At 44.6% G+C, this 43,720-nt stretch carries 37 protein-coding genes and 1 tRNA gene; 33 read left to right on the top strand and 5 right to left on the bottom strand.

Going from position 1 to position 43,720, the window contains the following annotated elements; translation table 11 throughout:
* The 10 genes from WJ238_RS10375 to WJ238_RS10330 form a co-directional block, all read left to right on the top strand.
* Positions 1–339, top strand: a 339-nt coding sequence (locus tag WJ238_RS10375) for an aminotransferase class V-fold PLP-dependent enzyme (protein ID WP_337606897.1), incomplete at its 5' end; no start/stop codon positions are given.
* An 18-nt stretch (positions 340–357) separates the two neighbouring features.
* Positions 358–801, top strand: a complete 444-nt coding sequence (gene nifU, locus WJ238_RS10370; RefSeq protein WP_076777272.1) for a Fe-S cluster assembly scaffold protein NifU — start codon at positions 358–360, stop codon at positions 799–801.
* A gap of 18 nt (positions 802–819) precedes the next feature.
* On the top strand, positions 820–1,905 hold the full coding sequence (mnmA, locus tag WJ238_RS10365) for a tRNA 2-thiouridine(34) synthase MnmA (RefSeq protein ID WP_337606896.1): 1,086 nt from the start codon (positions 820–822) through the stop codon (positions 1,903–1,905).
* 22 nt (positions 1,906–1,927) lie between these two features.
* The gene (locus WJ238_RS10360; RefSeq protein ID WP_337606895.1) at positions 1,928–2,731 is read left to right on the top strand and encodes a histidinol-phosphatase HisJ family protein; all 804 of its coding nucleotides are present in this window, start codon (positions 1,928–1,930) and stop codon (positions 2,729–2,731) included.
* Positions 2,732–2,861: 130 nt separating this feature from the next.
* Complete coding sequence (gene gap / locus WJ238_RS10355) at positions 2,862–3,875, top strand: type I glyceraldehyde-3-phosphate dehydrogenase (protein ID WP_230105939.1); 1,014 nt, start codon at positions 2,862–2,864, stop codon at positions 3,873–3,875.
* A gap of 108 nt (positions 3,876–3,983) precedes the next feature.
* Positions 3,984–5,177: a phosphoglycerate kinase gene (locus WJ238_RS10350; RefSeq protein WP_230105940.1), complete on the top strand. Its 1,194-nt coding sequence runs from the start codon at positions 3,984–3,986 to the stop codon at positions 5,175–5,177.
* A gap of 199 nt (positions 5,178–5,376) precedes the next feature.
* Positions 5,377–6,126 (top strand): triose-phosphate isomerase, encoded by a 750-nt coding sequence (gene tpiA / locus WJ238_RS10345; protein ID WP_256193553.1) that lies wholly within the window; start codon positions 5,377–5,379, stop codon positions 6,124–6,126.
* Positions 6,127–6,195: 69 nt separating this feature from the next.
* Positions 6,196–7,020: an alpha/beta hydrolase gene (locus tag WJ238_RS10340; protein WP_230105942.1), complete on the top strand. Its 825-nt coding sequence runs from the start codon at positions 6,196–6,198 to the stop codon at positions 7,018–7,020.
* 14 nt (positions 7,021–7,034) lie between these two features.
* Complete coding sequence (gene gpmI / locus WJ238_RS10335; protein ID WP_256193554.1) at positions 7,035–8,573, top strand: 2,3-bisphosphoglycerate-independent phosphoglycerate mutase; 1,539 nt, start codon at positions 7,035–7,037, stop codon at positions 8,571–8,573.
* Between the two features lie 205 nt (positions 8,574–8,778).
* A complete protein-coding gene (locus WJ238_RS10330; RefSeq protein ID WP_230105944.1) occupies positions 8,779–9,450 on the top strand; it encodes a hypothetical protein in 672 nt (223 codons plus the stop codon).
* Positions 9,451–9,634: 184 nt separating this feature from the next.
* On the opposite strand, the gene WJ238_RS10325 is transcribed toward WJ238_RS10330, so the two are convergent.
* A complete protein-coding gene (locus WJ238_RS10325; RefSeq protein ID WP_337606893.1) occupies positions 9,635–13,888 on the bottom strand; it encodes an acyl-CoA dehydratase activase-related protein in 4,254 nt (1,417 codons plus the stop codon).
* A gap of 266 nt (positions 13,889–14,154) precedes the next feature.
* Between WJ238_RS10325 and WJ238_RS10320 the strand changes: the two genes are divergently transcribed.
* The 4 genes from WJ238_RS10320 to WJ238_RS10305 all read left to right on the top strand — a co-directional run bounded on the left by WJ238_RS10320 (position 14,155) and on the right by WJ238_RS10305 (position 18,554).
* Positions 14,155–15,015, top strand: a complete 861-nt coding sequence (locus tag WJ238_RS10320; protein ID WP_337606892.1) for a DUF1751 domain-containing protein — start codon at positions 14,155–14,157, stop codon at positions 15,013–15,015.
* A 49-nt stretch (positions 15,016–15,064) separates the two neighbouring features.
* Positions 15,065–16,531: a pyruvate kinase gene (pyk, locus tag WJ238_RS10315; RefSeq protein ID WP_337606891.1), complete on the top strand. Its 1,467-nt coding sequence runs from the start codon at positions 15,065–15,067 to the stop codon at positions 16,529–16,531.
* Between the two features lie 39 nt (positions 16,532–16,570).
* On the top strand, positions 16,571–17,842 hold the full coding sequence (locus tag WJ238_RS10310; RefSeq protein WP_337606890.1) for a diaminopimelate decarboxylase: 1,272 nt from the start codon (positions 16,571–16,573) through the stop codon (positions 17,840–17,842).
* Between the two features lie 61 nt (positions 17,843–17,903).
* Complete coding sequence (locus tag WJ238_RS10305; RefSeq protein WP_316264770.1) at positions 17,904–18,554, top strand: hypothetical protein; 651 nt, start codon at positions 17,904–17,906, stop codon at positions 18,552–18,554.
* On the opposite strand, the gene WJ238_RS10300 is transcribed toward WJ238_RS10305, so the two are convergent.
* Together WJ238_RS10300 and WJ238_RS10295 are read right to left on the bottom strand one after the other, a co-directional pair.
* Entirely contained in the window at positions 18,551–19,267 is a 717-nt protein-coding gene (locus tag WJ238_RS10300; protein WP_337606889.1) for a DUF169 domain-containing protein, read from the bottom strand. The genes WJ238_RS10305 and WJ238_RS10300 overlap by 4 nt on opposite strands.
* 113 nt (positions 19,268–19,380) lie before the next feature.
* A tRNA-Leu gene (locus WJ238_RS10295) sits at positions 19,381–19,463 on the bottom strand.
* A gap of 140 nt (positions 19,464–19,603) precedes the next feature.
* Between WJ238_RS10295 and polA the strand changes: the two genes are divergently transcribed.
* The 4 genes from polA to WJ238_RS10275 are packed head-to-tail and all read left to right on the top strand — an operon-like array spanning position 19,604 to position 24,566.
* Positions 19,604–22,216 (top strand): DNA polymerase I, encoded by a 2,613-nt coding sequence (gene polA / locus WJ238_RS10290; protein ID WP_337606888.1) that lies wholly within the window; start codon positions 19,604–19,606, stop codon positions 22,214–22,216.
* Positions 22,217–22,229: 13 nt separating this feature from the next.
* On the top strand, positions 22,230–22,835 hold the full coding sequence (gene coaE / locus WJ238_RS10285) for a dephospho-CoA kinase (protein ID WP_230105962.1): 606 nt from the start codon (positions 22,230–22,232) through the stop codon (positions 22,833–22,835).
* A gap of 46 nt (positions 22,836–22,881) precedes the next feature.
* On the top strand, positions 22,882–23,679 hold the full coding sequence (locus WJ238_RS10280; RefSeq protein ID WP_230105963.1) for an MBL fold metallo-hydrolase: 798 nt from the start codon (positions 22,882–22,884) through the stop codon (positions 23,677–23,679).
* 29 nt (positions 23,680–23,708) lie between these two features.
* Positions 23,709–24,566: a DegV family protein gene (locus WJ238_RS10275; RefSeq protein ID WP_230105964.1), complete on the top strand. Its 858-nt coding sequence runs from the start codon at positions 23,709–23,711 to the stop codon at positions 24,564–24,566.
* A gap of 43 nt (positions 24,567–24,609) precedes the next feature.
* Here the strand turns inward: WJ238_RS10275 and WJ238_RS10270 are convergent, their stop codons facing one another.
* Positions 24,610–25,893, bottom strand: coding sequence for a nucleotidyltransferase (locus WJ238_RS10270; RefSeq protein WP_230105965.1), 1,284 nt, complete (start codon positions 25,891–25,893; stop codon positions 24,610–24,612).
* Positions 25,894–26,032: 139 nt separating this feature from the next.
* Between WJ238_RS10270 and mgtE the strand changes: the two genes are divergently transcribed.
* From mgtE to pfkB, 6 genes are all read left to right on the top strand, one after another.
* Complete coding sequence (gene mgtE / locus WJ238_RS10265; protein ID WP_416386686.1) at positions 26,033–27,370, top strand: magnesium transporter; 1,338 nt, start codon at positions 26,033–26,035, stop codon at positions 27,368–27,370.
* Positions 27,371–27,503: 133 nt separating this feature from the next.
* A complete protein-coding gene (gene pta, locus WJ238_RS10260) occupies positions 27,504–28,499 on the top strand; it encodes a phosphate acetyltransferase (RefSeq protein ID WP_230105967.1) in 996 nt (331 codons plus the stop codon).
* Between the two features lie 45 nt (positions 28,500–28,544).
* A complete protein-coding gene (locus WJ238_RS10255; RefSeq protein ID WP_230105968.1) occupies positions 28,545–29,750 on the top strand; it encodes an acetate kinase in 1,206 nt (401 codons plus the stop codon).
* Positions 29,751–29,794: 44 nt separating this feature from the next.
* Positions 29,795–30,322, top strand: a complete 528-nt coding sequence (locus WJ238_RS10250; protein WP_230105969.1) for a YceD family protein — start codon at positions 29,795–29,797, stop codon at positions 30,320–30,322.
* A gap of 3 nt (positions 30,323–30,325) precedes the next feature.
* On the top strand, positions 30,326–30,505 hold the full coding sequence (rpmF, locus tag WJ238_RS10245; protein ID WP_005332600.1) for a 50S ribosomal protein L32: 180 nt from the start codon (positions 30,326–30,328) through the stop codon (positions 30,503–30,505).
* A 215-nt stretch (positions 30,506–30,720) separates the two neighbouring features.
* A complete protein-coding gene (pfkB, locus tag WJ238_RS10240) occupies positions 30,721–31,635 on the top strand; it encodes a 1-phosphofructokinase (protein ID WP_256193563.1) in 915 nt (304 codons plus the stop codon).
* Between the two features lie 20 nt (positions 31,636–31,655).
* Here the strand turns inward: pfkB and WJ238_RS10235 are convergent, their stop codons facing one another.
* Complete coding sequence (locus tag WJ238_RS10235) at positions 31,656–32,171, bottom strand: FKBP-type peptidyl-prolyl cis-trans isomerase (RefSeq protein ID WP_337606883.1); 516 nt, start codon at positions 32,169–32,171, stop codon at positions 31,656–31,658.
* A gap of 183 nt (positions 32,172–32,354) precedes the next feature.
* Here WJ238_RS10235 and plsX point away from each other — a divergent pair, with 183 nt between their 5' ends.
* The 9 genes from plsX (at position 32,355) to WJ238_RS10190 (ending at position 43,683) form a co-directional block, all read left to right on the top strand.
* Positions 32,355–33,377 (top strand): phosphate acyltransferase PlsX, encoded by a 1,023-nt coding sequence (gene plsX / locus WJ238_RS10230; RefSeq protein ID WP_316264753.1) that lies wholly within the window; start codon positions 32,355–32,357, stop codon positions 33,375–33,377.
* A 30-nt stretch (positions 33,378–33,407) separates the two neighbouring features.
* Positions 33,408–33,638, top strand: coding sequence for an acyl carrier protein (gene acpP / locus WJ238_RS10225; RefSeq protein WP_230105973.1), 231 nt, complete (start codon positions 33,408–33,410; stop codon positions 33,636–33,638).
* 52 nt (positions 33,639–33,690) lie between these two features.
* Positions 33,691–34,395, top strand: coding sequence for a ribonuclease III (gene rnc, locus WJ238_RS10220; protein ID WP_337606882.1), 705 nt, complete (start codon positions 33,691–33,693; stop codon positions 34,393–34,395).
* Between the two features lie 7 nt (positions 34,396–34,402).
* On the top strand, positions 34,403–37,987 hold the full coding sequence (smc, locus tag WJ238_RS10215) for a chromosome segregation protein SMC (protein ID WP_337606881.1): 3,585 nt from the start codon (positions 34,403–34,405) through the stop codon (positions 37,985–37,987).
* A 20-nt stretch (positions 37,988–38,007) separates the two neighbouring features.
* Positions 38,008–38,946: a signal recognition particle-docking protein FtsY gene (ftsY, locus tag WJ238_RS10210; protein WP_230105976.1), complete on the top strand. Its 939-nt coding sequence runs from the start codon at positions 38,008–38,010 to the stop codon at positions 38,944–38,946.
* Between the two features lie 19 nt (positions 38,947–38,965).
* Entirely contained in the window at positions 38,966–40,186 is a 1,221-nt protein-coding gene (gene ilvA, locus WJ238_RS10205; RefSeq protein ID WP_230105977.1) for a threonine ammonia-lyase, read from the top strand.
* Positions 40,187–40,355: 169 nt separating this feature from the next.
* On the top strand, positions 40,356–41,759 hold the full coding sequence (locus WJ238_RS10200) for a hydroxymethylglutaryl-CoA lyase-like TIM-barrel protein (RefSeq protein WP_230105978.1): 1,404 nt from the start codon (positions 40,356–40,358) through the stop codon (positions 41,757–41,759).
* 2 nt (positions 41,760–41,761) lie between these two features.
* Positions 41,762–42,415 carry a GntR family transcriptional regulator gene (locus WJ238_RS10195; RefSeq protein WP_230105979.1) on the top strand — a complete coding sequence of 218 codons (654 nt, stop codon included), beginning with the start codon at positions 41,762–41,764 and terminating at the stop codon, positions 42,413–42,415.
* Positions 42,416–42,483: 68 nt separating this feature from the next.
* Complete coding sequence (locus tag WJ238_RS10190) at positions 42,484–43,683, top strand: NADP-dependent isocitrate dehydrogenase (RefSeq protein WP_230105980.1); 1,200 nt, start codon at positions 42,484–42,486, stop codon at positions 43,681–43,683.
* The last annotated feature ends 37 nt before the right edge of the window (positions 43,684–43,720 follow it).

The following is a 43,720-nucleotide window of genomic DNA, read 5'->3' as shown; positions in this document are numbered from 1 at the left end:
TATACAAAGCTGAACGGGGAGAGGACAAAGCGTCTGCCTAACAATGCCAACTTCAGCTTCCGGTTTATTGAAGGGGAATCCCTTTTGATCATGCTGGATATGAAGGGAATCTGCGCTTCCAGCGGTTCTGCCTGCACATCCGGCTCACTGGATCCGTCTCATGTGCTTCTGGCGATCGGACTGCCGCATGAGATCGCTCACGGATCACTTCGACTGACCTTAAGTGATGAAACGACAAAGGAAGATATTGACTATGTAGTAGATACTTTAAAGGAGATCGTATCTAAATTGAGAGATATGTCTCCTCTGTACGAAGATTTTGTAAAGAAAAACAAATAAGAGCAGGAGGAATGGACTATGTATACAGAAAAGGTAATGGATCATTTTCAGCATCCAAGAAATATGGGAGAAATTGAGAACGCCAGCGGCGTTGGAACAGTAGGAAACGCAAAGTGCGGAGATATCATGAGAATCTACCTGGATATTGATGAGAACCAGATCATCCGGGATGTCAAATTTAAGACATTCGGCTGCGGAGCGGCAGTTGCCACAAGCAGTATGGCTACAGAGCTGGTGAAAGGAAAGAACATCCAGGAGGCCATGGAAGTAACGAATAAAGCGGTGATGGAAGCTCTGGACGGGCTTCCGCCGGTGAAGGTACACTGTTCTCTTCTGGCAGAGGAAGCCATTCATGCAGCGCTTTGGGATTACGCGGAAAAGAACGGTATTAAAATAGAAGGACTGGAAAAGCCGAAATCCGATATCCACGAAGGAGAGGAAGAGGAAGAAGAGGAATACTAGGCCGGGGAAAGAGCGAAAATGGAGAAGAAGAGGGTTGTAGTAGGCATGTCGGGAGGAGTGGATTCCTCCGTGGCTGCCTGGCTTTTAAAAGAACAGGGATATGATGTGATCGGAGTCACCATGCAGATCTGGCAGGATGAAGAGGAGAAACTTCAGGAGGAGAACGGCGGCTGCTGCGGTCTTACGGCGGTGGATGATGCAAGGAGGGTAGCGGCCAGCCTTGACATTCCTTATTATGTCATGAATTTTAAAAGAGAATTTAAAGAGAATGTGATCGACTATTTTGTAGATGAATATATTGGCGGCAGGACTCCGAATCCCTGTATCGCCTGCAATCGTTTTGTGAAATGGGAGTCTCTTCTGAAAAGAAGCATGGATATTGGAGCAGACTATATTGCCACAGGGCATTATGCCAGAGTCGAGCAGCTTCCCAACGGACGCTATGCAGTGCGTACTTCCGCTACCGGAAGGAAGGATCAGACATACGCGCTCTATAATCTGACGCAGGAGCAGCTTAAGAGGACGCTGATGCCGGTGGGCGGATATACAAAGGAAGAAATTCGGGAAATGGCCGCAAAAATGAACCTGCCCGTGGCGCATAAGCCGGACAGCCAGGACATTTGTTTTGTGCCGGATGGAGATTATGCTTCCTTTATTGAGAAAACGGCAGACCAGACATTCCCGCAGGGAAATTTTGTTTTGGCAGACGGAACAATTGTAGGGCGTCATAACGGGATCATTCATTATACAGTAGGGCAAAGGAAAGGACTGGGAGTAGCTATGGGCTATCCGGTCTTTGTGTTGGCTATCCGCCCGGAAACCAATGAAGTGGTGCTGGGAAAGGCAGAAGAGTCGCTTTCCAGATACGTAAGGGCTGACCGGATCAATTTTATGTCAGTGGAAGATTTAAAGGAGCCAAAAAAAGTCTGGGCAAAAATACGCTACAATCATAAAGGGGCCTGGTGTACTGTAGAAAGGACAGGGGAAGATGAGATCCTTTGTACTTTTGACGAGCCTCTTCGCGCCGCGGCGCCCGGACAGGCGGTAGTGCTCTATGACGGAGAATATGTCCTGGGAGGCGGGACGATCATAAACAATCAATAAATCAGTAAGGATGTGAAAGAAAATGAGGGCGGATGTACACATGCATACTTCCTTTTCCCATGATTCTAAGAGCGCTCCGGAAGAGATGATACAAAAATCCATCGAAAAGGGGCTGGAGGTGATCTGCTTTACAGATCACTATGACAAGGACTATCTCGGATGGGGAGAGGAAAGCGTTTTCGATGTAGAAAAATATTTTAAAGTACTGGAACCTCTTAGGGAAAAATACAGAGACAGGCTGGATATACGGATTGGGGTAGAACTTGGAATGCAGCCCCATCTGGGCGGATTTTTTACAGAGTTGACAAAGCAGTACCCGTTTGACTTTGTGATAGGCTCCCTGCATGTGATTGATGGGCAAGATCCGGCGCTTGGGACGCTTTTTAACGGAAAAAGTGATGAAGAAGTATACCGGAGAGCTTTTGTGGAGATGCTGGAAGATATACGCAGCACCCCGGATTTCGATGTGCTTGGACATATTGATTATGTGGTGAGATACGGAAACGGCAAAGCAGAAGGATATTCTTATCAAAAATACGCTGATGAGATCGATGAAATCCTGAAAGCGGTTATAGAGCGGGGGAAAGGAATAGAATTGAACATGGCGGGACTGAAATACGGGCTGCCTTTTGCCCATCCCCACCCGGATATTCTGAAGCGTTACCGGGAACTTGGCGGAGAAATCATCACAGTAGGGGCAGACGGACACTGTCCGGAACATATAGCCTATGATTTCCATAAGGCAGACGATATCCTGAAATCCTGTGGATTCCGGTATTACACGGAATTTAAGGAAAGAAAGCCTGTTTTCAAAGTACTTACATAAAATTGGAAAAGGCTCTTGAATTTTTGTATGAGATTTAGTACAATTGTTAATGGTTGATGGTTCTTTAACGAAGTTAAGGAGCAAAAATAAAAGCTGTGAAACAGTGAAAAGACTTTAGGAGGAATTAATCATGGCAGTAAAAGTAGCAATCAATGGTTTTGGACGTATCGGACGTCTTGCTTTCAGACAGATGTTTGGAGCTGAAGGGTATGAAGTAGTTGCGATCAATGACCTGACAAGCCCAAAAATGTTAGCTCACCTGTTGAAATATGACTCTTCACAGGGAAAATATGCTCTGGCTGATAAAGTAGAAGCTACAGATGATTCTATCATTGTTGATGGAAAAGAGATCAAGATCTACGCAAAAGCAAATGCAGAAGAGCTTCCATGGGGAGAGATCGGAGTAGACGTTGTTCTGGAATGTACAGGATTCTATACATCTAAAGATAAAGCATCTGCTCATATTAAAGCAGGAGCTAGAAAGGTTGTTATTTCTGCACCAGCAGGAAACGATCTGCCGACTATCGTATATAATGTAAACCATGAAACACTGAAACCGGAAGATACAGTTATTTCTGCAGCTTCCTGTACAACAAACTGTCTTGCACCAATGGCTAAGGCTCTGAATGATCTTGCACCGATCAAATCCGGTATTATGTGTACAATCCACGCTTACACAGGCGATCAGATGACACTGGACGGACCACAGAGAAAAGGTGACTTAAGAAGATCACGTGCTGCTGCATGCAATATCGTTCCAAACAGCACAGGAGCTGCTAAGGCAATCGGTCTTGTTATTCCGGAACTGAACGGAAAACTGATCGGAGCTGCACAGAGAGTTCCAACCCCGACAGGATCCACAACAATCCTGACAGCAGTTGTAGAAGGAAATGTAACAGTTGATCAGATCAACGCTGCAATGAAAGCTGCTGCTACAGAATCCTTCGGATACAACACAGATGAAATCGTATCCAGCGATATCGTAGGAATGAGATATGGTTCTCTGTTTGATGCAACACAGACAATGGTACTTCCATTAGAGAATGGAACAACAGAAGTACAGGTTGTTTCCTGGTATGACAATGAAAATTCATACACAAGCCAGATGGTAAGAACAATCAAATACTTCTCTGAATTAGCATAATTAAGACTCAAAACGGGTCCGGTCTTGTTGGGACCGGATCCGTTTTTGGCATTATGAGAGAATTTCGACTTTTTTCAAAAGTATCGGAAAATGAAAGGAGGCACTTAAATGCTTAATAAAAAATCTGTAGATGATATCAATGTAAAAGGGAAAAAGGTCCTTGTAAGATGTGATTTCAATGTACCGCTTATCGATGGAAAGATTACGGATGAGAATCGTCTTGTTGCAGCCCTTCCGACAATTAAGAAGTTGATCGGAGACGGCGGAAAGGTGATTCTTTGTTCTCATTTGGGTAAACCGAAGGGACAGGCAGTGCCGGAACTGTCTCTTGCACCGGTTGCAAAGCGTTTGTCAGAGCTGTTGGGACAGGAAGTGAAATTTGCGGCTGATCCGGAGGTTGTAGGACCAAATGCAAAAGCTGCTGTTGAAGCCATGAAAGATGGAGAAGTTGTTCTTTTGGAGAATACACGTTACAGAGCGGAAGAAACGAAAAATGAAGATACATTTTCAAAAGAGCTTGCTTCCCTGTGCGACGTATTTGTAAATGACGCTTTTGGTACTGCTCATAGAGCACACTGCTCAAATGTTGGAGTGACAAAATATGTAGATACTGCAGTGGTTGGTTATCTTATGCAAAAAGAAATTGATTTCCTCGGAAATGCAGTCAACAATCCGGAGAGACCATTTGTGGCAATTCTGGGCGGCGCAAAAGTTTCCAGCAAGATTTCTGTTATTGAAAACCTGATTGATAAAGTGGACGTTTTGATCATCGGCGGAGGAATGGCATATACTTTCGCAAAATCCAAGGGAGGAAAGATCGGAACATCTCTTTGTGAGGACGATTATCTGGAATATGCAGAGAACATGGTAAAGAAAGCAGAGGAAAAAGGTGTAAGACTGCTTCTTCCGGTTGATAATCGTATCGGAGATGAATTTTCTAACGATGCAAATATCCAGATTGTACCGACAGGAGAAATCCCGGATGGCTGGGAAGGAATGGATATCGGACCGGAAACAGAGAAGATTTTTACAGATGCAGTGAAAGATGCAAAGACAGTTGTATGGAATGGTCCTATGGGATGTTTTGAAATGCCGAATTTTGCTCACGGAACAGAGGCAGTTGCGAAAGCGCTTGCGGAAACAGATGCTGTGACGATCATCGGAGGAGGAGATTCTGCAGCAGCTGTAAATCAGTTGGGATACGGTGACAAGATGACACATATCTCTACAGGTGGCGGCGCATCTTTGGAATTTTTGGAAGGAAAAGAACTTCCGGGCGTAGCAGCAGCTAACGATAAGTAAGCACTTAATGAGTCCAAGTCCGAAGGACGCCGGACGAATTCTAGTGCGCACTTAGTTCACCGCACTTAGCGAACCAAGCCCGTTAGGGCACAGGTGAGTTTAGTAAGGTGAACATCCCCCCCCTTCCTGACGGGCTTAAGCAGGGGACTTAGTAACGAATGCAGATTTTAAAGAATATATAAAGGAAAGAGTGAAAACAATGGCAAGAAGAAAGATTATAGCAGGAAACTGGAAGATGAATAAAACTCCCAGCGAGGCAGTTGCGCTGGTAGAAGAATTAAAGCCTTTAGTTGCAACAGAGGATGCAGACGTTGTATTCTGTGTTCCGGCAATTGATATTATTCCGGTAGTGGAAGCGTGCAAGGGGACAAACATCCAGGTTGGAGCAGAAAACATGTATTACGAGGAAAGCGGAGCATACACAGGAGAAATTTCTCCGGCAATGCTTACAGATGCGGGTGTAAAATATGTAGTTCTGGGACATTCAGAGAGAAGAGATTACTTTGGCGAGACAAGCGAGGATGTCAACAAGAAAATGCACAAGGCATTTGAACATGGCATTACGCCTATCATGTGCTGTGGAGAATCTCTGGAGCAGAGAGAACAGGGCGTTACCATGGATTTCATTCGTCAGCAGGTTAAGGTTGGATTCCAGGGAATTACAGCAGATCAGGCAAAGACAGCTGTGATCGCATATGAACCGATCTGGGCGATTGGAACAGGAAAAACAGCAACAACAGAACAGGCAGAAGAAGTGTGTGCCGGAATCCGTGCATGTATTGCAGAGATTTATGACGAAGCAACAGCGGAAGCTATCCGTATTCAGTACGGCGGTTCTGTTAATGCAGGAAATGCTGCAGAGTTATTTGCACAGGCTGACATTGACGGAGGACTTGTCGGAGGAGCTTCTTTGAAGGCAGACTTCGGAAAGATTGTAAATTATAAGTAAGAACCAGATTGAACCGCAGGGGCTTGCAAGACAGTTCCTGCGGGCTTTTGAGTTTCGGGAGTGAAGAGTGTGATTATTGAAAGAATGAAACTGCAGACGGAAGGTTCCCTTCCGGATGCTCATTTTATCGCTTATGTATTAGATACGCCGGGAGATCTGCATATAAAAAAGCGTCCCATGGTTATTTTATGTCCGGGAGGCGGATATGAGAGAACCAGTTTTCGGGAAGGAGAGCCTATTGCAATGTACTTTCTGCAAAAAGGGTATCATGTAGGGATTCTGCGATATTCCACTGCCCCGGCAAAATATCCCACAGCGCTTCTGGAACTTGGAATGGCAATGGGAATTGTTAAAGGACATTCTGAAGAATGGAAGGTGGACGAAAGGCAGATTTTTGTTCAGGGTTCATCAGCGGGAGGACATCTGGCAGGGTGTCTTGGAGTTTTCTGGAACAGTACATTTCTTTCCAAAAAGCTTGGAATCCCATCAGAGAAATTAAGACCGGCGGGACTGCTGCTCAGTTATCCGGTGATAAGTTCTGATGAAAATATTTCCCATAAGGGAAGTTTCCTAAATCTTCTTCAGGATGAATATGAAGAAAAGAAAGAGATGCTGTCCTTAGAAAGACAGGTGACAGAATATACAGTTCCCTGCTTTATATGGCATACCTTTGAAGACAGAACCGTTCCGGTTCAAAATTCTGTCAGAATGGCAGAAGCGCTGCACGAGAAAGGGATCAGGACAGAGCTTCATTTGTTTCAGAAAGGCTCTCATGGACTGGGGAGCGCAGGAGAAGAATCCAGGCGTGCTGATGGAAGCGGCGTTCAGGAGGAATGTCAATGCTGGATGGATCTGGCATACAAGTGGATGGAAAACATCTGCAAAGACCAATAGAAGGAGAATAGAAAATGAGTAAAAAACCAACAGTACTGATGATTTTGGATGGTTATGGATTAAATGAAAAGAAAGAAGGCAATGCGGTAGCAGAAGGGAAAACTCCTGTTATGGATAAGCTGATGGCAGAGTATCCCTTTGTAAAGGGAAATGCAAGCGGAATGGCGGTAGGACTTCCGGATGGTCAGATGGGTAACTCTGAAGTAGGACATCTGAACATGGGTGCCGGCCGCATTGTGTATCAGGATCTGACTAAGATTACAAAAGCAATTCAGGATGGTGATTTCTTTGAAAACAAAGCTCTTCTTGCAGCATGTGAAAATGTGAAGAAACATGATTCAGCGCTCCATCTTATGGGACTGGTATCTGACGGCGGCGTGCACAGCCATAATACTCACATTTACGGACTTTTGGAGCTTGCAAAGAGACAGGGAATTGAAAAGGTATATGTACACTGCTTCCTGGATGGACGAGACACTCCTCCGGCATCTGGAAAAGAATATGTAGAAGAGTTGGAAGCCAAGATGAAAGAAATCGGCGTAGGTCAGGTTGCTACTGTAATGGGACGTTACTATGCAATGGATCGGGACAATCGCTGGGATCGTGTGGAGAAAGCATACCGTGCAATGGTATTTGGAGAGGGCGAAAAGGCAGCGTCAGGCCCGGAAGGAATCCAGGTTTCCTATGATAAGGATACAACAGACGAATTTGTACTTCCTACAATTGTAGAGAAAGACGGCGCTCCTGTGGCGACAATCAAAGATCAGGATTCCATTATTTTCTTTAACTTCCGTCCGGACCGTGCAAGAGAGATCACAAGAACATTTTGCGATGATGACTTTGCCGGATTTGAAAGAGGAGAGCGGATCAAGACGGTCTTTGTATGCTTTACAGAATATGATGTGACGATTGAAAATAAACTGGTTGCGTTTGTGAAAGAGGAAATTACAAATACATTCGGAGAATTTCTTGCTGCTAACGGTATGAAGCAGGCACGTATCGCAGAGACAGAAAAATACGCGCATGTGACATTCTTCTTTAACGGCGGTGTAGAAGAACCAAATGAAGGAGAAGACCGTATTCTTGTAAAATCTCCAAAGGTTGCTACTTACGACCTGAAACCGGAGATGAGCGCTTACGAAGTTTGCGATAAACTGACGGAAGCTATTCGTTCTGGAAAGTATGACGTTATTATCATTAACTTTGCGAATCCGGATATGGTAGGGCATACCGGAGTAGAGGCGGCAGCCATTAAGGCGATCGAGGCAGTGGATGAGTGTGTTGGAAAGACAGTAGAGGCTATCAAAGAAGTGGGAGGTCAGATGTTTATCTGTGCAGACCACGGAAATGCAGAGCAGCTCATCGATGAAGAGACAGGAGAGCCGTTCACTGCCCACACAACGAATCCGGTACCGTTTATTCTTGTAAATGCTGATCCGGCTTACAAATTAAGAGAAGGTGGATGTTTGGCGGATATCGCTCCTACATTGATTGAACTGATGGGAATGAAACAGCCAAAAGAGATGACAGGAAGATCATTGCTTGTAAAATAATGAGAAATATATGGTGAGTAAGGGCAACAACAATTATTCTTAAAAAAGGCAAATAAAAATAACCAAAAAGGACCTTGGATTGAGGGGATTCCCCCTAATCTTCGGTCTTTTTTGCATTAAACCAAGGTATTTTTTCTATTTCCTGTTTTTTGGTGTTTAAATCCAGTATAATGTCTCTATTCCTATTTCGAGAGGGGGACATTTAGTGGAGATAACAATTGGGAAATTTATGTATCAAAGCATAGATGATGAAGTGTTGACTATCATGAAGAAAGATAAGGAAGTTTATAGGATGAATATCAGAGAAATAGAAATTACTTTCTATCAACCTGAAGCAACTTTTTCCAGAGTGCCTGGTGTATATTTTGTTGCTCCTGGCATGAATTCGGCATACCTTTGTACTAATCGGAAAGATAAGGGAGAGATTAGAAGGCTGCATGATTACTTGGTGCAGTATGGCGCTAAAGAAATAATTATGGGAGCTATGAAAGCAGGAATGGCGCAACATTCTTCAGATATCCAGAAAAAACAGGAAGAGAAAGCACTCCTTAAACAGCAAAAGGAAGAAGAAAAGAAACAATTGAAGCTTGAAAGAGGGAAACAGGCTGCCATTCGATTAGAGAAACAAAGAAGGCGATCCGGATGCAAAGAAAAGACAGAAGAAAAGTACCGGTGTACCGTTTGCGGTGCTATCTGGTATTCTAATAGCATGGATCGAGCAAAAAATGTTCATAATGCACTCTCCATGTCCACATATGCTATTAATCAGATGCGAGATATATCCCGATGTCCTAAATGTGGTTCTGGTGCGTCTAAACATCATACTGTCCGATATTGGATCGATAAAAAAGGAAATTGTATGGATCGAGAAGAATAAGGGAATAATCCGTGATTTAAGACCTTCAAAAAACTATATATTCATATAGCTTTGTCGCAGATTTGTATGATTTGTCAAGTGTTTTTACTAAAAAAGCATGGAATTTTTCGTTCCATGCTTTTTTGAATCCTAATTTCTAAACTTAATGACATTGAATTTAAATGTTACTACGTCCCAAATTTTACTATCCTTCCGTTTTTGCCAGATTTTTATTCGCTGTTGACAGCATTAGTTTAATACGGTTCAGCTGATTTACCTCACTTGCACCCGGGTCATAGTCGATGGCAACAATATTTGCCAATGGATGGCGGCGTCGCAGCTCTTTGATAACCCCCTTGCCCACTACATGGTTCGGAAGGCAGGCAAAAGGCTGTGTGCAGACGATGTTTGTGGCACCGCTGTGGATCAGCTCCAGCATCTCTCCGGTGAGGAACCAACCTTCGCCAGTCTGGTTTCCGAGGGAAACAATCTCAGATGCCATTTTGCCCAGATCCCGGATATCAGCCGGAGGATCGAAGTGCTTGCTCTCTTTAAATGCCTTGCTGGCAGGAGAGCGGAACCATTCCAGCGCTTTGATTCCAAGGTTTGCAATAGTAGCCTTTGACTTGGCAAAACCAAGATGGGATACCTTGAAATTCTGATTGTAGAAGCAGTACAGAAGGAAGTCCAAAAGATCTGGAACGACAGCTTCGGCGCCTTCACTCTCCAAAAGATCCACCAGATGATTATTGGCGGCAGGGAGGAATTTTACCAGAATTTCTCCAACTACACCTACGCGGGGTTTCTTGATATCTAAAAGTTCAATATTGTTGTCGAAGTCTTCAATAATATTCCGGCACAGTTTTTTGAATTTTCTTCGGGAAGGGTAGCCCTGGGAAACAAAATCAGCACAAACTTTTACCCATTTGCGATGCATAGCGTCAACCGAACCGGGCACTGCCTCGTATGGACGGAGGCGGTAAACACATTTCATGAAAATGTCTCCGAAAACAGCAGCATAGATTCCGCGAAGCGCTAATGCCGGTGTAATCTTAAAGCCGGGATTTCCTTCCAGCCCGCTTAAGTTGATAGAAATAACCGGAATATGTTCATAGCCGGCTTTCTTCAATGCGCGGCGGATGAATCCGATATAGTTGGAAGCACGGCATCCGCCTCCGGTCTGACTGATAATGACAGCAATCTTATCTGTATCGTATTTTCCGGATAAAATAGCTTCCATAATCTGTCCTACAACCATAAGAGAAGGGTAGCAGGCATCGTTGTTAACATATTTCAGTCCCACATCAACGGCTTGCTTATTGTCGTTTGGAAGGACTTCCACTTTATAACCCGAAGCGTTGAAAGCAGGTTCCAGAAGTTCAAAATGCATTGGAGACATCTGCGGGCAGAGGATGGTGTACTCTTTGCGCATCTCCTTTGTAAAAGGTACCTTTTTTATGGAAGATGGCTCAATATGCCGTTTCTGTTCCCTTTGTTCTCTGACGCGGATTGCAGCAAGCAGAGAGCGGACACGGATTCTTGCAGCTCCCAGGTTATTGACCTCATCGATTTTTAAAGAGGTGTAGATCTTATCGGAGCGAGTCAGGATATCGGCAACCTGATCTGTGGTGACGGCATCCAGTCCGCATCCGAAAGAATTGAGCTGGATCAGATCCAGATTATCTTTTGTCTTTACATAATTTGCTGCCGCATAGAGGCGGGAGTGATACATCCACTGATCCATAACATTTAAAGGCCGCTCTACCGGGTGAAGGTGTGATACGGAATCTTCTGTCAATACGGCGATATTGTAGGAATTGATCAGCTCCGGAAGTCCATGGTTTACCTCGGGGTCAATATGATAGGGACGTCCGGCAAGAACAATTCCCCGGTTTCCTGTTTTGTCGAGGAAAGCAACAGTTTCCTCACCTTTTTTGCGCATATCGTTCCGGCACGCTTCAAGCTCAACCCAGGCTTTATGAACAGCCGTTTTAATTTCTTCTGCTGTGAGATCAAACTTTGGAGCAAGTTCTTCGATCAGGCGGGAAGAAAGGGTTTCCTCGCTGGCAAAGGACATGAAAGGATGGATGAAATCCACGTTGCCGTTTACGATGGCATCAATATTATTTTTGATGTTCTCCGGATAGGAGGTAACAATCGGACAGTTATAGTGGTTGTTGGCATCGGCAAATTCATTTCTCTCATAAGGAATAGAAGGGTAAAAGATATGCCGGATGCCTTCATTGATCAGCCATTGTACATGCCCGTGGGCAAGTTTGGCGGGATAACATTCAGATTCACTTGGGATAGACTCAATTCCCAGCTCATAAATCTTCCTTGTGGAAGCGGGAGAGAGAACTACACGAAATCCAAGATCCGTGAAGAATGTGAACCAGAACGGATAGTTATCGTACATATTCAGAACTCTGGGTATACCGATCACGCCGCGGGAAGCTTCCTCCTCTGAAAGAGGCGTATAGCCGAAATACCGCTGACTCTTATACTCAAAAAGGTTGGGAAGGTTGTTCTTCGATTTTTCTTTTCCAAGTCCCTTTTCACAGCGGTTTCCGGTGATAAACTTTCTTCCGCCGCTGAAATGGTTGATCGTCAGACGGCAGTTATTGGTACATCCGCGGCACTTTGTCATCGTTGTCCGGTATTCCAGCGCTTCGATATCTTCGATGGAGAGCATGGTAGTACCTTCGCATTCCACATAGCGTTCCCTTGCGATCAGGGCAGCACCGAACGCTCCCATGATGCCGGCAATGTCCGGGCGGATTGCGTGGCAGCCTGCAATTTTCTCAAAACTTCTAAGAACAGCATTATTATAGAAAGTACCGCCCTGCACAACAATGTGCTGTCCCAGTTCTGATGCATCAGATACTTTAATTACTTTGAAAAGAGCATTCTTAATGACAGAGTAGGCCAGTCCGGCAGAAATGTCGGACACGGCAGCTCCCTCTTTCTGTGCCTGTTTTACCTTAGAGTTCATAAATACAGTACAGCGGGTTCCAAGGTCAATCGGATTATGGGCAAATAAAGCTTCGTGCGCAAAATCTTCTACAGAATAGTTGAGCGATTTGGCAAAGGTTTCGATAAAGGAACCACAGCCTGAAGAGCAGGCTTCGTTCAGCTGTACACTGTCAACAGTCTGGTTTTTGATCTTAATACATTTCATATCCTGTCCGCCGATGTCCAGAATACAGTCTACATCCGGTTCAAAGAAAGAGGCGGCATAATAGTGAGAAACGGTTTCTACTTCTCCTTCATCAAGAAGAAGAGCAGCTTTGATCAGTGCTTCGCCATATCCGGTGGAGCAGGAATGAACAATCTCCACATCCTCGGGAAGCTGAGAATAAATGTCTTTGATTGCTGAGATTGTGGTACCGAGAGGATCTCCTTCATTATTATGGTAAAAAGAATACAGAAGGGTTCCGTCTTCTCCTACAAGAGCCGCTTTAGTTGTAGTGGAACCGGCGTCGATACCAAGAAATGCTTTGCCTTTATAAGAGGCAAGATCCTTAACCGGAACCTGATGTTTTGCGTGGCGCTCTGTAAATTCCTTATATTCTGCTTCAGTTGCAAAAAGAGGTTCCATTCTCTCTACTTCAAACTCCATCTGTATCCGTTTTGCCAGGCGTTCCTGGAGCTCACGGATAGGCACGATGGGTTCCTTGGTAGAGTTTAAGGCAGAACCAATGGCTGCAAAAAGGTGAGAATGATTTGGAGCAATAGTGTGCTCCTCATCCAACTTCAGTGTGCGGACAAACGCTTCTCTAAGCTCTGAAAGGAAATGAAGAGGTCCTCCCAGAAATGCTACGTGTCCGCGAATCGGTTTGCCGCAGGCAAGTCCGCTGATGGTCTGGTTGACAACTGCCTGGAAAATAGAGGCGGCCAGATCTTCTTTGGAAGCCCCCTCATTGATCAGCGGCTGAATATCTGATTTCGCAAATACGCCGCATCTGGCAGCGATAGAATACAGAGCTTTATAATTTTTTGCGTATTCATTCAATCCGGAGGCGTCGGTCTGCAGAAGAGAAGCCATCTGGTCGATGAAAGAGCCGGTTCCGCCGGCGCAGACGCCATTCATTCTCTGCTCAATATTGCCGCCTTCAAAGTAAATAATCTTTGCATCTTCCCCTCCAAGCTCAATTGCCACATCTGTCTGAGGCGCATAGTCCTGAAGAGCAGTGGATACGGCTACAACTTCCTGCACAAAGGGAACCCCCAGATGTTTTGCAAGAGTCAGTCCTCCGGATCCTGTTATAACAGGAGACACCCGGATAGAACCGAGTTTATAGATAGCCCTTCCCAAAAGGTCAGAAAGGGTTTCCTGGATATTTGCAAAATGTCTTTCATAATCAGAGAAAAGCACATCATTTTGATCATCCAGAATGGCGATCTTTACTGTGGTGGATCCGATATCGATCCCCAGGGTAAATAATTCTTGTTGATTCATAAATATGTACTCCTTGTCTTTGTAATAGTATAGATTTCAGTATGACAAAGATAAAAATCCTGTCTGGGAATATATGTAATTCTACATATTAAATGTTGTTTTCCTAAACGGTAACATTATACGACAAAAAAATTGAAAAGACAATCAACAAATGTAATAGAAATATTAAAATACGGTAAAGTTATCCGGTGTAATTGACAAAGACTTCCTAAAAAGGTAGAATGACTACAGTATTAGAGTAATATGGGAAAGCAGGTATTTTTTCTATGAATTGGTTGGAAAAAATGGAACGGAAATTCGGTAGATATGCCATCCACAATCTGATGTATTACATTATTATCCTTTATGTTGTGGGGCTGGTTCTGCAGCTTTTGGTTCCTTCTTTTTATTATCAGTATTTGAGTCTTGATGTCAGCGCAATTCTGCGCGGCCAGATCTGGAGGATCGTAACCTTCATTATACAGCCGCCTCAGACCGGATATCTCTTTATGATTTTTGCCCTTTATCTGTATTATATGCTGGGAAGGGAACTGGAAAATACCTGGGGTGCGTTTCGGTTTAACCTTTATTTCTTTTCAGGTATGTTATTTCATGTGATCGCGGCATTTGCCGCTTATTTCCTGGTGGGGGTATCCTTCCCGCTGGGGACATGGTATTTGAACATGTCATTGTTTCTTGCATTTGCAGCTGTTTATCCGGATATGCAGTTCTATCTGTTTTTTGCGATCCCGGTCAAGGCGAAATGGTTGGGAATCCTGGATGGCGTTTATTTCCTCTACACCATATTGCAGGCTTTTCTGCCCTCCTATGGCGGAAATCCTCTGGTGGGAGTGGTGTACCAGGCAAACGCGATTGCGGCGGCAGTTTCCATTTTGAATTTTGTGATCTTTTTCCTGGGTTCAAGAAATATGAAGCATTATTCTCCAAAACAGAGAAAGAGAAAAAGAGAATTTCAGCAGAAGATCCGGCCGGAAAATCATTATGCAGGCGGAGCCAGACACCGCTGTGCCGTGTGCGGACGCACAGAGCTGGACGATCCGTCCCTGGAGTTCCGGTATTGTTCCAGATGTAATGGGAATTATGAGTACTGTCAGGATCATCTCTTTTCCCATATACATGTAAAATAGTAACGTGGAAAGAGCAGGGCATTTGTCCTGAAATTTTGGAAATAAAAATATGAAAAAGGAATTGGTGAAAAAAATGAAGAAAAAGAAAACAAAAATAGTCTGTACAATGGGACCTAACACAAATGATGAAAATCTGATGAGAGCGCTTGTGAAGAATGGGATGGATATTGCAAGATTCAATTTTTCACACGGAAGTCATGAAGAACAGAAGGGCAGAATGGATATGCTGAAGCGTATCCGGGATGAAGAACATATGCCAACAGCGATCCTGCTGGATACAAAAGGTCCGGAGATCCGTACCGGTATCCTGAAAGATGGAAAAAAGGTAATGCTGGAGACAGGCAGAAAGTTTACACTGACCTCTGAGGATATTACAGGGGATGAAACGAAAGTATCCATTTCCTATAGCGGACTTGTAGACGATGTATCTGTTGGAAGCACGATCTTGATAGATGACGGGTTGATTGGTCTTAGGGTGATCAGCAAAACAGTAACGGATATTGTCTGCGAGATTGTGAACGGAGGAGAGTTGGGAGAGCGCAAGGGCGTGAATGTGCCTAATGTGCCTGTAAGACTTCCGGCTATCACAGACAAGGACAGAGAAGATATCCGTTTCGGCGTGGAACAGGGTATTGATTTTATTGCGGCATCCTTTGTGCGCAATGCAGAGTGTATTGTAGAGATCCGCGCTTTTCTGAAAGAATGTGATGCTCCATACATTCCGATCATCGCAAAGATTGAAAATGCAGAAGGAATTAAGAATATTGACGAGATCATTCGCTGTGCAGACGGTATTATGGTAGCCAGAGGAGATCTTGGCGTGGAGATTCCGGCAGAGGAAGTGCCTTATCTCCAGAAAATGATCATTCAGAAATGTAATTATTATTATAAACCGGTTATTACAGCAACACAGATGCTGGATTCCATGATCCGCAATCCTCGTCCGACACGGGCAGAAGTGACGGATGTGGCGAATGCAGTTTATGACGGAACGGATGCAGTCATGCTATCTGGAGAAACTGCACAGGGAAAATATCCATTAGAAGCGCTTCAGATGATGGTGCATATTGTGGAGAATACAGAGGAGCATCTGGATTATGATCTTATGCTCAAAAAGGCAGAGGAACACCGTATGAAAGGAATTTCCAGTGCCATTGGCCATGCTTCTGTTACGACAGCATACAATCTGGGAGCGAAGTGTATCATCACTCCGTCTGTATCGGGTGCTACTACCAGAGTTGTTTCTAAATTTAAGCCTAAAATGCCGATTATTGGCGTGACTCCTAATGAGCGTTCTCTTCGCAGAATGCAGATTTACTGGGGAGTAGAGCCGATCAAATCTGTTCAGTTCAATACGACGGAGGATATTTGTTCCGGGGCGATCGAGCTGGTATGTGCAAAGCAAATGGCTGATCCGGGAGATGTTGTGGTGCTGACAGCAGGCATTCCCTCCCCGAATGTAAACCGTGCAAAAGAAGGCGTCAGCAATATGATGAGAATTGCTGTGATTGAATAATAAATTAAAATCTGTACAGATATAAGGAGTAACGTACCTATGAAAAAAGAGACATTTGTGACAAAAGAACAGCTGGATGAAATTGTAAAGAAGTATCCCACTCCTTTTCATCTTTATGACGAGAAAGGGATCCGAAAGAATGCGGAAGCGCTGAAGGAAGCTTTTGCGTGGAATAAAGGATACAAAGAGTATTTTGCGGTAAAGGCAACGCCCAATCCCTTCCTGATACAGATTTTAAGAGAATATGGATGCGGATGTGATTGTTCCTCGTACACAGAGCTGCTTCTTTCAGAAGCCATTGGAGCCACAGGAGACGATATTATGTTTTCTTCCAATGATACTCCGGCAGAAGATTTTAAATTGGCCGAAAAGCTTGGGGCGATCATCAATCTGGATGATATCACACACATTGATTTCCTGGAGAAGGCGATTGGGTACATACCGGAGACAATCAGCTGCAGATACAATCCGGGAGGATTGTTTAAGATCAGTAATGATATTATGGACAATCCGGGCGATGCAAAATATGGCATGACAACAGAGCAGATTTTTGAAGCCTTTAAGATCCTGAAGGAAAAAGGTGCGAAAGAATTTGGCATTCACGCTTTCCTTGCAAGCAATACTGTAACAAATGAATACTATCCGATGCTGGCAAAGGTGCTTTTTGAACTGGCAGTGAAACTTCAGAAGGAAACCGGAGCACACATTAAATTTATTAATCTGTCAGGCGGAATCGGTATTCCTTATAAACCGGATCAGGAGCCTAATGATATTCGCGCCATCGGAGAAGGCGTGCGGCGGGTGTACGAAGAGGTGCTGATTCCTGCCGGAATGGGTGATGTGGCAATTTATACGGAGCTTGGCAGATTTATGATGGGACCCTATGGCTGTCTGGTGACAAAGGCTATCCATGAAAAACATACTCACAAAGAATATATCGGAGTGGATGCGTGTGCGGTGAATCTGATGCGTCCGGCAATGTACGGCGCTTATCACCACATCACTGTGATGGGAAAAGAAAATGAGCCATGCGATCATCTGTATGATGTGACAGGATCCCTCTGCGAGAATAACGATAAGTTTGCGATCGACCGGCACTTGCCGAAAATTGACGCCGGAGATTTGCTTGTCATTCATGATACCGGAGCACACGGTTTTGCTATGGGATATAATTATAATGGAAAGCTGAAGTCAGCAGAAGTACTTTTAAAAGAAGATGGAAGTACAGAGCTGATCCGCCGTGCAGAGACGCCGAAAGACTATTTCGCTACATTTGACTGTTTTGAAATAGGGAAAAAACTGCTGAAATAATTGATAATATGTCCTTAATGAGGTAAAATATAGAAAATTACTTTATTGAGGAGGAAAAAGTATGAAAAGAAGGAAAAAGGCAGTTGGTCTTCTCGTGGCGGCGGCTGTTATGCTGCTGACAGCCTGCAAAATGAGTCCGGAAGAAGTTGGAACTTATGCACAATCGATTCTGGATGCCAGTTATAAGGCGGATTTTGACGAGTACACGGAACAGACAGATTCCACAAAGGAAGAGGCAGAAAACCTTTATGAGAACAATATTGATCAGATGATGACCATTGCCGGTTATGATTCGGCAGGATTGTCAGACGAATTGCTGGACAACTACCGCCAGCTTTTTAAAGACATGTTGGCGCTGGCGGAGTATGAAGTGGGAGAGGTAACAGAAGAAGAGGATGGAAGCTTCACAGTAGCTGTTACGGCAAAGCCGCTCACAGCTTTTGAAGGTTTGGAAGCTGAAGTTACAGAGGCAGTGCAGGCAGAACTGGCGGGTATCACCGATGTTTCCCAGATCCCGGGAGAAGATGAAATTAATCAGATGGTATTCCAAAAGATGTATGAAGGGCTTCAAAGCCGGATGGAATCGCCCACTTACGGGGAGCCGCAGCAGGTAGATCTTCATGTAGCGGCTGATTCTGACAACGTATATTCTGTGGCGGAGTCTGATCTGACGGCTTTAGATCAAATTCTGTTTCCGACGGAAGGATTTTAGATTCTTCTTGCAATGACCTTCCAGGTATCTGTGTGAAAAAAGCTGCTTTCCACACATTCCTCCATCTCCAGAAAACGATGAAAAGGAATTGTAAAGGAAAGGAGATCGCTTGGTATACATTTCCTGGCGGAAGGATCTGTCAGACCGATATAACAGGCAGTGGGATTGTTCCGTGCCGCATCAAGGCCGTAAAGGACTGACTGTGCGCATCCGGATCCAAACGAAAGCTTCACATTGTCCTGTGTTTCCCGGTCGTAATTTGCCAATGTTGCAAGACCGGAAAGCTGGTCGGCATTTACCAGAAAAATGACGATTTCCGGCGTTTCATTTTCTTTTAATTCATTGAGAGGTTTCATAATAACATATTCATCTGTTTCAATGTCCGGCATTGTTTCGATATAATTTCGTGCAATGTCCGGACTTTTTTTATAAAATTCCCCTTTTTTCGGTCCCTTTCCGCCGATGGAAAGAAAGTATTCAATGGTTCCAAGCTCGAACTTTTGAATACCCAGCCCCGCCTTTCCTCCCGCGCAGACAACGGTTTCCCTGTCAAATGCAGCTGTTTTGCCTTTAGAGACTGCATGCATCATGGCGATCACACATCCCCATACGCCTTTTTTGAATTGCATGGCATTTTCCGGAACTTCTTTTGATGTAAATACAGCCACCGGCTGACGGGTTAGTTTAATTGCTTCTGCTATTTTGCTGTTCATAAGAGACATTCCTTTCCTTTAGATAATGATATCTTTGCAAATTTTATTTTTGTATATTAAAAATGCAGTTTTCTGATTTAGAAAACTGCACTTTTGTGTCTGAAAATAGAAGATGCGGATGGTGGGACTTGAACCCACACGAAGTCACCTTCGCAAGATTTTGAGTCTTGTGCGTCTGCCATTCCGCCACATCCGCCGGTGGTCTTTTATAAGAACCGAATGTAAGTATAGCATATTGATATTTGAATTACAAGATTTTTCAACAATTTTTTTCTTTTAAAATGGGAAAGATTGTTGTATAGTAGATTCAGTAGCTTTATAAGATGGAGAAAAAATATGGCGGAAAAAATTGTATTGATTGACGGACACAGTATTTTGAACAGAGCCTTTTTTGGTCTTCCGGATCTTACAAATTCGGAGGGACTTCATACGAATGCCATTTACGGTTTCCTTAACATTATGTTAAAACTGCTGGATGAGGAGAAGCCGGAGTATCTTACGGTAGCTTTTGATGTACATGCGCCAACCTTCCGGCATCAAATGTATGAAGAATATAAAGGGACAAGAAAACCTATGGCGGACGAGCTGCGACAGCAGGTCCCTGTAATGAAGGAAGTCCTCCGGTCCATGGGAATCAGGATCATAGAACAGGAAGGCCTGGAAGCGGATGATCTTCTGGGGACGCTCTCAAAACGATGTGAGAGCGAAGGCATGGATGTGACCATCATCAGCGGAGATCGGGATCTTCTGCAGCTTGCCACGGACAAGGTAAAGATCCGTATCCCTAAGACGAAGCAGGGAAGAACAGAAGTGGAGGACTATTATGCGGCTGATGTAAAAGAGCGTTATCAGGTGACTCCTCTGGAATTTATTGATATGAAAGCGCTTATGGGAGATACCTCAGATAATATTCCCGGAGTTCCCGGAATTGGGGAGAAAACTGCGGCGAAGATCATTACAGAATACCACAGTATAGAAAACGCGTACCAGCATGCCGGGGAGCTGAAGCCGCCCCGTGCATCCAAAGCTATTGTAGAATACTGGGATATGGCAGTGATGAGCAAGAAGCTGGCAGCAATCTGTGTAGATGCATCGCTGGATTATGATATTGAAAGCGCAAGACTTGGAAATATTTTCACGGAAGAGGCATATACCCTTTTTCAGAAACTGCAGTTCAAAAATCTTTTGAGCCGTTTTGAGGTGAAAGGCCCTTCCCATGCGGTGGAAGATTCCTTCCGGACTGCCGGAAGCCGCGAGGAGGCGGAACGCATTCTCGAAGAAGCGTCGGTAGCAGAAACTCTGGGTGTGGCTGTCTTTCGGAGAACAGCAGAGGCACTTCCGCTTTTTGCAGGAGAGGCACGGATTGGAGGAGTTGCTCTTTGCTTCGGAGAAAAGGAAATTTACTGTATTCCGGAAGAGAAGATGGAGATAGCGGAACTCCTGGAGAAACTGGAGAAATTATCTGCCGGCCCGAAGACGTTGTCTGTCTTTCATCTGAAAGAAACAATGAAATATTTTACGCCATCTGTCAAAGACAATTGTTTCGACGGGATTATTGCAGCATATCTTTTGAATCCTCTTAAAAATGATTATGAATTTGAGGATGTGGCAAGAGAACAGCTGGATCTTCTTTTGGAAGAGAAGATGGAAGATGAAAAGAAAGCATGCTATGAAGCTTATACCGCCTATGCGTCAGCTGCTCCTTTACAGGATAAGCTGGAAGAGGCGGGAATGTGGAAGCTTTTCAAAGAAATAGAAATGCCGCTTGTATTTACGCTTTTTGATATGGAACAAAATGGAGTCCGGGTAGAAGCGGACGAACTGAAAGATTACGGAAACAGACTTGCAGTTCAGATCAGCAGGCTGGAACAGGAAATCTGGCAGGAGGCGGGGGAAGAGTTTAATATTAATTCTCCGAAACAGCTTGGAGTCATCCTTTTTGAAAAAATGGGACTTAAAGGCGGAAAGAAGACAAAAACCGGATATTCTACTGCAGCGGATGTGCTGGAAAAGCTGGCGCCGGATTATCCTGTTGTAGCTAAAATCCTGGAATACAGGCAGCTGGCAAAGCTGAAATCCACCTACGCCGACGGCCTTGCAGCCTTTATCTCGGAAGATGGAAGGATTCACGGGAAATTTAATCAGACGATTACCGCAACCGGGCGGATCAGCAGTACGGAGCCGAATCTACAGAACATTCCGGTTCGGATGGAGCTGGGAAGGCTGATAAGGAAAGTATTTGTTCCGGAAGAGGGATTTGTCTTTGTGGATGCAGACTATTCCCAGATTGAACTTAGAGTGCTGGCCCATTGTTCGGGGGATAAGCAGCTTATTGAGGCTTACAGAGAGGAAAAGGATATCCACAGAATTACCGCTTCCCAGGTATTCCATACCCCTTTTGACCAGGTGACGGATCTCCAGAGAAGAAATGCCAAGGCGGTCAATTTTGGGATTGTATATGGAATCAGCTCTTTTGGGTTAAGCCAGGATCTGAGCATTACGCGGAAAGAAGCGGCACAGTATATAGAACAATATTTTCACACTTATCCGGGAATCAAAATTTTCCTGGATGATGCTGTGAAACAGGCAAAAGACAAAGGATATGCCGTCACTCTTTTTGGAAGGAGAAGGCCTGTGCCGGAACTTTCTTCCAGCAATTTCATGCAGCGTTCCTTTGGAGAGAGGGTGGCAATGAACTCACCTATCCAGGGAACGGCGGCGGATATTATGAAAATTGCCATGATCGGTGTAAATGACCGGCTGAAATCCGAGAATATGAAATCCCGGCTTGTTTTGCAGGTGCATGATGAACTTTTGGTGGAAGCCTGGGAGAGTGAGGCAGAAGAAGTCAAAAAGATACTGAAGGAAGAAATGGAGCAGGCGGCATCCCTTGCGGTACCGCTGGAAATTGATATGCATACCGGAAAAAGCTGGTATGAGGCAAAATAGAGGTGCGAGTAAGATGAAAATAATTGGAATTACCGGTGGAATCGGAACAGGAAAAAGTCTTGTATTGGATTATCTGAAAGAATCCTATGGAGCGGTCTGCTGTCAGGCAGACGAAGTGGCAAAGCGCCTGCAGAGAAAGGGAACGAAATGCTATAAAAGGATTGTAGAGCATTTCGGAGAAGGGATCCTGGACGAGGAAGGCAGGCTGAATCGATCTCGCCTTGCCGGGATTGTTTTTTCAAATCCTGCAGAACTCCGGATCCTTAATGAAATCGTCCATCCGGCGGTCAAAGAAAAAATAAAAGAACAGATCCGCCGGGAAGAGAAAAAGGAAAGTCCTGTGTTTGTGCTTGAGGCGGCTCTTCTTATTGAAGACCATTATGATGCTTTTTGCGATGAACTATGGTACATTTATACGGATGATGAAACGAGGAAAAAGCGTCTGATCGCATCCAGAGGATATGATGAGAAGAAGATTCAGGGGATCTTTTCTTCCCAGCTTCCCTCATCTGTCTTTTTTGAGCATTGTGACCGGGCGATTGATAATTGCAACTCCTTTGAGGAGGCATGCCAGCAGATTGATGATATTATGACGCAATTAGGCCTGAAAAAGGGATAGCATTGGCGTATACTGATGCAAAAAACCAAAATTAGGAGAAGAGAATATGAGATTATGCAGCATAGCAAGCGGAAGCAGCGGAAACTGTATTTATGTGGGGAGCGATCATACCCACCTGCTTGTGGATACAGGAATCAGCAAAAAACGGATTGATGAAGGATTACATACACTGGGAATGAAGGGTGAAGAGCTCTCTGGCATTTTGATCACGCATGAACATTCCGATCATATACAAGGGCTGGGGGTTTTCAGCCGTAAATATGGTATTCCGGTGTATGCAACGAAAGGAACACTAAAGGGGATACGGGAATACAAAAGCCTGGGGAAGATGCCGGACGGGCTCCTTCATGAAATTGAAATTGATACCGATTTTCTTCTGGGAGATCTGACCATTCATCCGTTTGCAATTTCTCATGATGCTTATGAACCATCCGGATACCGGATCGCATGTGGCAAACGGTCTGTGGCTGTGGCTACTGATCTGGGCGTCTATGATGATTATACAGTAGACAATCTGAAAGGACTGGACGCTGTGCTTTTGGAGGCAAATCATGATATCCATATGCTGGAGGTCGGGCCTTACCCCTATCCACTGAAACGAAGGGTTATGGGGGAAAAGGGCCATTTATCCAACGAAGTGTCCGGAAGACTTTTGTGTGATATTCTCCACGACAATCTAAAACAGGTCGTTTTGGGGCATTTAAGCAAGGAAAATAATTACGCAGAGCTGGCTTATGAAACGGTGAAGCTTGAAGTGACCGTAGGGGACAACCCATACAGGGGAGAAGACATTCCTTTAATGGTAGCCAGACGGGATGCGGTCTCTGACATTGTTACTGTTTAAAATTATGAAATTGAGAGGGATAAAATGATATGGGAAAAGTGGCGGTAATTACAGACAGCAACAGCGGTATTACACAAAAAGAAGCAAAAGAACTGGGGATCAGAGTACTTCCTATGCCGTTTTATATTGACGGTGAGGTCTATTATGAAGATATTACTCTGACACAGAAAGAATTTTATGAGAGGCTGACAGATGATGCAGATATTTCCACTTCACAGCCGGCGCCGGCTGATGTGATGGAATTATGGGAGGAAGCCCTGCAGGAAGCGGATGAGGTGATATATATTCCTATGTCCAGCGGTCTTTCCGGTTCTTGCCAGACGGCAATGATGCTGGCGGAAGATTTTGATGGAAAAGTTTTTGTGGTAAATAACCAGCGTATTTCTATTACACAGAGACAGTCAGTTCTGGATGCATTAGAGATGGCGGCGGACGGAATGAGCGGAAAAGAGATCTATGATGTTCTTATGCGGGAAAAGCTGGAAGCCAGCATTTATATTACAGTGGATACACTGAAATATCTGAAAAAGGGCGGAAGGATCACTCCGGCGGCAGCGGCTCTTGGCACAGTGCTCAACTTAAAGCCGGTACTTACGATCCAGGGAGAAAAACTGGATGCTTTTTCCAAAGTCAGAGGAATGAAGGCTGCAAAAAAGGTTATGATGAAAGCCATGGAAAAAGATATTACAGAAAGATTTAAAGGGCATAAAGTCTGCCTGCAGGCAGCTCACACCTGTGAAGCGGAAGTGGCAGAGCAATGGAAAAGAGAGTTGGAAGAGCATTTTCCGGGATACGACATCCACATGGATGCTCTGTCGCTGAGTGTATCCTGCCATATCGGTCCCGGATCTTTGGCTGTTGCCTGCACCAGAGTGGTAGAACGATAACCAGGAAGAGAGTATTTTACGGGCAAATGTAAAAAGCAGCAGCTTATATGAGAACAAGCTGCTGCTGATATTCATGAATAAATGGAAGACGGAATTTTTCTGTTATGACAGATTCGTAAAGATTAGATGCGAAAATTTCATTTTCCAGCATTTTTTTTGCGGACATATCAAGATTTTCCTGCTGCGTCAGCTTTGTGATGAGGGGGATCTCGGTATGTCTTTTTAAATGTTTCAGAAGAGGAGCAGCGTCTTTGCGGAAGCCAAGAATGCGGGCATAGCCGCAGTCGTCATGGTGCCGGTACAGTTCCATATCTTCCTTTTTTATATGAAGAAGAATGTGGAACAGGGCTCTGCTGATTCTTGTATAAGTGACCTCTCTTGTTTTGAGAAGATCACAGAATTGATCGAAAGTGACAAAATCATTCAGTCTGTTTAAGATCCGGTTGGCAAGATCCGGGGTGACATCTGCATACTGTGTCAGGCTTTCTTTTGTTTCACACATCAGCTGATACTTCAAAAGAAGAGAAAAATCATTGGCGTATACAGGATATCTTGTCCGATGTGTTTCCTCCAGCATGCGAATACAGGCGGAAGGGACCTGGCCTTCCAGGCGGGTCAGGGCATCGGAAAGAGGGGGCTCATCATACAGCCGTTCTCCTTCCAGATGGATGGCGTTGCTGGCGTGCCACAAAAGCCGGCGGATAGCGGAGGCGGAGCTGTAATTTTCAGAAAGCTCCTCATCGTGATAGCCGGATACGCGGCGTTTGATGGTATAAACCGCCATACCGCTTTTGCGGCGCATCAGCGCTTTGATGTATTCAATGCCAAGGATATTGTTGGGTTCAGACAGGATAAGATCAATTTCTTCATCTTTTGTATAACGTTTCAGGGCATTTTGTCTGGCTTTGGGATAAGAAAGCCCATTTTTCAATTCCTCCTGAAGAAAGGCGCGGTATTCGGCAGGTTCGTCAGCGGTAATGGAAGCAATCCTCTCCAGAATGTTGAGATCACCACACTCGCTTCCGAAGCAGATGGCATCAATGCAGCCCAGTTTTTCCAAAATGGAGATAGCGCCTTCAGCAAAATATTCTGCACTGCCGCAGGCATAACATACCGGGAGTTCCAAAACAAGGGGGACGCCTGCTTCCAGAGCAACCTCGGCCCGGATATGTTTCGGCATAATGGCCGGTGCGCCTCTTTGCACATAATTTCCGCTCATAACGGCAATAACAGCGTCGGCTCCGGTAATTTCTTTTGTCTTTTGCAGATGGTACAAATGTCCATTGTGAAAGGGGTTATATTCTGTGATTAATCCGACAATTTTCATGAAAATCTCCTTGTATATCTTTCTGGAATTGATTATACTATATTAGAATATTTCCGGCAACGGACAAAAGAGGAAAGGAGGGTACGTTTCAATGGAAGAAAAAGAAATGTATGAAAAGGAATACGAAGAGCGGGAAGAGCTGACAGAAGAACGTATCCTCGAAATGCTGGAGGAGCGTCGGTTTAAGGAGCTTAAAGAAGAGCTGGAAAATAATATGTATCCGGTGGATCTGGCGGATCTGATGGAAGATTTCAACCAGAAACAGCTGGTGATGGTATTCCGGCTTCTGGCCAAGGAAGAGGCGGCAGAAACTTTTACCTATATGGACAGCGACTTAAGAGAAATGCTTATCAATGGCCTGACAGATTCCGAGCTGGAAGAAGTTATGGAAGAAATGTATCTGGATGATACCGTTGACGTCCTGGAGGAGATGCCGGCCAATGTAGTAGACCGTCTTTTGATGGCAACAGATGAAGAGAAGCGTCAGCAGATCAACCAGCTTCTTCAATATCCGGAGGACAGTGCCGGAAGCGTAATGAATGTAGAGTATATTGCGCTTAGAAGAGAGATGACGGTGGCAGAGTCCATTTTGAAGATACGGCAGGTGGGATTGAATAAAGAGACGATATACACTTGCTATGTCACGGAAAAAAGAAAGCTGATCGGTGTTGTGGATGTCAAGGAACTTTTGACGACCAGTGAATCCAAGACGATTGAAGAGATCATGGATACTAATATGCTCTACGCCCATACTACAGACGACCAGGAAGATGTTGCCAACATCATTACGAAATACGGACTGATTGCCCTTCCAATCGTAGATCATGAGATGTGCATGGTTGGTATTGTAACAGTAGACGACGCAATGGAAGTCCTGCAGGAGGAAACGACAGAGGACATCAGCATCATGGCCGGTGTCAGTCCCAATGATGAGTCCTATTTCGGTACAACAGTACTGGAGCATGTGAAAAGCCGTCTCCCCTGGCTTTTGTTCCTGATGCTTTCTGCAACGGTGACGCAGATGATCATGAATCACTATGAGAGCGCCCTGGCTGTGATGCCGCAGTTGGCAGGCTTCATTCCTATGCTGATGGGAACTGGTGGAAACTGCGGATCACAGAGTTCAACTTTGATGATACGAGGACTGGCTGTAGGAGAAATTGAGTTCGGAGATCTGTTTAAAGTGATCTTTAAAGAAGTTCGTGTTGCAGTTTTGATCAGTTTGATCTTATCTACGGTAAACGGCATACGCATTCTTATTATGGGGCAGGGAGATATCCTGGTGGCGCTTACTATTGGTATGACGATGGCGTGCACGATTATTTTAGCTAAAATTGTCGGTTGTACGTTACCGCTTGTGGCAAAAAAAGTCGGTCTGGATCCGGCGATCATGGCGACGCCTCTGATCTCCACGCTGGTGGATATCAGCACAGTTACTGTTTATTTTGCTATTGTCAGCGCTGTGTTTAAAATATAGCTGCCAGACAGCTGCAAAAGGCTGAAATTGTACGGAAAAAGAGACATTTGATTCCCAAAAGAGACCTTGTTTGTAAGGTCTCTTTGTATTATAATAAAAATAGTGAGAAAAAATGGAAAGGAGTCTTTAAATCATGGGATTTATAGATGAAATCAAAGCAAAGGCAAAAGCCGACAAAAAGACAATTGTGCTTCCGGAATCCGAGGATATCCGTACTTATGAAGCTGCACAGGCTGTATTAAAAGAGGGAATTGCAGATGTTGTCATTGTCGGGAGCGAAGAGGAAGTTGCAAAGAATAAAGGAAACTTCGATATCAGCGGAGCAAAGATCGTAGATCCTGCAAAAAGTGAGAAAACAGAAAGCTATATTGCAAAACTTGTAGAACTTCGTCAGAAAAAAGGAATGACAGAGGAACAGGCAAGAGAAATCCTTCTGACAAATTATCTGTACTACGGCGTTATGATGGTAAAAATGCAGGATGCAGACGGAATGGTTTCCGGAGCATGCCATTCTACAGCAGATACCCTGCGTCCGTGTCTGCAGATTCTTAAAACAAAACCGGGAACAAAGCTGGTATCTGCTTTCTTTGTTATGTGCGTTCCGGACTGTGAGTTTGGAGAGGACGGAGTATTTGTATTCGGTGACTGCGGGCTGAACCAGAATCCAACGCCGGAAGAGCTGGCTGCTATTGCAGAGTCTTCTGCAGAATCTTTCCGCATGCTGGTGGGAAAAGAGCCAAAAGTTGCACTCCTTAGTCATTCTTCCAAAGGAAGCGCAAAACATGCAGATGTTGATAAGGTGACAGAGGCAGTGCGAATCGCAAAAGAGGCAAATCCGGATCTTGAGCTTGACGGAGAACTTCAGCTGGATGCTGCAATTGTTCCGAGTGTAGGAGAATCCAAAGCTCCGGGCAGCAAAGTGGCAGGACATGCCAACGTATTGATCTTCCCTGATCTTGATGCCGGAAATATCGGCTATAAATTAGTGCAGAGACTTGCAAAGGCAGAAGCATACGGACCAATGACACAGGGAATTGCAGCGCCGGTTAATGACCTTTCCCGCGGATGCTCTGCTGATGATATTGTGGGTGTGGTTGCGATTACAGCAGTACAGGCACAGAATCAATAAGACGAGGAAAACAGGATAAAAATAATAATTCCGGAGGAAAAAGAAATGAATGTATTAGTAGTAAACTGTGGAAGTTCTTCTCTGAAATTTCAGCTGATTAACTATGATAACAGAGATGTTATGGCAAAAGGAATCTGCGAACGTATCGGAATTGACGGACGCCTTGTGTATGAGCCAAAGGGAGGAGAAAAGGAAGTAACAGAGGCAGCAATGCCGGATCATACAACAGCGATCCAGATGGTGCTGGACGCTCTTGTAAATGAAAAATCCGGCGTTGTAAAATCATTAAGTGAAATTGATGCCATCGGTCACCGTGTACTTCACGGAGGAATGAAGATCACAAATTCTGTTATTATCGACGAGGAAGTGATCAAGGTTATTGAAGAGTGCGCGGATCTTGGACCTCTTCACAATCCTGCAAACCTTATGGGAATCAATGCATGTATGAAGCTGATGCCGGGCGTTCCTAATGTGGCTGTATTTGACACCGCATTCCATCAGACAATGCCGCCGAAAGCTTATATGTATGGAATCCCGAAAGAATATTATGAGAAATATGCGATCCGTAAATACGGCTTCCATGGAACTTCTCACAAATATGTTTCCAAGAGAACAGCAGATTTTCTTGGAAAAGATATCAAGGATCTTAAGATCATCGTATGCCACATGGGCAACGGAGCATCTTTGTCCGCAGTAAAAGACGGCAAATGTGTGGATACATCCATGGGACTGACACCTTTGGAAGGTGTGATCATGGGAACACGTTCCGGAGATATTGATCCTGCTTTTGTTGAGTACCTTTGCAACAAGGAAAACCTTTCCGTATCCGAAGTACTGAACATTTTAAATAAGAAATCCGGTATGCTTGGAATGACAGGAATCTCCAGCGATTATCGTGACGTGGCTGCAGCTGCAGAAGAAGGAAATCAGGATGCCATCAACTGTCTGGAAGCATATGCTTACCGTATTATCAAATATATCGGCTCCTATATTGCAGCTATGGGCGGAGTAGATGTGATCACATTTACAGCAGGTCTGGGAGAAAACGCAATTCCGCTGCGTAAGACAATCTGTGAAGCTTTCGGATATATGGGACTGGTATTTGATGATGAGGCAAATAACTGCCGCGGCAAGGAAATGATCATTACCAAACCGGAATCCAAGATTATGGCTTGTGTCATTCCTACAAATGAGGAAATTGCGATCTGTGAAGAAACAGTAGAACTCGTACAGAAAAGCCTTGACAAATAAGAACAGAAAAGATATACTTTAAAAAGTGTGGTTAGGAGAACGTCATGCTGATAGAATTAACGAAACTCCTGGAACAGGATGGGAAGACCATTCGCCGGGAAGCGCATCTTGAACTGGAAGATATCCGAATATTCGGGAATCCGTATAAGCTTCAGGAATTGGAGCCGATACAATTGGAAATCACGAATCTGGGAAAGAAAGTAATCCGGATTACAGGAAGTGCAAAAGTGAGAACTATCATTCCATGTGACAGATGTCTGGAAGATGTCCCCTATGTGTTCGAACTCAATTTTGAGCGGGAAGCGGATATGAAGCTTACGGAAGAAGAGCGGAAGGGATCAGATGAGGAATACAATTTCCTGGAAGAAATGTGCATCAATACAGACACGCTGATACAAAACGAGCTTCTGATCAACTGGCCGATTCGAGTGCTGTGCCAAGAGGACTGTAAAGGAATCTGCAGCAATTGTGGTGCTAATCTGAATCATGGTGAATGTGGCTGTGACAGACAGGTATTAGACCCGCGAATGGCAGCCTTTAGCGATATATTCAGCAAGTTTAAGGAGGTGTAAAGTATGTCCATCTGTCCAAAGAATAAATCATCCAAAGCTAGAAGAGATAAAAGAAGAGCAAACTGGAAAATGAGCGCACCAAATCTGGTAAAATGCAGCAAATGCGGCGAACTGATGATGCCTCATAGAGTGTGCAAAGCATGCGGATCTTACAATAAGAAGGAGATCATTGCTCAGGATTAATTGGAGAAATTGGAAGTAAGGAGATTCTGTTGTTTCAGGATCTCCTTTTTCATTTAACAGGAAACGAAGTTTCCTGTTAAATAAAACGCTCCGCGGGATGCGCACTCGCGCAAATGGAAATTTGCCGCTAAAGCGACCGCGCTCGGCGCGGGAGTTCCGCAAGCGGAACTCTTTCTTATAACAGAAAACTTCGTTCCTTAAAGGAGGTAAGAGAGATGATTTATACGGTGACATTTAATCCTTCCCTGGATTATGTGGTCGGATTGGACAAATTTATCCCGGGGACGGTGAACCGGGCAGCCAGCGAGCATATTTATCCGGGAGGAAAAGGAATCAATGTTTCGGTTATGCTTTCCCACTTGGGATACGAGAGCCGGATCCTGGGATTTTCAGCGGGATTTACCGGGAGAAGCCTGCAGGATATGCTGAAGTATCACGGCTGTCCTCCGGACTTCATAGAGGTGAAAGAGGGACAGACAAGAATCAATGTAAAGCTGAATGCCGGGGAAGAGACAGAGATTAACGGACAGGGTCCGACGATCACAGGTCAGGATATGGAAAAGCTCTACCAAAAACTGGATATTCTTCAGAGGGGAGACTGGCTGGTCCTTGCCGGCAGCATCCCAGGATCAGTGCCCCGTGATGTGTATGAGAGGATCATAGAAAGACTGTACAAAAAGGGTGTCCATTGTATTGTGGATGCAGAAAAAGAGCTTTTGATGGATGTTCTGAAATATAAGCCATTTCTTATAAAGCCAAATCATCACGAACTGGAAGAAATGTTTGGAAAAGAACTGAAAACACAGGAAGAAATTATTAGACATGCCAGATTGCTCCAGGAAATGGGAGCGGTCAATGTACTGGTTTCTATGGATGCAGAGGGGGCAGTTCTGGCGGCAGGATCAGGAGAGATTTATCAGAGGAACGCCCCGAAGGGAAGAGTGGTAAACTCTGTTGGCGCCGGAGATTCCATGGTTGCCGGATTTCTGGCAGGGTATCTGCAGACAGGAGATTATGAAAAAGCGCTTGAACTGGGCGTTGCTGCTGGAAGCGCGACCGCTTTTACAAGCTGGCTGGCAAAAAAAGAAGAAATTTACGCCCTTCCTGCAAAAGAAATGACGCCGGCCTGATGGCCGGCGCCGAGAGAGCGTTATTCATAGATTCCGTTTACTGTAACAGTAAAAACGGCGTCTTTTCCATTTAGCTCCTCATTGCCGTAATCATCCGGGAAGGTTACCTGTACTTCTACCGTATCCCCGGGATGGGAGCCGATCAGCTGATTTTCAAAATCGTCAATATAGTCGCCGGAACCGATCACCAGATCTGTTCCGTTTCCGTCTGTGCTTCCCCCTTCAAATTCAATGCCGTCCACAGTGCCGACGTAGTCAATATTGACAGTGTCCCCATCTTCAACAGTCAAAGAAGTATCCGTCTGGTAAGTTTCAGACTGCTCTTCGGTCTGCTGGTTTTCTGACTGCTGGGTATCTGAAGAAGAATCATCATTTTCTGACCGGAGCGCATCCCATATGATGACAGCGGCCAAAATCACAATGGCCAGTATGGAGACAGCGATTTTGAGAATATTTTTTACACGTGCCCTGCGGGCTTTTCTTGCACGTTCGCGGGCTCTTCGTTCCTGAGCCATTTTCCGGTTTTCTTTTTTCATGTCTGTAGTACTCCTTTGTTTTTTCTGCTGATATTATACAGAAAAAGTGTGGCGCAAATGTGAAATCCCGGAAAATTGTCAGAGGACAAAGGCGAGGTGCTTTGACGGAAGAGAAGAAAAACAATATTGATTTTTATTACAATGTCTAGTAGAATGATTCTAGTAGCGTTGGAGGAGATAAAAATGGCAGAATTGACAAAAATAGCACTGGATGCCATGGGAGGGGATAATGCCCCGGAAGAAATGGTAAAAGGTGCAGTTGATGCAGTTGGAAGAGAAAAATCTATCAAAGTATTTCTGGTAGGACAGGAAGATGTCATAAAGAAAGAGCTGGAAAAATATACTTACAGTTCTCAGCAGATAGAAATTGTCCATGCTTCAGAAGTGATAGAGACTGCGGAGCCGCCGGTGAACGCGATCCGCAAAAAGAAAGATTCCTCAATCGTAGTGGGAATGAAGATGGTAAAAAACGGAGAGGCAGATGCCTTTGTTTCTGCAGGAAGCTCCGGTGCTGTGCTTGTAGGAGGACAGACCATTGTCGGCAGGATCAAAGGAGTGGAAAGACCTCCGCTGGCGCCGTTGATCCCTACAGAGAAAGGGGTGTCTCTTCTGATTGACTGTGGAGCCAATGTAGATGCAAGACCCTCACATCTGGTACAGTTTGCCAAGATGGGTTCTATTTATATGGAACACGTTATGGGAGTAAGAAATCCCAAAGTGGCAATTGTGAACATTGGAGCTGAGGAAGAGAAGGGAAATGCACTTGTCAAAGAAACATTTCCGCTTCTGAAAGAGGCAGATGGGATTAACTTTACCGGAAGTATTGAGGCAAGGGAAATTCCTCATGGACAGGCAGATGTCATTGTATGTGAAGCATTTGCAGGGAATATTATTCTGAAGCTTTTTGAAGGAGTAGGCGCAGTGCTTATCAGCAAGGTAAAAGAGGGGATGATGACAAGTCTGAGAAGCAAGATCGGTGCGCTGCTTGTAAAACCGGCTCTGAAAGAGACGTTGAAAGGATTTGATACAAGCGAATATGGCGGGGCGCCACTGCTTGGGCTGAAAGGTCTTGTGGTGAAGACACATGGAAGTTCTACGGCAAAAGAGGTTTCCAATTCGATCATTCAATGCCTTACCTTCAAGGAACAGCGAATCAACGAAAAGATTCAGGAGTGTATTCAGGCGGATCAGGGGTCCGATGAATAGATATTAAGCAACAAAAAGGAGATGAAAGCTATGGAATTTGAAAAATTACAGGAAATCGTTTCAGATGTTCTGAACGTAAACAAAGATGAAATTACAATGGAGTCTACCTTTGTAGATGATCTGGGAGCGGATTCCCTGGATATTTTCCAGATTATTATGGGAATTGAAGAAGCATTTGATATCGAGATCGACAACGATGATGCAGAGAAGATCGTAACTGTAGGGGATGCAGTAGAGCAGATTAAAAACGCAACTAACTAGGCGGAAAAAGGGAAAGCCCAGGTTTGGGCTTTTTCCTTTTATGAGGAAAAATATGAATCATAAAGTAAAAGAATTGAAAGAATTGCAGGAAAAAATTAAATACCATTTTCAAGATCCGCAGATCCTTCGGCAGGCAATGATACATAGCTCCTATGCCAATGAAAATCATCTTCAGAAATATGAGTGTAACGAGAGGCTGGAATTTCTGGGTGATGCGGTCCTGGAACTTGTATCAAGTGAATTTTTGTTTCATGAGGATAAGAAGATGCCGGAAGGCGAGCTGACTAAAACAAGAGCCAGCATGGTCTGTGAACAGGCTCTGGCGTTCTGCGCACGTCAGATCGGTCTGGGAGATTATCTTTTGCTGGGCAAAGGAGAGGACGCCACCGGAGGAAGGAAGAGAGATTCGATTACATCGGATGCTCTGGAGGCTCTTATAGGCGCAATTTATATGGATGGTGGTTTTGCTAATGCAAAAGAGTTTATCCATCGGGTTGTTTTAAATGATCTGGAGCATAAAAAACTCTTTTATGATAGCAAGACTATCCTGCAGGAAATCGTGCAGGCTAATTTTCAGGATCCTGTGAAATACCGATTGCTGGGAGAAGAAGGTCCGGATCATGATAAATCATTCCGGGTCATGGTGTATATAGGAGAGCAGGCATTCGGCCAGGGAAAAGGAAGGGCCAAGAAGGCGGCGGAACAGGAGGCGGCCTACCAGACGATCCTTATGCTGCATAAGAAGAATATAAAGTAGGTGTTACATGTATTTAAAGAGCATTGAAGTGCAGGGATTTAAGTCCTTTGCCAATAAGATTGTATTCGATTTTCATAATGGGATTACAGGTATTGTAGGGCCAAACGGCAGCGGAAAGAGCAATGTGGCTGACGCAGTGCGCTGGGTGCTTGGCGAGCAGCGCGTAAAGCAGCTGCGTGGCGGAAACATGCAGGATGTGATCTTTTCCGGGACAGAGAACCGTAAACCGCTAAGCTATGCTTCAGTTGCCATCACTTTAGATAATTCAGATCATCAGCTTGCTGTTGATTTTGAGGAAGTGACGGTTACAAGAAAACTGTATCGTTCCGGAGAAAGCGAATATCTTCTGAACGGATCGACATGCCGGCTGAAAGATATCAATGAGCTTTTTTATGATACCGGGATTGGAAAAGAAGGCTATTCCATTATCGGACAGGGACAGATTGACAAGATCTTAAGCGGAAAACCGGAGGAGCGAAGAGAACTTTTTGATGAAGCGGCCGGGATTGTCAAATTTAAAAGGCGGAAAAATATGTCGGTCAAAAAGCTGGAGGATGAAAGGGCAAACCTTCTCCGGGTGAATGATATTCTTGCGGAATTGGAAAAGCAGATCGGACCTTTGAAGCGTCAGTCGGAAACAGCCAGGGAATATCTGAATAAAAAGGAAGAGCTGAAAACATTTGATATCAACATGTTTCTGCTGGAGACAGAACGACTGAAAGAGCAGATTCAGCAGATCCAGCAAAATTTAGACACTGCAAAAGAAGAGCTTAAGGTGGCCGGAACTTCGTACGATGATATGAAAGAGGAATACGAGGCCATTGAAAAGCAGGTAGATGAGATTGATGCGGCGATTGAAAAATCAAAAGGCCAGCTGAATGAAACAAATCTTCTGAAACAGCAGCTGGAAAACCAGATCGAGCTTCTGAAAGAACAGATCAACAGTGCAAAAATGTCAGATGAACATTACGGCCAGCGTTTTCATGCTATTCAGATTGAAATAGGGGAAAGAACCCGCCAGCTGGAAGAGTTTCAGCGGGAAAAGGACGCAATTTCCGGAGAGCTGAAGGAAAAAAGAAAATCAGAGGAAGAGGCAGGGCAAGCACTGATACATGTACAGAGCAGGATTGCCGCTCTTACCGATGAAATTGAAAAGAATAAAAACGATATTATAGAGATTCTGAATAACCGCGCTTCAACCCGGGCGAAAATACAGCGCTATGATACGATGATGGAACAGATCCAGGTGCAGAAATCCCAGATGCACAAGCGGCTCATCTCATCAGAAAGCGAAGCGGCGCTCCAGATACAGAATAAGAAGGAGCATGAAGAGAAGTTAAAAGAAATCTCCGACCATATCAGGACTCTTGAGGAAGAGAGCAGGGGACATGAGCAGCGGATTGAAATACTGCAAAAAGAGCTTGCCGGGCAGACAGAGAAACTCCGGATCGGGCAGACCGCCTATCACCGTGAGGAGTCACGCCTGGAATCTCTGAAAAATATTACCGAGCGGTATGATGGGTATGGAAACAGCATCCGCAAGGTTATGGAGCATAAGGAACAGGAACAGGGACTTCTTGGGGTGGTAGCGGATATTATTAAAGTAGAAAAGGCATATGAAGTGGCGGTTGAGACTGCACTTGGAGGCAGTATTCAGAATATTGTCACTGACAGTGAGGAAACTGCCAAGAAAATGATTGCCTTTTTAAAGAAAAACCGGTTTGGACGGGCAACATTCCTCCCTCTGACCAGCGTCAGTTCAGGACAGAGATTTTCACGGTCTGAGGCATTGAAAGAACCGGGAGTGATCGGACTTGCCAGCAGCCTTGTACAGGTAGAAGAAAAGTACCGGGGAATTGCAGATCATCTGCTTGGAAGGACCATCGTGGTGGATACCATTGATCATGGAATTGCCATTGCAAGAAAATATCATCAGAGTCTTAGGCTTGTTACGACAGAAGGGGAGCTTTTAAGTCCGGGAGGTTCCATGACAGGTGGGGCGTTCCGTAATTCCAGCAATCTTTTGAGCCGGCGCCGGGAGATTGAAGAGTTTGAAAAAACCGTGCGGCAGCTGAAAAAGGAAATGGAGGAAATGGAACAGTACTGCGAGGCACTGCGAAAAGAAAGAGCAGTCTGTTATGCAGCTGTAGATGAAATCCAGCAGAAGCTTCAGAAGGCTTATGTGATTCAAAATACAGAAAAGATGAATCTGGATCAGGCAGAAAACCGAATCCGGATACTTAGAGAGACTTCGGAGAGCGTCCGGCGGGAAACAGACGAACTGGATCAGCAGATTACAGATATCAGCAATAATCAGGAGTCTATTACGGTAGAACTGGATACGTCTACCAGTCTGGAAGAGGAGCTTACAAGAAAAACGGAAGAAGCACAGGAACAGCTTGAAGCAGTAAAGGAAGAAGAGACAAGGTGCCAGAAAATCTCGGAGGAAGTACATCTGGCATATGCCTCTCTGGAACAGAAAAATACATTTATACTGGAAAATATTGAACGTATTCAGGAGGAAATTGCAAAGTTCGAAGAAGAGAAAAGCGGACTTGGCGAGAGTAAGGAAGATACGTCCAGAGAAATTCGGGAAAAGGAAGAGCAGATTGCAGATATCCGTAAAACAATAGAAGATTCCAAAGAACTTTTTGAAGAAATTGAAGAACAGATTCAAGCGGATGTCCTCCAAAGGGATGAGCTGAACAGACAGCATAAGACCTTTCTTGGCAAAAGGGAAGAACTTTCCAGACATATGTCAGACCTGGATAAAGAAATTTTCCGTCTGGAAAGCCGAAAGGAAGATTATGAACAGTCTTCAGAGAGACAGATCAATTATATGTGGGAAGAATATGAAATCACATACAATCATGCACTGGAACTTAGAGATAAGAATCTGACAGATCTTGCCTTTATGAAAAAGAGGATACAGACGCTGAAAAGTGAGATCCGTGCACTTGGTTCTGTCAATGTCAACGCGATCGAGGATTACAAAAATGTATCAGAGCGGTACGAATTTCTCAAAGGCCAGCACGATGATCTGACGACAGCAGAAGCAACCTTAGAAAAGATCATTGCAGAGCTGGATGAGGCAATGCGCAGACAGTTTACCGAACAGTTCGGCAGGATTGCCGCAGAGTTTGATAAAGTATTTAAAGAGCTGTTTGGCGGAGGGAAAGGTACGCTGGAATTGATGGAAGATGAAGATATTCTGGAGGCGGGAATTAAGATCATTGCACAACCGCCGGGCAAGAAGCTGCAAAATATGATGCAGTTATCGGGAGGGGAAAAGGCTCTGACGGCAATTTCGCTTCTGTTTGCAATACAGAATCTGAAACCGTCACCCTTCTGCCTGTTGGATGAAATTGAAGCAGCGCTGGATGATTCTAACGTGACCCGATTTGCAAAATATCTTCATAAGCTGACAAAGAATACACAGTTTATTGTGATTACCCACCGCCGTGGAACAATGACAGCAGCGGACCGTCTGTATGGAATCACCATGCAGGAAAAGGGCGTCTCTACTATGGTTTCAGTCAGTCTTCTTGAAAATGAGCTGGCAGAGATGGAGAAACAGCATAAGGCGGGATAAAGGGGAAAAGGAGGAAAGAAATGGCAGAGGAAAAGGGATTTTTTAAACGGCTGGTATCCGGGCTTGCCAAGACAAGAGAAAATATCGTATCCGGGATGGACAGTATATTTCATGGCTTTTCCCATATTGATGAGGATTTCTATGAAGAATTAGAGGAAGTTCTGATTATGGGTGATCTGGGCGTACAGGCCACAGAAGAAATTCTGGATGATCTGCGAGCCAAGGTTAAAGAGCGCCACATTAAAGAACCGCAGGAATGCCGTCAGATTTTAATTGACAGTATTAAGGAACAGATGGATGTAGGAGAGACTGCCTATGAGTTTGAGGAAAAGACTTCCGTAGTTATGGTGGTAGGAGTTAATGGAGTGGGAAAGACCACTACCATAGGAAAACTGGCAGGAAAGCTCCGGGCACAGAATAAGAAAGTTGTGCTGGCTGCCGCCGATACTTTTCGTGCAGCGGCTGGAGAACAGCTGAAAGAATGGGCAAACCGTGCCCAGGCAGAGCTGATCGGAGGTCAGGAAGGATCTGATCCGGCGGCAGTTGTCTATGACGCTGTTCAGGCAGCGAAGGCAAGACATGCGGATGTGCTTCTTTGCGATACGGCAGGACGGCTTCATAACAAGAAAAATCTGATGGAAGAGCTGCGCAAGATGAACCGCATTGTAGATCGGGAATATCCGGAAGCATTTCGTGAGACTTTGGTGGTTCTGGACGCCACGACCGGACAGAATGCACTTCAGCAGGCCAGAGAGTTCAAAGAAGTAGCTGATATTACCGGAATTATTCTCACAAAAATGGACGGCACTGCCAAAGGCGGCATTGCAGTGGCTATTCAGGCGGAGCTTGGTATCCCTGTAAAATATATCGGAGTGGGAGAAACGATTGAGGATCTTCAGAAATTTGACGCTGATACTTTTGTAGACGCGCTTTTTGCATCACCAAATGACAATGAATAAAGAAAGGCAGGAGAGAAAAATGGAAAAACTGACACTGGAAAATTTTGAGCAGGCAAGCGAACTGGTAAAAAAGGTAACTCTTCCTACAGAGCTGGTGTACAGCGAGTATTTAAGCCGGCAGACAGGCGGCAGGATTTACCTGAAGCCGGAAAATATGCAGTATACCGGGGCTTATAAAGTGAGAGGTGCTTATTATAAGATCAGTACAATGTCGGAAGAGGAAAGAGAGAGGGGCCTGATTACAGCTTCTGCCGGAAATCACGCACAGGGTGTTGCTTTTGCAGCACAGAAATTCGGCTGCAGGGCAACCATTGTAATGCCGACAGTAACGCCGCTTATCAAGGTAAACCGGACCAAGAGTTATGGCGCAGAGGTGGTACTCCATGGGGATGTCTATGATGATGCCTGCGCATATGCACTGAAGTTGGCAGAGGAAGAAGGACTGACATTCGTTCATCCGTTCGATGATCTTGAAGTAGCAACAGGACAGGGGACGATTGCTATGGAGATCATCCAGGAACTTCCTACAGTAGATTATATTCTGGTACCTGTAGGCGGGGGCGGACTCATCACTGGTGTATCTACTCTTGCAAAAATGCTGAATCCCAAGATCAAAGTGATCGGCGTTGAGCCTGCAGCTGCAGCAAGCCTGAAGGCGGCGCTGGAAGCAGGTGAGCCGGTAACGCTGCCAAGCGCTAATACTATTGCAGATGGCACGGCTGTTAAGCGTGTGGGAGAAAAAGTATTTCCATATATACAGGAAAATGTAGATGACATCATTACAGTAGAGGACGATGAGCTGATCGGCGCATTTCTCGATATGGTGGAAAATCATAAGATGATCGTGGAAAATTCCGGCCTGCTCACAGTTGCAGCCTTAAAGAAAATGGATCTTAAGAACAAAAAGGCGGTGTCTGTTTTGAGCGGCGGTAACATGGATGTGATTACTATGTCCTCTATCGTCCAGCATGGACTTATCCAGAGAGACAGAATTTTCTCGATCTCTGTTCTGCTTCCGGATAAGCCGGGAGAACTGGTGAATGTGGCGACAGCCGTTGCAAATGCCCAGGGAAATGTTATTAAATTGGAGCATAATCAGTTTGTCAGCACAAACCGTAATGCCGCAGTAGAACTTCGTATCACATTAGAGGCTTTTGGTACAGAACATAAGCGTGAGATTATCAAAGCTCTGGAAGATGTAGGATACAGTCCGAAGGAGATTGGAGCAAAATTATATTAAGCGGCAAAAGCCTGGGTGCAGGAGCCTGCATCCAGGCCGCAGCATATAAGAGAACACTCTGAAGTGACAAGAAATCAGGAAGATTTTGTTACTTCAGAGTGTTTTTGCTTGACTTTAAATGTATGATTGTATACAATTATACAAGAATATTCTGGAGGAGAGATGAAAAATGGAAGACAGGAAGGTTTATTTGGACAGACATACGAATTTGCTACAGCTGGAAGAGCACATGTATCCCCTTGTAGATGTGGAGAAACCCAATGTGTTCAGAAATCTGTTCCATTATGATGAGATACCGAAAATTGCATTTAATGACAGGATTGTGCCCCACAGTATGCCGGAAGAGATCTGGATCACAGATACAACCTTCCGGGACGGACAGCAGTCCCGGGCGCCTTACAGTACAAAACAGATTGTAGATATTTACGATTATTTTCACAGACTGGGAGGCCCAAACGGAAAGATCCGGCAGTGTGAGTTTTTTTTGTACAGTAAGAAGGACAGAGATGCCGTGTATCAGTGTATGGAAAAAGGATACAAATTTCCGGAGATCACAAGCTGGATCCGGGCCAGTAAGAAAGATTTTGAGCTGGTAAAGGAAATCGGCATGAAAGAAACGGGAATCCTTGTAAGCTGTTCGGATTATCACATTTTTTACAAGCTGAAAATGACAAGAAAGCAGGCGATGGAGCACTATCTTTCTGTCATAAGAGAATGTCTGGAGACAGGAGTCAGTCCCAGGTGCCATTTGGAGGACATTACCAGATCAGACATTTATGGATTTGTGATCCCGTTTTGTCTGGAACTTATGAATCTGATGGAAGAGTATCAGATTCCGGTCAAGATCAGAGTCTGTGATACCATGGGATATGGAGTGAATTACCCGGGGGCTGTGATCCCAAGATCAATCCCGGGCATTATCTATGGACTTAGAGTTCATGCAGGGGTACCCAGTGAACTGATTGAATTTCACGGGCACAATGACTTTTATAAGGCAGTCAGCAATTCTTCTACAGCGTGGCTGTACGGAGCAAGTGCAGTCAACTGTTCTCTCTTTGGAATCGGGGAGAGAACCGGCAATACGCCTCTGGAGGCAATGGTATTTGAATATGCCCAGCTTAGAGGAACACTGGATGGTATGGACACGACAGTGATCACTGAGCTTGCTGAATATTATGAGAAGGAAATCGGTTACCATATTCCTTCCCGAACACCTTTTGTAGGGAAAAATTTTAATGTAACCCGAGCCGGGATCCATGCAGACGGACTTCTGAAAAATGAAGAGATCTATAATGTGTTTGATACAGATAAATTCCTGAACCGTCCGCCTCTTGTGGCAGTATCCAATACATCCGGACTGGCAGGAATCGCCCACTGGATCAATACATATTTCCACTTGCCGGAGGCAAAGCAGGTAGATAAAAATTCAGAAGTTGTGGCTATGGTAAAAACATGGGTGGATCAGGAATATGAAAGCGGCCGTGTTACTGTATTGACAGACGAAGAACTTTTGAAGGTAATTGATGATGCATGCCGGAAGACAGGAACTACTCTGACTGCACAGGAGGAATAAAGATGGAGGAATATCAGGATCAGTCTCTTAGGGGGAGAGTGTTCCGAAGGCTTAGAAATGACATTTTATCAGGAGTTTACAAGGAACACGATGAGCTGCGCGAGACTACCATAGGCGAAGAGCTGGGGGTCAGCAGAACTCCGGTCCGGGAGGCGCTCCGCCAGCTGGAACTGGAAGGACTTGTAACGATTGTTCCAAATAAAGGTGCTTATGTGACAGGGATTTCCAAAAAAGATGTGCATGATATTTATAAGATCCGTTCCATGCTGGAAGGGATGTGTGCCAGGTGGGCGACAAGATATATTACGCCGGAACAGATTGGAGAGCTGGAAGAAGTTATCCTTCTGTCAGAATTTCATTTGAAACGGAAAAATGAAGAGAAGGCAGTGCAGGTATCTGAACTGGACGGAAAATTTCACAAGGTCTTGTATGAGGCTTCCAATAGTCGTATACTGGAACATGTATTATCTGATTTTCACAAATATGTACAAATGGCCCGTACACATTCCGTGGAATCCAGGGAACGTGCAGAAAAATCTATCGAGGAGCACAGGGCCATTCTGGAAGCCATCAAAGGGAAAGACGAAGATCAGGCAGAAAGACTTGCCAATGCTCATGTAATGAAAGCGATGGAAAATCTTCATATTGAAGAATAGCTGACAGAAGAGCAGTGGAGATGGGAAAGCAAATGTAAACCAGAAAGAAGAAAAGGAGAATACAAAAAATGGAAAAAATCAAAATGACCACCCCTATTGTAGAGATGGATGGAGATGAGATGACAAGGATTCTCTGGAAAATGATCAAGGAGAATCTTTTGGAACCATTTATTGAACTGAACACCGAGTATTATGATCTGGGTCTTGAGCACCGCAATGAAACAAATGATCAGGTGACTGTGGATTCTGCCAACGCGACAAAAAAATATAAAGTTGCCGTAAAGTGTGCGACAATCACACCTAATGCAGCGCGTATGAAGGAATATGATCTGAAGGAAATGTGGAAAAGTCCTAACGGAACCATTCGTGCAATCCTGGACGGCACTGTATTCAGAGCACCTATTGTTGTAAAGGGGATTGAACCCTGTGTGAAAAATTGGAAGAAACCGATCACCATCGCAAGACATGCTTATGGTGACGTCTATAAAGGGGCAGAGATGAAGATTCCGGGAGCCGGAAAAGTAGAGCTTGTGTATACAGCAGAAGATGGAAGCGAGACAAGAGAGCTTGTACATAACTTTACCGGTGCAGGTATTGTACAGGGAATGCACAATATCGATGATTCTATCGCAAGTTTTGCAAGGAGCTGTTTTAGTTATGCGCTGGACACTCATCAGGATCTCTGGTTTGCGACAAAAGATACAATTTCCAAAAAATATGACCATACATTTAAAGATATTTTTCAGGAAATTTATGAGAAAGAATTTGAATCAAAATTCAAGGAAGAAGGCATTGAATATTTCTACACTCTGATCGATGATGCTGTGGCACGTGTAATGAAATCAGAAGGCGGCTATATCTGGGCCTGCAAAAACTATGACGGTGATGTCATGAGCGATATGGTATCTTCTGCATTTGGTTCCCTTGCTATGATGACCTCTGTTCTCGTATCCCCGGAAGGCTATTATGAGTACGAGGCAGCACATGGAACAGTACAGCGTCATTACTATAAGCACCTGAAAGGCGAGGAAACTTCTACAAATTCTGTGGCAACTATCTTTGCATGGACAGGAGCGCTTCGCAAGAGAGGTGAACTGGACGGAAATAAAGAACTTCAGGATTTTGCAGATAAATTGGAAAAAGCCACTATCGATACGATCGAGGAAGGCAAAATGACAAAAGACCTGGCACTCATTACAACAATAGAAAATCCGACTGTACTCAACAGCGAAAACTTCATTAAAGCAATTGCCGAGAAGCTGGCATAAAAGCAATCTGGGACGTAACAAAGTTAAACTTTGTTAA

It is taken from the genome of Claveliimonas sp., assembly GCF_037273965.1.
Classification (GTDB): Bacteria; Bacillota; Clostridia; order Lachnospirales; family Lachnospiraceae; genus Claveliimonas; species Claveliimonas bilis.
Note: the sequence above shows the minus strand (reverse complement) of the source record. Positions and strands in the feature narration are given on the sequence as shown.

Bases quoted from the DNA above. Each gene is read 5' to 3' on its own strand.
- nifU (WP_076777272.1), top strand. From the start codon at position 358: ATGTATACAGAAAAGGTAATGGATCATTTTCAGCATCCAAGAAATATG.
- WJ238_RS10195 (WP_230105979.1), top strand. From the start codon at position 41,762: ATGGAGGAATATCAGGATCAGTCTCTTAGGGGGAGAGTGTTCCGAAGG.
- ftsY (WP_230105976.1), top strand. From the start codon at position 38,008: ATGGCAGAGGAAAAGGGATTTTTTAAACGGCTGGTATCCGGGCTTGCC.
- WJ238_RS10360 (WP_337606895.1), top strand. From the start codon at position 1,928: ATGAGGGCGGATGTACACATGCATACTTCCTTTTCCCATGATTCTAAG.
- WJ238_RS10255 (WP_230105968.1), top strand. From the start codon at position 28,545: ATGAATGTATTAGTAGTAAACTGTGGAAGTTCTTCTCTGAAATTTCAG.
- WJ238_RS10270 (WP_230105965.1), bottom strand. From the start codon at position 25,893: ATGAAAATTGTCGGATTAATCACAGAATATAACCCCTTTCACAATGGA.
- gap (WP_230105939.1), top strand. From the start codon at position 2,862: ATGGCAGTAAAAGTAGCAATCAATGGTTTTGGACGTATCGGACGTCTT.
- smc (WP_337606881.1), top strand. From the start codon at position 34,403: ATGTATTTAAAGAGCATTGAAGTGCAGGGATTTAAGTCCTTTGCCAAT.
- plsX (WP_316264753.1), top strand. From the start codon at position 32,355: ATGGCAGAATTGACAAAAATAGCACTGGATGCCATGGGAGGGGATAAT.
- WJ238_RS10250 (WP_230105969.1), top strand. From the start codon at position 29,795: ATGCTGATAGAATTAACGAAACTCCTGGAACAGGATGGGAAGACCATT.
- polA (WP_337606888.1), top strand. From the start codon at position 19,604: ATGGCGGAAAAAATTGTATTGATTGACGGACACAGTATTTTGAACAGA.
- rnc (WP_337606882.1), top strand. From the start codon at position 33,691: ATGAATCATAAAGTAAAAGAATTGAAAGAATTGCAGGAAAAAATTAAA.
- pfkB (WP_256193563.1), top strand. From the start codon at position 30,721: ATGATTTATACGGTGACATTTAATCCTTCCCTGGATTATGTGGTCGGA.
- WJ238_RS10300 (WP_337606889.1), bottom strand. From the start codon at position 19,267: ATGAACAGCAAAATAGCAGAAGCAATTAAACTAACCCGTCAGCCGGTG.
- WJ238_RS10275 (WP_230105964.1), top strand. From the start codon at position 23,709: ATGGGAAAAGTGGCGGTAATTACAGACAGCAACAGCGGTATTACACAA.
- WJ238_RS10305 (WP_316264770.1), top strand. From the start codon at position 17,904: ATGAAAAGAAGGAAAAAGGCAGTTGGTCTTCTCGTGGCGGCGGCTGTT.
- WJ238_RS10280 (WP_230105963.1), top strand. From the start codon at position 22,882: ATGAGATTATGCAGCATAGCAAGCGGAAGCAGCGGAAACTGTATTTAT.
- WJ238_RS10350 (WP_230105940.1), top strand. From the start codon at position 3,984: ATGCTTAATAAAAAATCTGTAGATGATATCAATGTAAAAGGGAAAAAG.
- pta (WP_230105967.1), top strand. From the start codon at position 27,504: ATGGGATTTATAGATGAAATCAAAGCAAAGGCAAAAGCCGACAAAAAG.
- WJ238_RS10310 (WP_337606890.1), top strand. From the start codon at position 16,571: ATGAAAAAAGAGACATTTGTGACAAAAGAACAGCTGGATGAAATTGTA.
- rpmF (WP_005332600.1), top strand. From the start codon at position 30,326: ATGTCCATCTGTCCAAAGAATAAATCATCCAAAGCTAGAAGAGATAAA.
- WJ238_RS10320 (WP_337606892.1), top strand. From the start codon at position 14,155: ATGAATTGGTTGGAAAAAATGGAACGGAAATTCGGTAGATATGCCATC.
- coaE (WP_230105962.1), top strand. From the start codon at position 22,230: ATGAAAATAATTGGAATTACCGGTGGAATCGGAACAGGAAAAAGTCTT.
- pyk (WP_337606891.1), top strand. From the start codon at position 15,065: ATGAAAAAGGAATTGGTGAAAAAAATGAAGAAAAAGAAAACAAAAATA.
- acpP (WP_230105973.1), top strand. From the start codon at position 33,408: ATGGAATTTGAAAAATTACAGGAAATCGTTTCAGATGTTCTGAACGTA.
- mnmA (WP_337606896.1), top strand. From the start codon at position 820: ATGGAGAAGAAGAGGGTTGTAGTAGGCATGTCGGGAGGAGTGGATTCC.
- WJ238_RS10190 (WP_230105980.1), top strand. From the start codon at position 42,484: ATGGAAAAAATCAAAATGACCACCCCTATTGTAGAGATGGATGGAGAT.
- WJ238_RS10200 (WP_230105978.1), top strand. From the start codon at position 40,356: ATGGAAGACAGGAAGGTTTATTTGGACAGACATACGAATTTGCTACAG.
- tpiA (WP_256193553.1), top strand. From the start codon at position 5,377: ATGGCAAGAAGAAAGATTATAGCAGGAAACTGGAAGATGAATAAAACT.
- gpmI (WP_256193554.1), top strand. From the start codon at position 7,035: ATGAGTAAAAAACCAACAGTACTGATGATTTTGGATGGTTATGGATTA.
- WJ238_RS10235 (WP_337606883.1), bottom strand. From the start codon at position 32,171: ATGAAAAAAGAAAACCGGAAAATGGCTCAGGAACGAAGAGCCCGCGAA.
- WJ238_RS10325 (WP_337606893.1), bottom strand. From the start codon at position 13,888: ATGAATCAACAAGAATTATTTACCCTGGGGATCGATATCGGATCCACC.
- ilvA (WP_230105977.1), top strand. From the start codon at position 38,966: ATGGAAAAACTGACACTGGAAAATTTTGAGCAGGCAAGCGAACTGGTA.